Here is a 57671-nt window from a genome sequence, read left to right on the forward strand (position 1 = left end):
ACCTTCTGGCACGTGCCCGGCGGGCTGCATGCCCTGTTCCTGCCGGTGGGCGGCTGGGTGCAGCCCATGGCCGGCAGCGGCATGGCCGAGTCGCCCGATTCCAAGCGGCGCATCAAGTCGCTGATGGACGTGTCGGGCCTGAGCGCGCAGCTCGACGTGCTGAGCGCGCCGATGGCCAGCGAGGAAGACCTGCAGCGCGTGCATCCCGCCAGCTACCTGCAGAAATTCAAGGCCGCCAGCGACGCCGGCGGCGGCGACCTGGGCGAGGTCGCGCCCTTCGGCCCGGGCAGCTACGAGATCGCGAAGCTCTCGACCGGCCTGGCGATTGCCGCGATGGACAGCGTGCTGCAGGGCCGCCACCGCAACGCCTTCGCGCTCACCCGCCCGCCGGGCCACCACTGCCTGCGCGAGCACAGCATGGGTTTCTGCCTGTTCAACAACATCGCGGTGGCCATCGAGACCATGAAGGCGCGCCACGGCCTGGGCCGCGTGGCCGTGATCGACTGGGACGTGCACCACGGCAACGGCACGCAGGAGATCTTCTACGACCGCCCCGACGTGCTCACGCTGTCGCTGCACCAGGAGAACTGCTTCCCGCCCGGCTACAGCGGCGCCGAAGACCGCGGCACGGGCGCGGGGCTGGGCTTCAACGTGAACATCCCGCTGCAGCCCGGCGGCGGACACGCGGCCTACATGCACGCCTTCGAGCGCATCGTGACGCCGGTGATCGACCGCTACCGCCCCGAGCTGATCGTGGTGGCGAGCGGGCTGGACGCCAACGGCGTCGATCCGCTGGCGCGCATGCAGCTGCACCCCGAGTCGTTCCGCCAGATGATGCGGCAGGTCAACGCACTGGCCGCGAAGCATTGCGACGGGCGCGTGGTGGTGGTGCACGAAGGCGGCTACTCGGAAGCCTGCGTGCCCTTCTGCGGACTGGCGGTGGTGGAAGAACTGTCGGGCCACCGCACCGAGGTGGAAGACCCGTTCAGCGACTTCTTCGGGCTGCAGCAACCGTCGGCGCGCTTCGATGCGTTCCAGCGTGAATTGATGGGCGAGATGGCGGCGTTGCACGGGGTCTGAGGCGGTCGCATGGACTAAGCTCGTCGCTGCCGGCCCGTGGCCGCGCGTCCTGCTTCACCGTCCATGCCCCGTTTCATCAACCGCCGCGCCGTCGTCGTTCTCTCCGCCCTCGTCCTCGTCGCCCTGCTCGGCCTGTGGGGCGCGAGCCGCTTCAACGTCAATCCGGCGCATGCGCCCGGCGAGGTGATCGACCAGTTCGAGGGCGTGCCGGTGTACTTCAACGGCGCCATCAACCACGTCGACGGGCGCAGCGTGGCGCCCGACGGCTACAACATCGGCCTGCGCTGGCAGTGCGTGGAGTTCGTCAAGCGCTACTACTACGAGCGTCACCAGCACCGCATGCCCGAGGCGCGCGGGCACGCCAAGGCCTTCTTCGACGCGACCGTGGCCGACGGCGCGCTGAACGCGGCGCGCAACCTGGTGCAGCACCGCAACGGCGGCGCGAGTGCGCCGGCGGTGGGCGACATCGTCGTGTTCGCGCCGTGGCTCTTCAATCCCTACGGCCACGTGGCGATCGTGTCGCGCGTGGACGCCGACGCGGTCGAGATCGTGCAGCAGAACCCGGGGCCCTTCGGCACCTCGCGCGAGCGCCTGCCGCTGGTACTCGCTGAAGGGCGCACGCACCTGGGCACCGAGCGCGTGCTCGGGTGGCTGCGGCTGCCCGCCTCCTCCTCTAAATCCTGAATCGCGGTCTAATCACAGCCATGTGCCAATTGCTAGGGATGAACTGCAACACGCCGACCGACGTGACCTTCAGCTTCACGGGGTTCGCGCAGCGCGGTGGCCGCACCGACCACCATGCCGACGGCTGGGGCATCGCGTTCTTCGAGGACCGCGGGCTGCGCCACTTCGTCGACCACCAGCCGGCCTGCGAGTCGCCGGTGGCCGAGCTGATCCGGCGCTACCCGATTCAAAGCCGCAACGTCATCGCGCACATCCGCAAGGCGACGCAGGGCGAGATCAACCTGCAGAACTGCCACCCCTTCGTGCGCGAGCTGTGGGGCCGCTACTGGGTGTTCGCCCACAACGGCGACCTGAAGGACTTCCGCCCGCGCCTGCACGGCAACTTCCACCCGGTGGGCAACACCGACAGCGAGCACGCCTTCTGCTGGATCATGCAGGAGCTGGCCAAGTCGCACGCGGGCGTGCCCAGCGTCGAGGAGCTCACGCTCACGCTGCGCGAACTGGCGCCGCAGCTGGCGGCGCACGGCACCTTCAACTTCATGCTGTCCAACGGGCAGGCGCTGTGGGCGCATGCCTCCACCAACCTCTGGTACGTGGAGCGCCGCCACCCCTTCGTGACGGCGCAGCTCTCGGACGAAGACCTGGAGATCGACTTCGCCCAGCACACCACGCCCACCGACCGCGTGGCCGTGGTGGTGACGGCGCCGCTCACCACCAACGAGACCTGGACGCCCTTCGCCTCGGGCGAGTTGCATGTGTTCGTGGACGGCCAACGGATGCCACGCTGAGGCCTGACATTCAGTCTTTTGGCTGACACTTTTTTGCAACAGCGCAAGAAAGTATCGATGAGTGAGCGCAAACAATGAACAATAACTGTTCTCATTTGCATCCGGTCGATCTTTCATGCCCGCTCCCCATTTCTTTCTCCGCCCGACCGTGGCCGCCTCGCTGCTGGCCCTTCACGCCCTGACGGCCCTGGCGCAGACACCGCCCGCCGAACCGGCGGCCCCCGCCAGCGGCACGCTGAGCACCGTCACCGTCGAAGCCAGCGCCGACGCCTCGGCCGAAGGCCTGACGAAGCCCTTCGCGGGCGGGCAGGTGGCGCGCGGCGGGCGCGTGGGCATCCTGGGCAACCAGGACATGATGGATTCGCCCTTCTCCAGCACCAGCTACACGCACGAGCTGATCCAGAACCAGCAGGCCAGGAGCGTGGCCGACGTGCTGCAGAACGACCCCTCGGTGCGTGTGGCGCGCGGCTTCGGCAACTTCCAGGAGTCGTACTTCATCCGCGGCTTCGTGGTGAATTCGGACGACATCGCCTACAACGGCCTGTACGGCCTGCTACCGCGCCAGTACATCTCGTCGGAACTGTTCGAGCGCGTCGAGGTGCTGCGCGGCGCGAGCGCCTTCCTGAACGGCGCCACGCCCACGGGCGGCGGCATCGGCGGCAACATCAACCTGCTGCCCAAGCGCGCGCCGAACGAGCCGCTCACGCAGGTCACGCTGGGCACGGCCAGCGGCTCGCAGAGCTATGTGTCGACCGACATCGCACGCCGCTTCGGGCCCGACCAGAGCCTGGGCGTGCGCCTGAACGCGGCCCACCGCGACGGCGGCACCGGCGTGAACGCCGAGCAGGTGAAGCTCGACGTGGCCTCGATCGGCTTCGACTGGCGCAGCCGCAACGCGCGCATCTCGGCCGACATCGGCCACCAGGAACACCGGCTCTCGCGCACGCGCCCGAACGTGACGCTCGGCGCCGGCGTGACGCGCGTGCCGTCGGCACCCGACAACCAGCTCAACTACGCGCAGCCCTGGACCTACTCCAACGAGCGCGACACCTTCGGCTCGCTGCGCGGCGAGTACGACCTCACCGACAGCGTGACCGCCTGGATCGCCGGCGGCGCGCGCAAGAGCCACGAAGGCAATGCGCTGGCCGGCCTCACGCTCACGAACAACCTGGGCGCGGGCAACATGTCGCGCTTCGAGAACCAGCGCCAGGACAACACCCGCACGGCCGAAGCCGGCGTGCGCGGCAAGTTCGCGACCGGCCCGGTGAACCACACGGTGGTGGCCTCGTACTCGTATTACCAGCTCAAGGAGAAGAACGCCTACAAGTGGGACTTCTTCAACCCCCTGAAGACCAACCTGTACGCGCCCATCGGCTACCCGATCCCGGCCTACACGGCGAGCGCGTTCCGCGGCAACGACATGGACAACCCCGCGCTGCTGACGCAGACGCGCCTGAGCAGCCTGGCGATCGGCGACACGCTGTCGTTCCTGGACGACCGCGCGCAGCTCACGCTCGGCGTGCGGCGCCAGAAGCTGGAAAGCACCGACTTCGCCTACGACACCGGCAAGCCCACCGCGTACGAGAAAAGCCGCACCAGCCCGATGGCCGGCTTCGTGTTCAAGCTGCAGCCGCAGGTGTCGCTGTACGCGAACTACATCGAGGGCCTGAGCAAGGGCGACACCGCGCCCACGGTGTCGACCGGCGGCGCCGTGCGCAACGCGGGCACGCAGCTGTCGCCCTATGTGTCCAAGCAGAAAGAGATCGGCATCAAGTTCGACGGCGGCCGCATCGGCGGCGGCCTGGCCTTCTTCACCACCGACAAGCCGCGCGCCCTCGTCAACAGCGCCGGCTACTACGTGGCCGAAGGCCGCGACCGCCACCAGGGCCTGGAGCTGACCGCCTTCGGCGAAGCGGCCAAGGGCGTGCGCCTGATGGGCGGAATCACCTTCCTGGACGCCAAGCAGCGCGCCACGGGCGACGCCACGACCGACGGGCGCCGCGTCATCGGCATCGCGAAGACGCAGGGCACCCTGGGTGTGGAATGGGACGTGCCGGGCGTGCGCGGCCTGTCGCTGGACGGCCGCGTGGTGGCCACGGGCCCGAGCTACGCCGACGCCGCCAACACGCTGCGCGTGCCCGGCTGGACGCGCTTCGATGTCGGCGCGCGCTACCTCACCGAGGTGGCCGGCAAGCTGGTGACGCTGCGCGCGCGCATCGACAACCTGACCAACCGGAACTACTGGGCCTCGGTGGGCGGCTACCCGAACAACGGCTACCTGGTGCTCGGCGCGCCGCGCACCTTCACGCTGTCGGCGTCGGTCGACTTCTGATCAGGCCGAGGCCAGGTGCGCCTCGAGCGCATCGATGAACATCTTCGGCACATCGAAGCCGGTCTGCTCGGTGATTTCCTGAAAGCACGTGGGGCTGGTCACGTTGATCTCGGTGACCGAGTCGCCGATCACGTCGAGCCCGATCAGCAGCAGCCCGCGCGGCGCGAGCACCTTGCCGATGGCTTCGGCGATCTCGCGGTTGCGCGCCGTGAGCGGCTGGGCCACGCCCTTGCCGCCGGCCGCGAGGTTGCCGCGCACCTCGGTGCCCTGCGGAATGCGCGCCAGCACGAAGGGCGCGGGCTCGCCCGCGATGATCAGGATGCGCTTGTCGCCCTGCGTCACCTCGGGCACGAAGCGCTGCACCATGATGGTTTCGGCGCCGTCCTTGTTGAGCGTCTCGACGATGGAGCCGAGGTTCAGCGCATCCTGCTTGACGCGGAAGATGCCCATGCCGCCCATGCCGTCGAGCGGCTTGAGGATGATGTCGCCGTGCTCGGCATGGAAGTCGCGCACGGCCTGCGCGCTGCGCGTGACCAGCGTGGGCGTGACGAACTGCGGAAACTCCATGATCGCGAGCTTCTCGGGGTGGTCGCGCAGCGCGCGCGGCGAGTTGACCACCTTCGCGCCCTCGCGCTCGGCCTGCTGCAGAAGGTGCGTCGAGTAGATGTACTCGGCGTCGAAGGGCGGGTCCTTGCGCATCAGCACGGCGTCGAAGTCCTTCAACGCCTTCGACTCGACGATGTCGACGCGGTACCAGTCCTTCGGGTCACCCGTCAGCGTGATCTGCTGCACCACGGCCGAGACGCGCCCGCCGGATTTCCACTGGATGTCCTGCGGCAGGCAGGCCGCGATGCGGTGGCCGCGGCGCTGGGCCTCGCGCATCATCGAGAAGGTCGTGTCCTTGTAGATCTTGAAGTGATCGAGCGGGTCGGCGACGAAGAGGATGTTTTTCATCAGGCGTTCTTTCCGGCGCCGGGAGCGGCGGCTGTGGAGGGGGTTTCTGGCGGCATGTTGCCGGAAGCGGCGATGTCCTTGCCGGCGGGGGCTTTTTCAACGGGCACCTGCACCCGTGCGCGGCCGACCTGCTGCACCGCCAGCGCCACCGCGCCGGCCACCACGCCCCAGAAGGCGGAGCCGATGCCGGCCAGCGTCACGCCCGAGAGCGTGACCAGGAAGGTGATGAGCGCGGCCTCGCGGTGGGCCTCGTCGCGCACCGCCGCCGCCAGCCCGCCGCCGATGGTGCCCAGCAGCGCCAGCCCGGCGATGGCCGCGACCAGCTCCTTCGGAAAGGCCGTGAGCAGGCCGGTGACGGCCGCGCCGAACAGGCCGATCACCACGTAGATGGCGCCGCAGCTCACGGCCGCCGTGTAGCGCCGCGCCGGGTCTTCGTGCGCCTCGCGGCCCATGCACATGGCGGCCGTGATGGCGCTCAGGTTGAGCGCGAAGGCGCCGAAGGGCGCGAGCACCAGCGTGGCCAGGCCGCTGATCGTGATGAGCTTGCTGACCGGCAGGTCGCTGTAGCCGCTGGCGCGGATCGCCGCCACGCCGGGCAGGTTCTGCGAGGCCATGGTCACGACGAACAGCGGCAGCGCCAGGCTCACGATGGCCTGCCAGGTGAACACCGGCACCGTGAACACCGGCCAGGTGAGCGAGAAGTGCACAGCCGACCACGCCAGCTCGCCGCGTGCGGCCGTGAAGGCGATGGCCACCAGCAGCGTGAGCGGCACCGCGTAGCGCGGCAGCAGGCGCTTGCCCACGAGGTAGGTGGCGAGCATCAGCAGCACCAGCGGCAGCGCGGTCTGCGCCGCCGTGAAGGCCGAAATGCCGAAGCGCGCGAGCACGCCGGCCAGCAGCGCCGAGGCGATGGCCATCGGGATCTTGTTCATCACGCGCTCGAACCAGCCCGTGGCGCCCGCGAGCACGATCAGCACCGCGCAGACGATGAAGGCGCCCACCGCCTCGCCCATGCCATAGCCCGCGCCGGCCACGGCCAGCACGGCCGCACCGGGGGTGCTCCAGGCGATCATGACGGGCTTGCGCCACCACAGCGAGGGCAGCGCCGAGGCCAGCCCCATGCCGATGCCCAGCGCCCACATCCACGAGGCCGCCATCTCGGGCGTGGCGCCGAAGGCCTGGGCGGCCTGGAACACGATGGCCACCGAACTCGTGAAACCCACGAGCACGGCGACGAAGCCCGCGGTGAAGGCCGAAAGGCTCAGGTCCTTGAAGAATCGCATGCCGCGATTCTGCCGGGGCGCGCGGCCTGGCGCCGCGGGCCTCAGATCTCGATCTTCGAGCCCAGCTCGACAACCGCGTTGTTGGGCAGGCCCAGGAAGGCCGCCGCGCCGCTCGCGTTGTGGTGCATCTGCGCGAACAGCTTCTCGCGCCACGGCGCCATGCCGCTGCCCAGCGTGGGGATCACGACGTCGCGCGAGAGGAAGTAGCTGGTCGTCATCGGCTCGAGCTGGCAGCCGCGCATGCGCGCGTTGTCGAGCGCGCGCGGCAGGTCGATGTCGTTCTTGAAGCCGTAGTGCACGATGACCTGCCAGCAGTGGTTGCCCAGCGCCTCGATCTCGATGCGCTTGTCCATCGGAATCCAGGGCACCTCGTGGTTGCGCACGGTGACGAACATGTTCTGCTCGTGCAGCACCTTGTTGTGCTTGAGGTTGTGCAGCAGCGCGTTGGGCACCACGCCCGGTTCGGCCGTGAGGAACACGGCCGTGCCGTCCACGCGCGCGGGCGGGCTCATGAACACCGAGCCCAGGAACGACTTCAGGTCGATCGCGTCGGCATGCTGCGCCTCGCCCATGAGGCGGCGGCCTTCCTTCCAGGTGACCATCAGCGTGAACACGGCGCCGCCGATCAGCAGCGGGAACCAGCCGCCTTCGAACAGCTTGAGCAGGTTCGAAGCGAAGAACAGGAAGTCGACCACGAAGAAGATCGCGGTCGAGGCGATGCACAGCGCCAGCGGCAGCTTCCACGCGTAGCGGATCACGAAGAAGGTCAGGATCGTGGTGATCAGCATGTCGGTGGTCACGGCGATGCCGTAGGCCGCGGCCAGGCTGCTCGAGGTGCGGAACATCACGACCGCCATCACGATGGCCACGAACAGGCCCCAGTTGACCAGCGGGATGTAGATCTGGCCCGCGGTGCGCACGCTGGTGTGCTCGATGTTCAGGCGCGGCAGGTAGCCCAGCTGGATCACCTGGCGCGTGACGCTGAAGGCGCCGGTGATGAGGGCCTGCGAGGCGATCACCGTCGACAGCGTGGCCAGCAGCACGAGCGGAATGAGGGCCCATTCAGGCGCCATCATGAAGAACGGGTTCTTCACGGCCTCGGGGTTCTCCAGCAGCAGCGCGCCCTGGCCCAGGTAGTTGAGCGTGAGCGCCGGCATGACGACCGAGAACCACGCGATGCGGATCGGCTTCTTGCCGAAGTGGCCCAGGTCGGCGTACAGCGCCTCGGCGCCGGTCACGCACAGCACCATGGCGCCCAGCAGGATGAAGCTGGTGCCCGGGTTGTCCCAGATGAACTTCAGCGCGTACCAGGGGTTCAGCGCCTTGATGATCTCGGGGTGGTGCGCGATCTGCCACACGCCCAGCACGGCGATGGCCGCGAACCAGGCCAGCGTGACGGGGCCGAAGAACTTGCCGATGCCCGCCGTGCCGCGCTTTTGCACCGCGAACAGGCAGAACAGCACGACCAGCGTGATCGGGATCACGTAATGCTTGAAGTGCGGCGACACCACCTCCAGGCCCTCGACCGCCGAGAGCACCGAGATGGCCGGCGTGATCACGCCGTCGCCATAGAAGAGCGAGGTGCCAAAGATGCCGACGATCAGCAGCAGCTGGCGCAGCCTCGGCTTATCGGCCACGGCCTGGGAGGCCAGCGCGAGCATCGCGACCAGGCCGCCCTCGCCTTCGTTGTCGGCGCGCAGCACGAGCACGACGTACTTGATGGAGACGATGACCGTGAGGGTCCAGAAGAACATCGACAGGATGCCGTAGACGTTCTCCACGGTGAACGGCACATGGCCGTGACCGAAGACTTCCTTGACCGCATAGAGAACGCTGGTGCCGATGTCGCCATAGACGACGCCGATGGCGCCGACGATGAGGCCGGCAGAGATGTTTTTGGGGGCTGACACGGGGGTCGATGGGAAAAGGTTGGCTCGCAATGATCGACGCGTCAGTCACGCCGGGGTGCCGCGGCCGTGCCGCGCATCCCTCCGCCCTTTTGGTTCCGTTGCTGTGGGGCCGCTATTTTGCCGTTGCCCGCCGACGCCGCAACCCGCCCCCGCCGCTCATTCGTAGATTTCGGCGTCCGGATCGGTCGCTTCCATCTCGTAACTGGCCGCGACCATGGCCAGGCGCCCCACCACGCCATACATGTAAAAACGGTTGGGGGCGCTGGCACCGGGCTTGGCACCCGGCTGCGGCAGTTGCGCGCTTTCCGAGAAGGCCAGCGGCACGTAGCTGGCGCCCGGCTGCTTGAGGTTCTCGTCGGCGGCGCGCTCGGCGTGCACGCGGTAGAAGCCGCCCACCACGTAGCGGTCCATCATGTAGACGACCGGCTCGGCCACGCCGTTGTGCACGCGCTCGTTGGTGAGCACGCCTTCCTGCACGATCAGCTCGGTGGGCTCGCGCAGGTCGCGCCCGGCGCTGGTCTTGGCGGGCGACGAGGTGGCGGTGCGCGACTTGCCGATCAGCGCCTCGACCTCCTTGGCATCGCGCACGGTCACGACGCCGGGGCTGCCGCTGCCGCTGTGGCCGCCCTTGACGACCACGAAGGGCTTCTCGTTGATGCCGTATTCCTTGTACTTGCGGCGCACCTTGGTGAGCACCGCGTCGACATGGCTGGTGAGCACGTCGATGCCGCGGCCCTCGGCCACGTCGACGCCTTCGGCGCGCGCGTAGATCGGGTTGATCAGCCAGGGATCGATGCCCAGCAGCTTGCCGAAGCGCTTGCACAGCTCTTCGTAGCTGTGCAGGTGGTTGCTCTTGCGGCGCACCGACCAGCCCGCGTGCAGCGGCGGCAGCAGGTACTGCTCATGCAAGTCTTCGAGGATGCCGGGCGTTCCCGCAGAAAGCTCGTTGTTGAGCAAAATTGTGCAGGGATCGAAGTTCTTCAGGCCCAGGCGGCGCTTGGAACGCACCACCGGTTCGAGCGTCACGGTCTCGCCATTGGGCAGTTCGATCTTCTTGGGCGACTTGATGGCCGGATCGATCGAGCCGATGCGCACATTGAGGCCCGCCATGTGGAAGATGCGCACCAGTTGCGCGACGTTGGCGAGATAAAAGGTGTTTTTCGAGTGGTTTTCAGGAATGACGAGCAGGTTGCGCGCCTCCGGACAGATCTTCTCGATGGCCGCCTGCGCGGCCTGCACCGCCAGCGGCAGCATTTCCTTGGTGAGGTTGTTCCAGCCGCCCGGGAACAGGTTGGTGTCGACCGGAGCCAGCTTGAAGCCCGCGTTGCGGATGTCGACGGCGCTGTAGAACGGCGGCGTGTGCTCCATCCACTCGAGGCGGAACCAGCGCTCGATGGCGGGCATCGAGTCGAGCACCCGCTGCTCCAGTTCGTTGATCGGGCCGGTCAGGGCAGTGACGAGATGCGGAACCATGCAGCGGCCTTGTTGGTTTTGTGCTTAAAGGTGGAGTGGAATTGTAGGATTTGGGGATGGCGCGCCCGATGACAAGCAGCCAAAGAGAACAAAGCACCCCAATCCACAACACACGTTGCAAGAACACCGCGGCACGGGCCGCGCCGCCGGCCCGATGGCCCCGGCCTTTCGGACCCCGATTAACCGCGGACTTCGCCCTGCCCCAGCACCACGTACTTGAGCGAGGTCAGGCCTTCGATGCCGACCGGGCCGCGCGCGTGGAACTTGTCGGTGCTGATGCCGATTTCGGCGCCCAGCCCGTACTCGAAACCGTCCGCGAAGCGCGTGCTCGCATTCACCATCACACTGGCCGAATCGACCTCGCGCAGGAAGCGCTGGGCGTTGATGTGGTCGCGCGTGACGATGGCGTCGGTGTGGTGGCTCGAGTAGCGGTTGATGTGCGCAATGGCCTCGTCCAGCCCCGCCACCACCTTGATGCTGATGACGGCGGCCAGGTACTCCTCGGACCAGTCGGACTCGACCGCATCGATCACCTTGGCCTGCGGATGGTGCGCCTCGCTGGCGCGCAGGATCGCGGCGGCGGCCGGGTCGCAGCGCATCTCGACGCCCTTGGCGGCGAAGATGGCGGCGATCTCGGGCAGGAAGTGGTCGGCCACCGAGGCCGCCACCAGCAGGCCTTCGGCGGCGTTGCAGGGGCTGTACTTCTGGGTCTTGGCGTTGTCGACGATGCGCAGCGCCATGTCGAACTCGGCCGTGTCGTCCACGTAGACGTGGCAGTTGCCGTCCAGGTGCTTGATGACGGGCACCTTGGCGTCGCGGCTGATGCGCTCGATCAGGCCCTTGCCGCCGCGCGGAATGATCACGTCGACGAATTCGGGCATGGCGATCAGCTGGCCCACGGCCTCGCGGTCGGTGGTCTGCACCAGCTGCACCGCATCGACCGGCAGGCCGGCTTCGGCCAGCGCCTCGGACACCAGGAGCGCCAGCGCCTTGTTCGACTCGATGGCCTCGGAGCCGCCGCGCAGGATGGCCGCGTTGCCGCTCTTGATCGCCAGGCTCGCGGCCTCGATGGTCACGTTGGGGCGGCTCTCGTAGATCATGCCGAAGACGCCGATCGGCACGCGCATCTGACCCACGCGGATGCCGCTGGGCTGCTGCTTCATGCCGATGATCTCGCCGATCACGTCGGCCATGCCGGCCAGCTGCTCGCAGCCCTCGGCCACGGTCTCCAGGACCTTGGGCGTGAGCTTGAGCCGGTCGACCATCGGGGCCGACAGGCCGGCGGCCGTGGCGCGCTCCAGGTCCTTTTGATTGGCGACGGCCAGCGCGGGGCCGGCTTCGCGCAGGCGCCGGGCCAGCGCCTTCAATGCTCTGTTTTTGGTAGCTGCATCCGCACGGGCCATGAGGAATGCAGCGGCTTTGGCTTGCAGACCGAGGGCCTGCATGTGCTCGCTGACGTTGAACGCGTTCATGGCGCGCATTTTCCCACGCGGACCTTCGGCCCGGCTGACGCGGGCCTTTTGATGGCGATCGACGGCGGGCGCGTCAGGCCCGGCGCGGCGCCGCGGCCGTGCTGCAGGCGCGGCACAGCATCAGCGCCAGCCGCTGCAGCGCCTGCCAGCCGCTGGCGGGCCAGTCGGGCTGCTTCAGGCCCTTGCAGATGCCGTCGACCAGGTGGGCCGCGCGCAGCAGCCGGGTCAGCATGCGGTCGTCCAGGCGCGGCAGCACGCGCTCGAAGGCGCGCTCGCGCGGGCCCCAGATGCGGTTCTCGCGCAGCGCCATCGGCAGCGGGCGGCCGGCGGCCATGGCGTCCTTCACGCGCTTGAGGGCGCGGATGTCCTCGGCGATCGTGTAGTGCACCAGCACCTCGGCCTCGCCCTCGGCCTGCAGGCCGTCGAGCATGCGCGCCACGCGCTGCGGGTTGCCGGCCAGCACGGCCTCGGAGAGCTTGAACACGTCGTAGCGCGCCACGTTGTTGACGGCGCCCTCGACCTGTTCCCAGCTCAGCTCGCCGGCCGGGTGCAGCAGCGCGAGCTTCTGGATTTCCTGGTGCGCGGCGAGCAGATTGCCTTCGACGCGGTCGGCAAAGAACTGCAGCGTGCGCTGGCCTTCGTCGCCGGGCATCACGCGCTGGTTCTGCAGCCCCAGGCGCTGCGCGATCCATTGCGGCAGCGCGGCCCGCTCAATCGGGTCGACCTGGATGCTCACGCCGTTGTTCTCCAGCGCCGAGAACCACGCGCCGGTGCGCGTGGCCTTGTCCAGGCGCGGCAGCATCACCAGCGTGAGCGTGCTGTCGTTGCCGGGCGCGCCCTCGGCCAGCTGCTGCAGCGCGACGCTGCCGTCCTTGCCGGGCTTGCCCGAGGGAATGCGGATCTCGACGATCTGCTTGTCGGCGAACAGCGAGAGCGAGCCCCCGGCCGCCAGCACCGCGCTCCAGTCGAAGTGCGCGCCGGCCACGGTGTACGAGCTGCGCTCGGTGTGGCCCTGGGCGCGCGCGGCAGCGCGGATGGCGTCGGCGGCCTCCTGCGCGAGCAGCGGCTCGTCGCCGTGGATCGTGTAAAGCGGCTTCAGGCCCTTTTGCAGATGGGCGCCGAGCTGGGCACTGGCAAGTTGCATTGAAAAAAACGGAAGCGACGCTTACAGGGACTGCACCGCGGCCAGCCGGCGCATCAGCTGCTGCGCGATGTCGGCCTGCATGTCGCGGAACAGCAGGTCGGCCTCGCCTTCCTTGGCCAGCGCGTTGGTTTCGTTGAAGCTCAGGTCGCGCGTCTGCGAGACCTCGGACGCGGGCAGCAATTCCTTGCCGCCCGGCGTGCGCAGGCTGAAGCGCACGCGCAGGCGCAGCTGCAGCTCGCGCAGCAGGCCGGCGGAGTTGGTCGAGATCACGAAGCGGTCGCGGTCCTCGCCCAGCACGACCAGCACGGCGTCGGCGGTGCTGGCCTCTTCCTTGGGCACCAGCGTCACGTTGCCGGCCGCGCGCAGCTCGCGCCGCAGCTGGTTGATGAGCGCCGTATTGCCTTCGAGCGACAGCGTCTTGAACGCGAAGTTCGGCGCCTTGCGCAGCGCGAAGCCGCAGCCGGACAGGGCCAGCGAAGCGCCTGCCACGCCGAGGCCCAGGAGAAAGCCGCGGCGCGGCTGCGAGGCATTGCGAATGTTCATGCGTCTGTCGTTTCCGTCGTTCTGCAGTGTCGGGTTCAGATGACCACGTTGACCAGGCGCCCGGGCACCACGATCACGCGCTTGGGCGGCGCGCCTTCGGCGAAGTTGACGAAGTCGTCGCAGGCGAGCGCCAGCCGCTCGATCTCGTCCTTCGAGGCACCGGCGGGCACCAGCAGCTTGCCGCGCAGCTTGCCGTTGACCTGCAGCATGAGCTCGACCTCGTCCTGCGCCAGCGCGGCCACGTCGACCACGGGCCAGGGGGCGTCGAGCAGGTCGCCCGATGCCTTGTCGTAGCCGAGTTGCTGCCACAGCTGGTGCGCGATGTGCGGCGTGGCCGGGTACAGGCAGCGCAGCAGGATGCCGAAGCCCTCGCGCGCGGCGGCCGCGTCGCCCGCGCTGCCGTCGGACTTGAAGCCCTCGAGCGCGTTGAGCAGCTTCATCGCGCCCGACACCACCGTGTTGTATTGCATGCGCTGGTAGTCGTAGTCGATCTGGCGCAGCACGGTGTGCACCTCGCGGCGCAGGGCCTGGGCGGGCTTGCCGAAGCTCTGGCCGGCGAGCGCCACCGGCGCCACGTCGGCCTGGGCCACGCCGTAGTTCCACACGCGGCGCAGGAAGCGGTAGCTGCCTTCGACTGCCGCGTCGTTCCACTCGAGCGTGGCTTCGGGCGGCGCAGTGAACATGGTGTACAGGCGCGCGGTGTCGGCGCCGTACTTCTCGATCAGGTCCTGCGGATCGACGCCGTTGCGTTCGCTCTTGCCCATCTTGCCCACGCCGCCGTACTCGACCTTGGTGCCGTCGGCCAGCGTGCCGCCAGTGATGCGGCCCTGCGCGTCGAGCACCGCCGTGACTTCGAGCGGCGGGAAGTAGTCCTTGCCGCCCTTCTCGTTGCGCTTGTAGAAGATGTGGTTGAGCACCATGCCCTGCGTGAGCAGCTTGGCGAAGGGCTCGTCGGCCTTCACCAGGCCCAGGTCGCGCATGACCTTGGTCCAGAAGCGCGCGTACAGCAAATGCAGGATCGCGTGCTCGATGCCGCCGATGTACTGGTCCATCGGCATCCAGTAGTCGGCGCCCTCGGCGACCATGGCCTTGTCGTTGGTCGGGTCGCAGTAGCGCATGAAGTACCACGACGAATCGACGAAAGTGTCCATCGTGTCGGTCTCGCGCCGCGCGGCCTTGCCGCACACCGGGCAGGTCACGCCGGCGTGGAAGCCTTCGTGCTTGGCCAGCGGGTTGCCCGAGCCGTCGGGCACGCAGTCGGTCGGCAGCACCACGGGCAGGTCCTTTTCAGGGACCGGCACCGCGCCGTGTTCTTCGCAATGGATGATCGGGATCGGCGTGCCCCAGTAGCGCTGGCGGCTCACGCCCCAGTCGCGCAGGCGCCAGGTGGTCTGCAGCTCGCCCAGGTCCTTCTGGCCCAGCGCATGCGCCACGGCGGCCACAGCCTCCTTGTAGGTCATGCCGCTGAAGTTGTCGGAGTTGATGGTCACGCCGCGCTGCTTGTCGCCGTACCAGTCCTGCCACTTGTGATAGTCGAAGTGCGGCTCGTCGTCGACCAGCACGACCTGGATGATCTCGATGCCGTACTTGTTGGCGAAGGCGAAGTCGCGCTCGTCGTGCGCGGGCACGCCCATCACGGCGCCGTCGCCGTAGCCGATGAGCACGTAGTTGCCCACCCACACCGGCACCTGCTCCTCGGTGATCGGGTGCTTCACGGTCAGGCCCGTGGGCACGCCCTTCTTCTCCTGCGTGGCGAGCTCGGCTTCGGTCGTGCCGCCACCCTTGCATTCCTCGATGAAGGCCGCGACCTTGGGATCGAGCGTGGCGGCGTGCGCGGCGAGCGGGTGCTCGGGCGCGACGGCGCAGAAGGTAACGCCCATGATGGTGTCGGCACGCGTGGTGAACACGTACATGCGGCCGTCCTGGATGAGCTTGCCGCTCGCGTCCCGGATGTCATGCGTGAACGCGAAGCGCAAGCCTTCGCTCTTGCCGATCCAGTTTTCCTGCATGAGCTTGACGCGCTCGGGCCAGCCCGGCAGCTTGTGCTGGGTGTGCTCGAGCAGTTCTTCGGCGTAGTCGCTGATCTTCAGGTAGTAGCCGGGGATCTCGCGGCGCTCGACCGTGGCGCCGGTGCGCCAGCCCTTGCCATCGATCACCTGCTCGTTGGCCAGCACGGTCTGGTCGACCGGGTCCCAATTCACGACCTGGGTCTTGCGGTAGGCGATGCCCTTTTCGAGCATCTTCAGGAACAGCCACTGGTTCCACTTGTAGTAGCTCGGATCGCAGGTGGCGATCTCGCGGCTCCAGTCGATCGCCAGGCCCATGGCCTGGAGCTGGCCCTTCATGTAGGCGATGTTCTCGTAGGTCCACTTGGCCGGCGGCACGCCGTTCTTCAGCGCCGCGTTCTCGGCCGGCAGGCCGAAGGCGTCCCAGCCCATGGGCATCAGCACGTTGTAGCCGCTCATGCGCAGGTAGCGCGTGAGCATGTCGTTGATCGTGTAGTTGCGCACGTGGCCCATGTGCAGCTTGCCGCTCGGGTACGGCAGCATCGAGCAGGCGTAGTACTTCTTGCGGCTCGCGTCCTCGGTGACACGGTAGACATCGGCGGCGCGCCATTGCGCCTGGGCAGCGGACTCGACGTCGCTGGGTTTGTAGCTGGGGTTCATGACATCTCGGCAGGGCCCGGCTCGACGGCGGCCGGGAAGGCGGATTATCGCGCCGTGCGTGATCGTCCCCCGGGCCCCATGCCGGAATCAGGCCCTTTCCTGCGGCGGCGGGGCGGGCGTCCACTCGTCGCCGAACAGTTCCGGCTCGCTGTAGGCCTCCAGATTCGCCCAGTGGTGGGCCGCGTCTTCCCGGTAGAACAGGCTGGCAAGCCCCGCCGCCAGGCGCCGCGCGCCGTCGCTGATGGCCGGAATGTCGCCCGACACCGTGCCGTGCGACAGCGCCGCCGGGTAGCAGAAGCAGTGGATGCGATCCAGCCCCGGGCAGGCGCCGGGCGCGTTTTCCTGGAATTCGAAGGCCGGCCCGAGGTCGGGCGAATCGGCCAGTTCGCGGTCTTCGTCGCCGGGCGCGGGCGTGAAACGGTCTTTCCAGATGCGGATGTGGGCGGCGATGCCCGCGAATTCGGGGCGGGCGGCCCAGTCGACCTGGAAACCGGTCGACACAATCAAGAAGTCGAACGCGAAGTCGCCCTTGGGCGTGGTGACACGCAGCGCCTCGCCCTGCGGCGCCACGGCCAGGATGGGGCAGCCGAAGTTGAAGAAGGCATTGGCGTGCCGCGACACCCGCAGCGTGCTGCCATGCGGCGGCGGCACATTCAGCACGTTGATGTAGTGGCGGATGCGCCACTTCAGTTCGTCGGGCAGGTCGTAGTGCCCCTGCGTGAGCCCCGGCACGCCAGCGCCCTTGCCCTTGTTGACGCGCGGCAGGTCGGGCCGGCGGATCAGCAGCTCGACGCTGTGCGCGCCGGCTTCGAGCGCGGTGGCGGCGCTGTCCATCGCCGAGGAGCCCGCGCCGACCACGCCCACGCGCAGGCCCCTCAGGCGCCCGTAGTCCATCTCGTCGGAGGAATGCGCCCATGCCGCGCGCGGCAGGCCGTCGACAAAGGCGGGCACGGCCGGGCCGCCCAGGCCGTCGCGGCCGGTGGCCAGCACGACGCGGCGCGCCAGCACGCGGCGTTCGCCGCCCGGCGTGCGCAGGTCCAGGCGCACGGCGCTGGCGTCGGGCAGCGGTTGCAAGCCCGTAACAGCGGTGTCGTTGCGCACATCCACGCCCATCACGCGGCGGTACCAGACCAGGTAGTCCATCCACTGCAGGCGCGGGATCTTGTCCATCGCGGCCCAGGCCTCTGTGCCGAGCTGGGCCTCGAACCAGGCGCGGAAGGTCAGCGAGGGCAGCCCCAGCGCCGGGCCCGTGAGCTCCTTGGGCGAGCGCAGGGTTTCCATGCGCGCCGTGGTGGCCCAGGGGCCTTCGCGCCCGGCCGGCGCGCGGTCGAAGACCACCGCGCGGATGCCTTGTTGCGCCAGCGCGCCCGCCGCGGCCAGCCCGGCCTGGCCGCCGCCGATGATGGCCACGTCGAGCACGGGTTCGCCGTCGACCTGGCGCGGCGGCACCCAGGCGCGGGCAGGCCAGCCGAGGTAGTCGAGGTCCTGGGCGAGCCGGCGTTCGAGCGCGGCAAGGCCGATGGGTGGGGCGGAGGGGGCGAAAGCGGTGTCGTCGGTGGTCATCGGTCGGGGGTCGGGGCGGCAGCGCCCCGCCCTGCTGAATTTACCCACTTCCGCGGGGCGCCCGCCTGCCACAGCGTACCGCTGGCCCGGATTTCGCATGCCACAATGAATTTCGACCACAGGGGCAGGCATGAGCGGCAGCAACGGCGAATGGTGGCGGGGCGCGGTGATCTACCAGATCTACCCGCGCAGCTTCATGGACAGCAACGGCGACGGCGTCGGCGACCTGCCCGGCATCACGTCGAAGCTCGACCACGTCGCCCGCCTGGGCGTCGACGCGGTCTGGGTCTCGCCCTTCTTCCGCTCCCCCATGAAAGACTTCGGCTACGACGTGGCCGACTACCGCGCCGTCGATCCGCTGTTCGGCACGCTGGCCGACTTCGACGCCATGCGCGCGCGCATGCACGCGCTGGGCCTGAAGCTCATCATCGACCAGGTGCTCTCGCACACCTCCGACCAGCACGCCTGGTTCGCCGAAAGCCGCAGCTCGCGCGACAACCCGAAGGCCGACTGGTACGTCTGGGCCGACCCGAAGCCCGACGGCACGCCGCCCACCAACTGGCTCTCGGTCTTCGGCGGCTCGGCCTGGCAGTGGGACTCGCGCCGGCGGCAGTACTACCTGCACAGCTTTCTCGCCGAGCAGCCCGATCTCAACTTCCATTGCCCCGAAGTCCAGGACGCGCTGCTCGGCGAGGTGCGCTTCTGGTGCGAGCGCGGCGTGGACGGCTTTCGCTTCGACGCCTGCAACCACCAGTTCCACGACGCGCTGCTGCGCGACAACCCGCCCGCCACGGTCGAATCGATGGGCGAGGTCAGCACCGTGCGCGCCGACAACCCGTATGCGATGCAGGTCCACCTGTACGACAAGAGCCAGCCCGAGAACCTCGTGTTCCTGGAGCGCCTGCGCCGGCTGCTCGACGGCTACGGCGCGGTCGCGCTGGGCGAGGTCGGCGACGAGAACGCGCCCCCGGTCATGGCGCAGTACACCGAACTCGGCAAGCGCCTGCACCTGGCCTACAGCTTCAGCCTGCTCACCGCCGACCACAGCCCGAAGCACCTGCGCCACCAGGTCGAGTCGCTCGACGCCGCACTGGCCGTGACGAACGGCTGGGGCTGCTGGGCGGTGTCGAACCACGACGTGCCGCGCGTCGCCACGCGCTGGAGCGACGGCGCCGCGCCCGACACGCGCCGCGACCGGCTCTGGCTCGCGCTGCTGCTGGCGCTGCGCGGCAGCGCCAGCCTCTACCAGGGCGAAGAGCTGGGCCTGCCCGAGGCCGACGTGCCCTTCGAACTGCTGCAAGACCCCTACGGCCGCGCCTTCTGGCCCGAGTTCAAGGGCCGCGACGGCTGCCGCACGCCGATACCCTGGACCGCCCAGGCGCCCAACGCCGGCTTCAGCACCGGCACGCCCTGGCTGCCGGTGGACGGCGCCCACCTGCCGCTGGCCGTCGAACTGCAGGAGGCCGACCCCGGCTCGATGCTCGCCTTCAGCCGCGCGCTGCTGCACTGGCGGCACACCCAGCCGCTGCTGCGCACGGGCGCGCTGGCGTTCGTCGATGCGCCCGCGCCGCTGCTGCACATCGTGCGAAGCGACGGCGACGCGGTGCTGCATGCGATCTTCAACACCGGGAGCGAACCGGTGTCGATTCCGTTGCCCGAGCCGCTGGTGCCGCTGGCCGGCCACCCGCTCGCGCCGACCGCGACCGTCACCGCCGATCCAAAGCCCCTGCTGACATTGGCGCCTTATGGCGTGTGCTTCGGCACGCCTGCCGAAGCAGGAGGACGCTGAACCCCATGCCACCTTCTCCTTTTCTCCAAGCTGCCGACATCCAGGCGCTGATGCGCGCCGAGCATGGCGATCCGTTCGCCGTGCTCGGCCCCCACGAGACCGCCGACGGCCTCGAGGTGCGCGCGCTGATGCCCGGCGCGCGGCAGGTGGCCGTGGTGCATTCGCGCACCGGCTGGCCGCTGTCGATCCTTGCGCGGCACGAAGGCTCCGACCTGTTCAGCGGCCTCGTGCCCGCGGCCGAGGCGCGCATGGGCTACTCGTTCCAGGTCGACTGGGAGACCGGGCACGCCTCGCGGCTCGAAGACCCCTACCGCTTTCCGTTCGTGCTCGGCGAGACCGACGTGTGGCTGCTGGCCGAAGGCACGCACCTGCGGCCGTGGGAGCGGCTGGGCGCGCACCTGCGCGAGATCGACGGCGTGAAGGGCGTGGCCTTTGCCGTGTGGGCGCCGAATGCGCGGCGCGTGTCGGTGGTCGGCGACTTCAACAACTGGGACGGCCGGCGCCACATGATGCGGCTGCGCCGCGAGTGCGGCGTGTGGGAGATCTTCGCGCCGCACGTGGCGACCGGCGACAGCTACGAGTTCGAGATCCTGTCGTCGCGCGGCGAGGTGCTGCGCAAGGCCGACCCCTTCGCGTTCTCGTCGCAGCTGCGCCCTGGCACCGCCTGCGTCGTGGCGCCGCTGCCCGCGCCCGTGCCGATGCCCGCCGGGCGCGCCGAGGCCAACGCGCACCAGGCGCCGATCAGCATCTATGAAGTGCACCTGGGCTCGTGGCGCCGCAAGCACCACGGCCAGGAATGGCTGGACTACCGCGAGCTGGCCGACACGCTCGTGCCCTATGTGCGCGACATGGGCTTCACGCACATCGAGCTGTTGCCCATCACCGAGCACCCCTTCGACGGCTCGTGGGGCTACCAACCCATCGGCCTGTATGCGCCGACCTCGCGCTTCGGCACGCCCGGCGACTTCCGCCATTTCGTCGAAGCCGCGCATGCCGCGGGGCTGGGCGTGATCCTCGACTGGGTGCCCGCGCACTTCCCGACCGACGCGCACGGCCTGGGCAACTTCGACGGCACCGCGCTGTACGAGTACGCCGACCCGCGCGAGGGTTTCCACAACGACTGGCAGACGCTGATCTTCAACTACGCCCGCACGGAGGTGCGCAACTACCTCGTCGGCAATGCGCTGTACTGGCTGGAGCGCTACGGCGTGGACGGCCTGCGCGTGGATGCGGTGGCGTCGATGCTGTACCGCGACTACAGCCGCAAGGCCGGCGAGTGGGTGCCGAATGCGCAGGGCGGGCGCGAGAACCTGGAGGCCATCGATTTCCTGCGCCGCATGAACCACGTGGTGGGCGTGGAGCGTCCGGGGGCTGTGACCATCGCGGAAGAGTCGACGAGCTTTCCGGGCGTGACGCGGCCGCCGGAAGACGGCGGGCTGGGGTTTCACTACAAGTGGAACATGGGGTGGATGAACGACACGTTGGCGTATGCCGGGACCGATCCGGTCTATCGCAAGCACCATCACCAGCAGATCACCTTCGGGCTGATGTACGCGCACAGCGAGAACTTCGTGTTGCCGCTGTCGCATGACGAAGTGGTGCACGGCAAGGGGTCGATGATCGGGCGCATGCCTGGGGACGAATGGCAGAAGTTTGCGGGGTTGCGCAACCTGTATGGGTACCTCTGGGCTTATCCGGGGAAGAAGCTGCTGTTCATGGGCGGGGAGTTTGCGCAGTACGCGGAGTGGAATGCGGATCGCGGGCTGGACTGGCACTTGCTCGAGCATGCGGGGCATCAAGGGGTGCGGCGGTTGGTGCGCGATCTGAACAACGTGTATCGGCACTTTCCTGCTTTGCATGAGCTGGACCACGAGGGTTCGGGGTTCGAGTGGCTGGTGCATGACGATGTGGCGCAGTCGGTGTTTGCGTTTGTTCGGCGGGCTCGGGATGGGACGTTTGTGGTGGTGGCTTGCAACTTCACGCCGTTGCCTCGGCATGCGTATCGGCTTGGCGTTCCTGTCGCGGGGGCTTATCGCGAAATCATCAACACCGATGGTTCGGTGTATGGCGGCAGCGGCGTGGGAAACGGGATTGTCGAGAGCGCTCCCACCGCCTGGCATGGGAAAGCGGATTCGATTTCGGTCAGCGTGCCGCCGCTCGCTACCGTGATGTGGGTGTTGGCTTGATAGGCCTGGAATCGTCTTTTTTCCCGAGGCCGGGTCTCGCCCCGGCAGGCGACCTACTTTTCTTTGCTTCGCCAAAGAAACGTAGGCAAAAGAAAGGCGACCCTGCTGTCTGCGTCCCTACGCTTCGCTTCGGGCAACCTGCGGTGCTCGCGTTTCGCGGGGTCTCGCCCAAACTCGCTTCGCTCAAACAAGGGCGAGCCCTGATCCGCGAAACGCTGCGCTCCTCGGCGCATACAGAAGGGCTTTGGATACCAACGGGCCATCGCTTCGCTCGGCCAGTGGGCCGCAGCAGGCGCTGCGCGCCTGCTGCGGCTGGGATTGGTAGCGGCGTTAGTTGGAGCGCGAACGCAGGCGCAGGCGCGAATGCAGATGTGCTTACGAGCACCAACCCGAGCACGAACACAGGATTTGGCTGTCGGCAACTGCCGGGCCGAGCGAAGCGACGGCCCGCCCGGTATCAAAGCCCCTCTGGCTGCGCCGAGGAGCGCAGCGTTTCGCGGATCAGGGCTCGCAGCTGTTTGAGCGAAGCGAGTTCTGCGAGACCCCGCGAAACGCGAGCACCGCAGGTTGCCCGTAGCGAAGCGGAGGGTCGCAGACAGTGGGGTCGCCTTTCTTTGCTTACTTTCTTTGGCGAAGCAAAGAAAGTGAGTCGCCCGCCGGGGCGAGTCCCGGCCTCGGGAAGCAAAAGCCGCCAGGGGTTCAAAGCATGCTGAGCCCAGGCCACCCCCACCCCCTAGGCGCAACACTCACGCAGCAAGGCGTCAACTTCGCCCTCACAGCGCCATCAGCCAGCAAAGTAGAACTCTGCCTCTTCGACAGTACAGGCAAGAGCGAGCAACAGCGCCTACCGCTCCCAGAGTGCACAGACGGCATTTGGCACGGCCTGCTTCCCAACGCAAGAACAGGCCTGATCTACGGCTACCGAGTCCACGGCCCCTGGTCCCCCCAAGAGGGCAAGCGCTTCAACCCAGCCAAGCTCCTCCTCGACCCTTACGCCCGAGAAATCCTCGGCCACTACAACGGCAGCGACCTCTTCCTGGGCCACACCCCAACAGACCCAACCCAACGCGACCACAGAGATAACGGCTCGATCGCACTCAAAGCCCGCGTCACAGCCCCCAGCAACACACCCAAAACAACGGGTCAGGCCCACATCCCCCCCACAGACCGCGTCCTCTACGAACTCCACATCCGCAGCCTCACCCACCAGCACCCCGGCGTGCCCGAACCGCTCAGAGGCACCTACGCGGGCCTCGCAGAACCCGCCATCCTCGACCACCTGCAACGCCTGGGCATCACCACCCTCAGCCTCATGCCCGTGCAGCACCGCGCCGACGAACAGCGCCTGCTCGCCAAGGGCCTGACCAACCACTGGGGCTACAACACCATCGGCTGGTTCGCCCCCGAGGCGCGCTTCTGGAGCGGCCGCCCCGGCACCACGCCCGCCAGCGAGTTCCGCGCCATGGCCGATGCGGTGCATGCGCGCGGCATGGAGCTGGTGATCGACGTGGTCTACAACCACAGCGCCGAAAGCGACGAGCTCGGCCCCACGCTCTCGCTGCGCGGCATCGACAACGCCCTGTACTACCACCTGCGCCCGGACGACCGCGCCCTGTACGAGAACTGGGCCGGCACGGGCAACTGCCTGAACCTCGGCGAGCCGCGCGTGCTGCAACTCGTGATGGACAGCCTGCGCTTCTGGGCCTGCGAGATGGGCGTCGACGGCTTCCGCTTCGACCTCGCCCCGGTGCTGGGCCGCGACGCACAGCGCGGCTTCGATGCGCGCGCGCCCTTCTTCGCGGCGATGGCGCAAGACCCGGTGCTGTCACGCACGCTGCGCATCGCCGAGCCCTGGGACCTCGGCCCCGGCGGCTACCGGCTCGGCGAGTTCCCGCCCGGCTGGCTCGAATGGAACGACCGCTTCCGCGACACGCAACGCGGCTTCTGGCTGCGCCAGGGGCGCGAGGGCGCCGCCGGCCTGGGTGACTTCGCGCACCGCTTCACCGCGTCCAGCGCGAGCTTCGCGCACGATGGCCGCGCACCGACCGCGAGCGTCAACTTCATCACCGCGCACGACGGCTTCACGCTGCGCGACCTCGTGAGCTACGAACGGCGCCACAACCTCGCCAACGGCGAAGACAACCGCGACGGCCACGCCCACAACCTGAGCACCAACTGCGGCGTCGAAGGCCCGAGCGACGACCCCGCCGTGCGCGCGATGCGCGCGCGCCTGCAACGCACGCTGCTCGCCACGCTGCTGCTGTCCCAGGGCACGCCGATGCTGCTGGCCGGCGACGAGCTCGGCCACAGCCAGGGCGGCAACAACAACGCCTACTGCCAGGACAACGAGACCACCTGGCTCGGCTGGATCGGGCTGTCTGACCCGTCCAGCGAACGCGCCCGGCTAACTGCGTTCGTCGCGCGGCTCACCGCCCTGCGGCGCGAGGCGCCGGCGCTGCGCAGCGCGCATTGGTGGCCGGCCGAATCGCCGGTCGACGCCCCCCCGGGCCTGCGCTGGCTGCGCCCCGACGGCCAGCCGATGGCACCGGCCAACTGGCACGCAGGCACGGCACTTGCGATCCTGTTCGGACATGCCGAGGACGCCTGGCTGGTGCTGGTGAATGCGGGCCCGGGCCCTGTCACCTTCACGTTGCCGAATGGCGACTGGCGCTGCTGCCTGGCCACCGATGCCGAAGACCCCGACGCCCTGCGCGCCGCGCCCCGCCCGCTGGGCCGCACAGCGCAGGTGCCGGATTCGAGCCTCTGGCTTGCAAGAACGTAGGAGCCAAGCCCACGGCGCAGTGCCAGACTCGGTGCGGACACTCTGACGACGACGAATTCAACAAGCGAACGAACGAACGGAGACACAGATGGACAAGCTCAACACCCAGGGCGCACAAGCCCCGCAGGCGCCCCTGCAGGCCCATCAACTGGTCCGCCGCACCATCGCGCTGGTGCTGGCCGGCGGCCGGGGCTCCCGCCTCAAGCAGCTCACCGACCGGCGCGCCAAGCCGGCCGTGTACTTCGGCGGCAAGTTCCGCATCATCGACTTCGCGCTGTCCAACTGCCTGAACTCCGGCATCCGGCGCATGGCGGTGGTCACGCAGTACAAGTCGCACTCGCTCATGCGCCACCTGCAGCGCGGCTGGAGCTTCCTGCGCGCCGAGCTCAACGAGATGGTCGACGTGCTGCCCGCGCAGCAGCGCATGGGCGACGAGCACTGGTACCGCGGCACGGCCGACGCGGTGTTCCAGAACCTGGACATCATCAGCACCCGCTCCACGCCGCACGACTACGTGGTGGTGCTGGCCGGCGACCACATCTACAAGATGGACTACTCCATCATGCTCAAGGACCACGCCGAGCGCGGCCTGGGCTGCACGGTCGGCTGCATCGAGGTGCCGCGCCACGAGGCCACGGCCTTCGGCGTGATGGCAGTGGACGACGGCCGGCAGATCACCAGCTTCCTGGAGAAGCCGGCCGATCCGCCCGCCATGCCCGGCCACCCCGACCTGGCGCTGGCCAGCATGGGCATCTACATCTTCGACTCGGCCTACCTGTACCGGCTGCTCGAGGAAGACAACGCCAACCCCGACTCGAGCCACGACTTCGGCAAGGACATCATCCCGCGCGCCGTGGCCGAGGGCCGCGCGCTGGCGCATCCGTTCAGCATGTCGTGCGTCACGCGCGCCTCGCGCGGGCCCGACGCCAAGGCCTACTGGCGCGACGTGGGCACGATTGATGCATTCTGGGCAGCCAACCTCGACCTGGCCTCGATCACCCCGGAGCTCGACATCTATGACACGGACTGGCCCATCTGGACCTACCAGCGGCAGCTGCCGCCGGCCAAGTTCGTGCTCGACCGCGAGGGCAAGCACGGCATGACGGTCAACACCATCGTCTCGGGCGGCTGCATCGTCTCGGGCTCGAAGGTGAGCAGCTCGGTGCTGTTCTCGGGCGTGCGCATCCACTCCTTCTGCGAGATCAACGAGGCCGTGCTGCTGCCCGACGTCGAAGTGGGCCGCGGCTGCCGGCTCAACCGCGTGGTGATCGACCGCGCCTGCGTGATCCCCGACGACACGGTGATCGGCGAAGACGCCGAGGCCGACGCCGCGCGCTTCGAGCGCACGGAAACGGGCGTGGTGCTGGTCACGCGCGAAATGCTGCGCCGGCTGGCGCCCGACCCTGTTCCCACGGCCGCTTCCTGATCCACACCATGCGCATCCTCCAGGTCAGCGCCGAGCTGTTTCCCCTCCTGAAGACCGGCGGCCTGGCGGACATCGCCGGCGCCCTGCCCCTGGCGCTCATGGCCGCAGGGCAGGAGGCGCGCGCGCTGCTGCCGGGCTTTCCCGCCATCGTGGCCGGCGTGCGTGACCTGGTGCCGGTGGCCGAATTCGCCGCGCCCTGGGGCGAGCGCTTCGGCCTGCGCGCCGGGCACGTCGCCATCGCCGGCGCGCCGCCGATTCCCACCTACGTGATCGACGCGCCCGCGCTCTACGACCGGCCCGGCAATCCGTACGAAGACACCACGCGCCAGCCTTACAGCGACAACCACCGGCGCTTCGCGCTGCTGGGCTGGGCGGCGGCGCAGCTCGCGCAGGGGCTCCACCCTGGCTGGCGGCCCGACATCGTGCACGCGCACGACTGGCACGCGGCGCTCGCGCCCGCCTACCTGGCCTTCGTGCGGCGCGCGGGCGGGCCACGCACGGGCAGCGTGTTCACGGTGCACAACCTGGCCTACCAGGGCGTTTTCGCGCCCTGGCACTTCGCCGAACTCGGGCTGCCGGCGCCGGCCTTCCACATGAACGGGCTGGAGTACCACGGCCAGATCTCCTTCATGAAGGGTGGCCTCTACTTCGCCGACCAGCTCACCACCGTGAGCCCGACCTACGCGCTCGAGATCCAGACGCCCGAGCAGGGCTGCGGCCTCGACGGCCTGCTGCGCCAGCGCAGCAACGTGCTCAGCGGCATCCTCAACGCGGTCGACGACCAGGTCTGGAACCCATCCACCGACGCCGCGCTGGTGCAGGGCTACCAGGCGCCCGAGGGCCGCCACATGGCCGGCAAGGCGCGTTGCAAGTCGGTGCTGCAGCGCCAGCTGGGGCTGGCCGAGCGCCCCGACGCGCCGCTGTTCATCGTGGTGAGCCGGCTCACCGAACAGAAGGGCCTGCACCTCGTGCTCGGCGGCCTCGACACGCTGCTCGCGCAGGGCGGCCAGCTCGCGCTGCTGGGCAGCGGCGAAGGCTGGCTTGAAGAAGCCTTCCGCCAGCGCGCGGCGGCGGCGCCCGCCTCGGTGAGCGTCACCATCGGCTACGACGAGACGCTGGCGCACCAGCTCTTCGGCGCGGGCGACGTGACGATCGTGCCCTCGCTGTTCGAGCCCTGCGGCCTCACGCAGATGTACGGCCTGAAGTACGGCAGCCTGCCGCTGGTGCGCCGCGTCGGCGGGCTGGCCGACACCGTCGTCGACTGCACGCTGGAAGACATGGCCAGCGGCGCCGCCACCGGCTTCGTGTTCGACCGCTTCGAGGACGCCGACTACGACCGCGCCCTGCGCCGCGCCTTCGCGCTGTACGAGCGCGCCGCCGACTGGCGCCGCGTGCGCGGCAACGCCATGCGGCGCCCGGCCGACTGGGGCACGGCGGCGGCGCAGTACATCGATGTGTACCAACGGGCGTTGGCCTGAAGCCCCCGCCCCACACCCCACCACCCACTCCGGGAACGCCCCCATGACGATCAAGGACTTCGCCTACGACCACCCCGACCGCGACGTTGCCGCCTTCAAGCGCGCGGTGGCCAACAAGCTGATCTACGCCGTCGGCAAGGACCCCGTGGCCGCCAGCCCCGACGACTGGCTGCACGCCACCGCGCTGGCCGTGCGCGACCAGCTTGTCGAACGCTGGATGACAACCACGCGCGCCAACTACGCGCAGGACCTCAAGCGCGTGTACTACCTCTCGATGGAGTTCCTCATCGGGCGCACCTTCACCAACGCGCTGCTCGCCGTCGACCTGTACGGCACCGTGCGCGAGGCGCTGGCCGACTTCGGCGTCGACATGGCGGCGCTGGCCGAGCGCGAGCCCGATGCGGCGCTCGGCAACGGCGGCCTCGGGCGGCTCGCGGCCTGCTTTCTCGATTCGATGGCCACGCTCGGCGTGCCCGGCATGGGCTACGGCATCCGCTACGAGTACGGCATGTTCCGCCAGCGCATCGTCGACGGCCAGCAGGTCGAAACGCCCGACTACTGGCTCACGCGCGGCAACCCGTGGGAGTTCCAGCGGCCCGAGGTGAACTACCGCGTGCGCTTCGGCGGCCACGTGCAAAAGCGCGAAGGCAAGAACGCGCCCTACGGCGCGGCGGACTGGGTCGACACGCACGACGTGCTGGCCGTGGCCTACGACACCATCATTCCCGGCTACGGCACGCAGGCCACCAACACCTTGCGGCTGTGGTCGGCGCGCGCCACCGAGGAGATCGACCTGTCGGCCTTCAACCGCGGCAACTACATGGCGGCGGTGGAGAGCAAGAACCACTCCGAGAACGTCTCGCGCGTGCTCTACCCCGACGACTCCACGCCCTCGGGCCGCGAGCTGCGGCTGCACCAGGAATACTTCTTCTGCAGCGCCAGCGTGCAAGACCTGCTGCGCCGCTACCTGCGCAACCACACGAGCTTCGACCAGCTGTCCGAAAAAGTCAGCATCCACCTGAACGACACGCACCCGGTGCTGGCCGTGCCCGAGCTCATGCGCCTGCTGCTCGACGAGCACGGCCTGGCGTGGGACGTGGCCTGGGGCCACACGCAGAAGGTGTTCAGCTACACCAACCACACGCTGATGCACGAGGCCCTGGAAACCTGGCCGGTCGAGATGCTGGGCCGCATCCTGCCGCGCCACCTGCAGATCCTGTACGACATCAACGCGAAGTTCCTGGCCGCCGTGACGCAGACGCACGGCCAGGACGTCGAACTGGTGCGCCGCCTCTCGCTGATCGACGAGACCGGCGAGCGCCGCGTGCGCATGGCCTACGTGGCGGTGCTCGCGAGCCATTCGGTGAACGGCGTGTCGGGGCTGCACTCGGAGCTGATGAAGCAGTCGATCTTTGCCGACTTCGCGAAGATCTTTCCCGAGCGTTTCAACAACAAGACCAACGGCGTCACGCCGCGCCGCTGGCTCGCGCAGGCCAACCCGCCGCTGGCCGCGCTGCTCGACCAGCGCATCGGCAAGGGCTGGCGGCGCGACCTGTCGCAGCTCGAAGCGCTGCGGCCGATGGTTGCGCAGCCCGCCTTCGTGCGCGCCTTTCGCCATGCCAAGCGCGAGAACAAGCTGCGGCTGGCCAACTGGGTCGGCGAGCACCTGAAGCTCGACCTGGACACCGACGCGATGTTCGACGTGCAGGTCAAGCGCATCCACGAGTACAAGCGGCAGCTGCTCAACGTGCTGCACGTGATCGCGCGCTATCACCGCATCATCGATGCGCAGGCCAGCGGCACGCCGCTCGACATCGTGCCGCGCGTGGTCGTGTTCGCGGGCAAGGCGGCCTCGGCCTATGCGATGGCCAAGCAGGTGATCCGTCTCATCAACGACGTGGCGGCCACCGTGAACGCCGACGCGCGCGTGGGCAAGCTGCTGAAGGTGGTGTTCCTGCCGAACTACAGCGTGAGCCTGGCCGAGATCATCATGCCGGCGGCCGACCTGTCGGAGCAGATTTCCACCGCGGGCACGGAAGCCTCGGGCACCGGCAACATGAAGTTCGCGCTCAACGGCGCGCTCACCATCGGCACGCTCGATGGCGCCAACGTCGAGATGCGCGAGAACGTCGGCCCCGAGAACATCTTCATCTTCGGCCACACCACGCCCGAGGTGGCCGACATCCGCGCACGCGGCTACCAGCCACGCGAGATCTACGAAGAAAACGCCGAACTCAAGCGCGTGCTCGACGCAATCCGCGATGGCGCGTTCTCGCCGGGCGAGCCCGCGCGCTACCAGGGCATCTACGACGCGCTCGTGAACTGGGGCGACCACTACCTGCTGCTGGCCGACTACGCGAGCTATGTCGCGAAGCAGGCCGAGGTCGATGCGCTGTACCGCGACGCGGAGGCGTGGACGCGCATGGCGATCCTCAACGTGGCGGGAATGGGGGCTTTTTCGTCGGACCGGACGATCGCGGAGTACGCGCATGAGATCTGGCACACGAAGCCAGTGATGCTCGGCTGAGGCGAGCGGGCCGGGCCCGCAAGCTCAGCGCGGTTTGGCGGGGGCCGCCTCGGCCTCGGTCACGAACCCGATCCGACTCAACCCGGCCTTGTTCGCGATGCCCATGAGCGCCACCACCTTGCCGTAGGGCACGGTCTGGTCGGCGCGCAACTGCACTTCGGTGTCCTTGCTGTCGGCGGCGGCCTTTTCGAGTTGGGCGGTCAGTTCCTCATCGGTCACCGGCTTGTCGTTCAGGAAGACCTTGCCCGACGCATCGACCGACAGGCTCACGAACTTGGGCGTGTCGTTGGGCTGGCCCGCGTCGGTCTGCGGCAGGTCGAGCTTGATCGAGCTGGCCATCAGCGGCGCAGTGATGATGAAGATCACCAGCAGCACCAGCATCACGTCGACCAGCGGCGTGACGTTGATGTCCGACAGCGGCCGCTGCCCGCCCGCGCCCATGGCCCGCCCGCCACCTGCGGCGCTGCTGCCAAGCGAAGTGCGTCCGAAGGCCATGGTGTGCGCTGCGCCTTAGACGGGCATCGGCCGCGCGGGCGGCGGTGCGGCGGGTGCCGGCGCTTCGCCGAAGCTGCCGAGCAGGTCGTGCGCGAAGCCTTCGAGCTCGGCCTCGACGCGGCCCACGACGCGGCCGAACACGTTGTAGGCCAGCACGGCCGGAATGGCGACGGCGAGACCGAAGGCCGTCATGACGAGCGCCTCGCCGACCGGGCCAGCCACCTTGTCGATGGTGAAGCCGCCGGTCTGGCCCGCGATGCCCGCCAGCGCGCCGTAGATGCCCCAGACGGTGCCGAGCAGGCCGACGAAGGGCGCGGTGGCACCCACGGTGGCCAGCAGGATCTGTCCGGCCTGCAGGCGCCGCAGCGCGCCGTGCAGCGCACCGCGCAGCACGCGCGTGAGGCGCTGGTTGCGATCGACCGTGGCGCCCAGCGTGCCGCCGGGGGCTTCGGTGGCGGCCTGGCGCAATGCGGCCACGGCGGGGCGCACGAGTTCGGCGCGGTCGAAGGCCTGCAGCTTCTGCTCCGCCTCGACCAGGGTGGCCGACTGCCAGAACGCCGCGATGCTGCGCAGCACGTCGCGCGTGCCGCCGCGCAGCAGCCAGGCTTTCCAGAGGATCACGACCCAGCTGGCGATCGACATCGCGAGCAGCAGCGCGGCCACCGAACGGCTGACGCCGTCACCGTGGGTCAGCAGCTCAAGAACACTCACAGAGTCCCCCAGTCATGGTCTTTTCGCGAAACACCGCGGAACCGGCTTTGCCGGGCCGCTGGTGTTGCCCCCTGAAAGGGGGTTGGCGTAGCGACACGAAGTGCGCGAAGACTGGGGGTGAGCTTCATCTCAGACCCAGCACGTCGAACATGTCGAACAGGCCGCTGCGCTGGCCGCTCAGGAAGCGCACCGCACGCAGCGCGCCCTGCGCGTAGGTCACGCGGCTAGACGACTTGTGGGAGATTTCGATGCGCTCGCCGATGCCCGCGAACAGCACGGTGTGGTCGCCCACGATGTCGCCGCCGCGGATGGTGGCGAAGCCGATGGTCGACGGGTCGCGCTCGCCCGTGATGCCTTCGCGGCCGTACACGGCGCAGTCCTTGAGGTCGCGGCCCAGCGCGTCGGCGATCACCTCGCCCATCTTGAGCGCGGTGCCCGAGGGCGCGTCGACCTTGAAGCGGTGGTGGGCCTCGACGATCTCGATGTCGTAGCCGGTGGCCATCGCGCGGGCGGCCATGTCGAGCAGCTTGAGCGTGACGTTGACGCCCACGCTCATGTTGGGCGCCATCATGATGGCGATGTCTTTCGCGATCTCGGCGATCTCGGCCTTCTGCGCGTCGCTGAAGCCGGTGGTGCCGATCACGGCCTGCACGCCCAGCTCGCGGCACACGGCCAGGTGCGCCATCGTGCCTTCGGGGCGGGTGAAGTCGATCATCACCTGCGCGTCCTGCAGGCCGGTGCGCAGGTCGGCCACGATGGGCACGCCGCTGGTGAAGCCCAGGAAGGCCGCGGCATCGGCGCCGAGGGCGGCGCTGCCGGCGATGTCGAGCGCGCCGGCCAGGCGGCAGTCGGGCGCGTTGCGCACGGCCTCGATGAGCATGTGGCCCATGCGGCCCGAGGCGCCGGCGATCGCCACCCGGCGCAGCGCGGGAGCGGAGGAAGAAGAATCGGAAGTGGGGGTGGTGGTCGGTTCAGTCACGGGGATTCGGTCGTTGAAAAGTCCCTACGGGAGCCATGGACACCGACGAAAGCCGCCCCACCGGTCCGGCGGGCACCGCCCGCAGGAGGGGTGGCCGCCGCCGGAGCCCGTGCCGCGCACGCTCAGCGCGCGGCTTCGAGCGGGGGGTAGGCGGCCGGCAGCGCGGGCATGGGGGCTGCCGGGGTGCCGGTGGTGTCGGCTTTCTTGTCGGCCTTGGGCGCGAATTTCTTGAGCTCTTCTTCGGTGGCCTCAAGCTGCGGCACCTTGCCACTCTTGCGGCGGGTGTCGAGCGTGGCGACGAATTCTTCTTCGCTGGGCATTTCATCGCCCTCGAAGCGGTCCATGAGTTCACCGTTGAAGAACACGGTCAGGCGGCGCTCCTGCGGATCGACGCCCTGGCGGCGGATCGTGAAGACGTAGTCCCAGCGGTTGGCGTGGAAGACGTCGTTCAGCAACGAGGTGCCGAGGATCTCGCGCACCTGCTGGCGCGACATGCCGGGCTTGAGTGCCGCGACTTGTTCCTTCGACACGAAATTGCCCTGCACCACTTCGACTTTGTAGGGGGTGACGGCAGACAGCGCGCCACGCGTGCGTTCGCTGAAACCGCTGCAGGCACCGAGGGCGAGCGTCGCCGCAATGGCAGCAACCAGCAACCAGGGCCGGCGTTGGAGGATGGCAGGCATGGGAGAAGAGGGGGTAGCGATATGATCGAACATTGTAGCGGCCGAGCCTGAAGGCCCGGCCTCAGCCCAGGGCGCAGGAACCATCATGGCCAACATCGACGAACTCAAGAACACCGGCCTCAAGGCCACCTTGCCGCGACTGAAGATCCTCGAGATCTTCCAGACCGGCAGCCAGCGGCACATGACGGCGGAAGACGTCTTCCGCGTGCTGCTCAACGAACACTCCGACATCGGCCTGGCCACCGTGTACCGCGTGCTCACGCAGTTCGAGCAGGCCGGCATCCTGGAGCGCAGCCACTTCGAAAGCGGCAAGGCGGTCTACGAACTGAACGAAGGCACGCACCACGACCACCTGGTCTGCACCTCGTGCGGCAAGGTCGAGGAGTTCTACGACGCCGAGATCGAGCGGCGCCAGCAGATGATCGCCAAGGACAAGGGCTGGGTCCTGCAGGACCACGCCATGTCGCTGTACGGCCTGTGCGGCGACTGCGTCAAGAAGCGCTGACGCTGAAGACCTGCTGAAGCAGAAAGCGGCCCTTCACTTTGAAGGGCTTTTTTCTTTGCTCAGTCCGGATCGCGCCCGCTTTCCATCGCCTTGTGGTGGCGGGCCACGAAGTCGGCATAGGTGTCGATGCCGCGCAGCTGCAGGATCGAGTTGCGCACCGCCGCCTCCACCAGCACGGCGATGTTGCGCCCCGCCACCACCTGGATGATGACCTTGCGCACCGGGATGCCGAGCACGTCCTGCGTGAGCGGTGCCGAGGGCATGCGCTCGTAGTCGCGCTCGAAGCTGTCGCGGCGCACGAGGTGCACGATGAGCTTCAGGCGCATCTTCCGGCGCACCGCCGTCTCGCCGAAGATCGCGCGGATGTCCAGCAGGCCGATGCCGCGCACCTCCAGCAGGTTCAGCAGCAGGTCGGGGCAGCGGCCCTCGATGGTGTTCTGGTTGATGCGGTACAGGTCGACCGCGTCGTCGGCCACCAGGCCGTTGCCGCGCGAGATCAGCTCCAGGCCAAGCTCGCTTTTACCGAGGCCCGACTCGCCCGTGATCATCACGCCCATGCCCAGGATGTCCATGAACACGCCGTGCATCGAGGTGCGCTCGGCGAAGTGCTTGGACAGATAGGCGCGCAGCAGGTCGATCACGAAGGCCGACGACTCGCGCGTGGCAAACAGCGGCAGCTGGGCGCGCTCGCAGATCGACAGCAGCTCGTCGGGCGCAGCCTGGCCGTCGGCCAGCACCAGCATCGGCGGCTCCAGCGTGACGATGCGGCCGATGCGGCGCACGCAGTCTTCCTTGCTGCCGCGCGTGAGGTAGGCCACCTCGCGCGCACCGAGGATCTGCACGCGGTACGGGTGGATGTAGTTCAGGTAGCCGACCAGGTCGGCGGCCGACTGCGCGCGGCTGATGACGTCGGGGTCGAACTGGCGCTCCGAGGCGCCCAGGCCCGCGAGCCATTCCCAGCGGAGCGACCCGCGGAACTCCTCGAACATGGCATCGGCGCTGATGACGGTCGGCTTCATGCGTGCGGCGGCCGGCGCAAAACGCCGGCATTCTGGTCAGGATGGAGGGAGAGAAAAGCGTCGCCGCAGCTTATCAGCAGCAGCGGCAGGCCCGGCACGGGCGCTCAGGCGACCTGGGTCGACTGCCAGCCGGCAATGAGGCCGTGCAGTGCGGCGGCGTCGGTGCTGGACTTGATCTGCTCGCGCAGGCCGGCGTCGCTCAGCAGCTCGGCAATTTCCGACAGGATTTCGAGGTGCTTCTGCGTGGCCGCTTCGGGCACCAGCAGGAAGATCAGCAGCGCCACGGGCTGCTCGTCGGGGGCGTCGAAGCCGATGGGGTTCGCCAGCTGGAACACCGCGGCCATCGGCGCCTTGAGGCCCTTGATGCGGCCATGGGGAATGGCGACTCCGTGGCCCAGACCGGTGGAGCCGAGGCGCTCGCGCGCAAACAGGCTGTCGGTGATGAGGGCACGGCCCAGACCGTGAAGGCTCTCGAACAGCAGGCCGGCTTCTTCGAAAGCACGTTTCTTGCTGGTGGCGTCAACGCTCACGAGCACTTGAGCGGGCGGCAGGATGGACGCGAGGCGATTCATGGTGGGGTCAGAGCGGGGGCGATTATGCACCTCCTCGGTAAAAACCCCCAGTCCCCCTAATTACTTTCGTCTACATGTGTTGCCGTGAGGCGTCGCTTCCTCTGGAGGCCCTTGCAAAGCCCCACCAATGTGGTCGGACAAACAAAAGGCCGCCCGAAGGCGGCCTGAGATGCGGGGCGGGGGGCCCGGCGTTTACATCACGCGCTTGGGCGCCACGTGATGGTGGTCCTGCAGGCGATCCTTGTGGCGGACCACCTGGCGGTCGAGCTTGTCGACCAGCTCATCAACCGCGGCGTACAGATCAGCGTGGCTCGATTCCGCGAACATGTCATTGCCCTTGACGTGAATGTTGCACTCCGCCCTTTGGCGGCGTTCCTTTTCCTTCTGCTTTTCCACCGTGAGGATCACCTTGACATCGACCACCTGGTCGAAATGTCGCGTGATCCGGTCCAGCTTGCTCGTGACGTAGGTGCGCAAGGCAGGTGTGACGTCGAGGTGATGACCGCTGATCGTCAAATTCATGAATGACCTCCTGAGAATTGACGGTTGGGGAAATGACCGCGCTCCGGGATGAAGCGTGGCCGGCGAAACAGGTGAGGTTGGGAGAGAGGGAGAAGAGGAAGGGAGATGAAGAAAGGGGGCGGTCGGATTCACTATGCCCAAGCTGTCACGGTATTGCAATACCGGGGCTTGCCCGAGTGACGGGCCGGTGTATTGCATGCCCTAATCCGCTATTGATTCCATAGCTGCCCCCGCGCAGTGGCGTGCCGTTGCGGCACATTGGAAGCAAGTGTTTCCATGTGCAGCGCGCAGTGCCCCTCCCGCCCGAAGGGCCGGCCCGTTCAGCGCCAGGCGGCGCGCATGCGGTTGCGCAGGTCGATCACCGCGGCCGGCGGCGGCACCGCGGGCGGCAGCACCGGCGGCGGCGGCCAGGTCTGCAACTCGAAGCCCGCCAGGTCGGACTCGGTGATGAAGCGGGTGCGGTTGGCGTACAGGTGCCGGTCGCCACGCGCCGCCTGCTGCGTGATGTGGAAGCGCTGCGGCATCACCAGGTGCAGGTGGTCGCGGGCCCGCGTCATCGCCACGTAGAGCAGGCGCCGTTCTTCTTCCAGCTCGTGCGCGCCCTGCGCCACGTCGGCCGGCATGCAGCCGTCGACCACGTTGATGACGTGCACCGAGTTCCACTCCTGGCCCTTGGCCGAATGGATGGTCGACAGGATCAGGTAGTCCTCGTCGAGCGAAGGCGGGCCGGGCCGGTCGCTGGTGGCCTCGGGCGGGTCGAGCGTGAGTTCGGTGAGAAAGCGCTCGCGCGAGCCATAGCCGGCCGCCAGCCGCGCCAGCTGCTCGACGTCGGCGCGGCGCACGCCCGAGGTGTCTTCGTACAGCCGCTCCAGGTGCGGCTGGTACCACTGCATGGCCACCTCCACATCGGCCGGCCACTGCAGCGACGGCGCGCGCAAGGCGGCGTAGGCCTGGGCAAAGTCGGCCCACTGTTCGCGCGCGGCCGACGGCGGCACGAAGTCGCGCACGGCCGCGGCCGGGTCGGCCGCCTGGTCCATCGCGTCGAGCAGGCGCGTGCCGGTGACCGGGCCCACGCCGGGGATGAGCTGCGTGACCCGGAAGCCCGCCATGCGCCCGCGCGGGTTCTGCGCGAAACGCAGCACCGCGAGCAGGTCCTTCACGTGCGAGGCCTCGAGGAACTTGAGCCCGCCGAACTTCACGAACGGGATGTTGCGCCGCGCCAGTTCCAGCTCGAGCGCCGCGCTGTGCGACGAGGTGCGAAACAGCACCGCCTGCGACTTCAGCGCCAGCCCGCCCTCGCGGTGCGCCAGGATCCTGTCGGCCACCCAGCGCGCCTGCCCGGCCTCGTCGGGCACGAGCACCAGCACCGGCTTGCCGGCCGAGGGCTTGTCGGTCCAGAGCGTCTTGGCGTGCCGCTCGGCGGCCTGCGCGATGACGCGGTTCGACACGTCGAGGATCGGCTGCGTCGAGCGGTAGTTGCGCTCCAGCGTGACGATGCGTGCCTCTTGCGAGAACTGCGAGGGAAAGTCGAGGATGTTGCGCACCGTCGCGCCGCGGAACGAGTAGATCGACTGCGCGTCGTCGCCCACCACCGTCACGCCGCGCCCATCGGGCTTCATCGCGCGCAGGATCTCGGCCTGCAGCAGGTTGGTGTCCTGGTACTCGTCGACCAGCACGTGGTCGAAGCGCGCGCCGACGTGCGCGGCCAGCGCGGGCTCGGCGACCATCTCGGCCCAATAGAGCAGCAGGTCGTCGTAGTCGAGCACGTTCTGCTGCTGCTTGGCCTCGACGTAGGCGCCGAACAGCGTCTTGAGCTGCGCCTCCCACTCGGCGCACCAGGGAAAGCTGTCCTTCAGCACGGCGGCCAGCGGCGCGCGCGTGTTCACGCAGCGCGAGTAGATCGACAGGCAGGTGCCCTTGCGCGGGAAGCGGTTGACCGTGGAGGACAGGCCCAGCTCGTGTCGCACCAGCCCCATGAGGTCTTCGGCGTCGCCGCGGTCGTGGATGGTGAAGTTCTCGTCCAGCCCGATCTGCGCGGCGTACTCGCGCAGCAGCCGCGCCCCGATGCCGTGGAAGGTGCCGGCCCACGGCAGCGCGGGCGGGCGCTCCGACTTCAGGCCCAGCACGCGCGCCAGCACCTGGCCCGCGCGGCGCTCCATTTCCTGCGCGGCGCGGCGCGAGAAGGTGAGCAGCAGCAGCCGCTGCGGATCGACCCCGTCGGCGATCAGGTGCGCCACGCGGTGCGCCAGCGTGCTGGTCTTGCCCGAGCCCGCGCCGGCGATCACGAGCAGCGGCCGGTGGTCGGCGCCGACTGCCGTGCCCACGCCGTGCTCGACCGCCGCGCGCTGGTCGTCGTTGAGCGCGGCGAGCGCCGCGGCCAGGCGCTCGGCTTGCGTCTTCGGGGGGGTGGAAAGAACGGGGGACGCAGGGGTCTGCATGAGCACGACTTTACTGTATGTCCGTCCAGTCCACGCGCCTTGTGCCCCAGTGGCCGGTGACATAATCGCGCCTCGCTGCAACCGGAGACTCCCCATGGAAACCGCCCCGTCTCGGCAGCTTTCAACTCCCATCCGACGCCGCGCATGATGTACTGACGCCGGGTCTGCGGGAATTGAAAGCGCCCCTCCCTCGCCCATCGTTCAGTCATCCCCGGGAGTGAGCCCATGCTCAACATCTTTACGCTCGCCAACGGCCGCCTCGTCCAGGAAGAGATCGAGTCGCTCGAAGAGCTCTCCAAGTTCCAGCCGATCTGGGTCGACCTCGAGTCGCCCACGCTCGAGGAAAAGCGCTGGATCAAGCAGTACTACGGCCTCTCGATTCCCGAAGACGCGATGGACGAGGACATCGAGGAATCGGCGCGCTTCTACGAGGAAGACAACGGCGAGCTGCACATCCGCTCCGACTTCTTGATCGACGACGACGAAGACCCGCGCACGGTGCGCGTCGCCTTCATCCTCAACCAGCACAACACCGACCTGCGCAGCCGCGGCGTGCTGTTCTCGATCCACGACGAAGACGTGCCCGTGTTCCGCCTGCTGCGCATGCGCGCACGCCGCGCGCCGGGACTGATCGAAGACGCCAAGGAAGTGATGCTCAAGCTCTTCGACGCCGACGCCGAATACTCGGCCGACACGCTGGAGAACATCTACGACGAGCTCGAGGTGGCGGGCAAGAAAGTGCTGTCGGGCAACGTCAGCGACGAGCTGGCCGGCGAGGTGCTCGGCGCCATCGCGCGGCAGGAAGACTTGAACGGCCGCATCCGCCGCAATGTGATGGACACGCGCCGCGCCGTGAGCTTCATGATGCGCAGCAAGATGCTCAACGCCGAGCAGTTCGAAGAGGCGCGACAGATCCTGCGCGACATCGAATCGCTGGACAACCACACGGCCTTCCTCTTCGACAAGATCAACTTCCTGATGGATGCGACCGTCGGTTTCATCAACATCAACCAGAACAAGACCATCAAGATCTTCTCGGTGGCCAGCGTCGCGCTGCTGCCGCCCACGCTGATCGCGAGCATCTACGGCATGAACTTCAAGTTCATGCCCGAGCTCGACTGGGCCATGGGCTACCCCTACGCCATCGCACTGATGGCCGCGAGCGCGCTGGTGCCGATGTGGTACTTCCGCCGGCGCGGCTGGCTCAAGTAGTCGCTGTACTGGGTGCTAGAGTGGCTGCCGGCAGGCAGCTGACCTGGAGAGCCCCGTGCGCAGACTTCGTTTCCTCACCAACCGCCACCGCGCGCCGTCGACGAACACCGCGCTCGGACTGCTGCTGGCCTTCAACGCCGGCGCCATCAATGCGGGCGGCTTCCTCGTGCTGCACATGTACACCTCGCACATGAGCGGCTTCGCCTCGCAGCTGGCGGACGGCATGGTGCTGGGCAACCTCACGCTGCTGCTGAACGCGCTGGGCGCGATCCTGGCGTTCGTGAGCGGCGCCGCGGTCTGCGCGGTGTTGGTGAACTGGGCGCGGCAGCACCGGCTCCATGGCGTGTATGCGCTGCCGCTGCTGCTGGAGGCCGCGCTGATGTTCCCGTTCGGGCTCGCCGGCGCCATCACGCTGACCTGGGCCACGCCGTTCGCGGTGCCGCTCACGGTGCTGCTGCTGTCGTTCATCATGGGCCTGCAGAACGCCGTGGCGTCGAAGACCTCGGGCGGCAGCACACGCACCACCCACATGACCGGCAACATCACCGACGTAGGGATTGAGCTGGGCAAGATGCTCTACTGGAACCGGCGCGCACCGTCCACGCCGCTGCCAGTGCGCCACGACCGCAGCCGGCTGCGCCGCTGCGGCGGCCTGGTCGCCATGTTCGTGCTCGGCGGGGCCGTGGGTGCGCTGGGCTTCAAGCACGTGGGCTTCATCTGCGTCGTGCCGCTGGCTGCGCTGCTGCTGGCGCTGTCGATCCCGCCGCTGCTGCGCGACCTGCCGCAGCTGCGCCGGCTCGCGCCGTAGGCGGGTTCTTCAGGCCGCGTCGCGCGGCAGGGCGGCGAGCCAGGCGTCGACCAGCGCGAGGCTGTAGCGGCTCGCCACCTCGGCCACGAAGCGCGTGAAGTCGCCGTGCGCGGCGTCGTCGGCGCGGTCCGAGATGGTTCGCAGCGCCGCGAAGGGCACGCCGTAGTCGTGGCAGGCCTGCGCCATGGCCGCTCCCTCCATCTCGACGGCGAGCGCGTCGGGCAGCGAGCGCTGCAGGGTCCCACACTCCGCGGAGGTCGACACGAAACGGTCGCCGCTGATCAGCAAGCCGCGATGCACCTTCGGCGACCGCAGATGGAACTCATCGACAGCCTTCTGCCCCACCAGGCCCACCGGATCGCGCAGCGTGCCTTCGGCCACCGCCGCCAGCGCATCGCCGATGGCCGCATCGGCCGCGAAGCGCGAACGCCCCATCAGCGGCACCTCGTATTTCGGAAAGATCGGCGAGGCGTCCATGTCGTGCTGCAGCAGCTCGGTCGCCACGACCACGTCGCCGACATTCACGCCCGGTGCCAGCCCGCCCGCCACGCCCGTGAACACGATCGCCCGCACGCCGAAGCGCTCGAGCAGCACCGTGGCCGTGACCGCCGCCGCGACCTTGCCGATGCGCGACAGCACCGCGACCACGGGCTGGCCCTGCAGGTGGCCGACCCAGAAGTCGCGGCCGGCCACGCGCACGCGCTGCTCGTCGGGCATGCGCGCGAGGAGCGCACTCAGCTCCTCGTGCATGGCCGCGACGATGGCGATGGGCGCAGCGACCACGGCTTACTTGATGTCCACGCCGTAGAAGGTGTGGCGGCCGAAGGGGCTCAACTTGAAGTCGACGACCTCCTTGCGCACCGGCTTCAGCTGCACCGCATGCGCGATGGTGAACCACGGCGCCTGCTCCTTGAAGATGACCTGCGCCTTCTTGTAGAGCGCATCGCGCTCCGACTGCTTGGTCGCGCTCTTGGCCTTCACCACGAGGTCTTCATACGGCTGGTAGCAGAACTTCGAGATGTTGCTGCCGCTGGCCGACTTGGCCGAGGCGCAGCCCAGCAGCGTGTACATGAAGTTGTCCGGGTCGCCGTTGTCGCCGGTCCAGCCCAGCATGCCCATCTGGTGCTCGCCGGCCTGCAGGCGCTTGCGGTACTCGCCCCACTCGAAGCTCTTGATCTCGGCCTTGACGTTGATCTTGGCCAGGTCGGCCTGCATCAGTTCGGCGATGCGCTTGGCATTCGGGTTGTAGGGGCGCTGCACCGGCATGGCCCACAGGTCGGTACTGAAACCATCGGGGAAGCCGGCCTGCGCCAGCAGCTTCTTGGCGGCTTCGGGGTCGTACGGGTCGTCCTTCACGGCATCGTTGTAGGACCACAGCGTGGGCGGAATCGGGTTCTTCGCGGCCACGCCGGTCGTGAGGTACACGCCGTCGATGATGGCCTTCTTGTTGATCGCCATGTTGATGGCCTTGCGCACGCGCACGTCGTCGAAGGGCTTCTTCGTCGTGTTGTACGAGAGGTAGCCCACGTTCAGGCCCGGCTGCTCCAGCACCTGCACGTTCGGGTCCTTGCGGATCGCGTCGAGGTCGGCCGGGTTCGGGTACGGCATGACATGGCACTCGCCCTTTTGCAGCTTGGCCCAGCGCACCGACGCATCGGGCGTGATCGCGAACACGAGGTCGTCGATCTTGGCCTTGCCGCCCCAGTACTGCGGGAAGGCCTTGAAGCGGATGATCGCGTCCTTCTGGTACTGCACGAGGTAGAACGGCCCGGTGCCGACCGGGTCCTGGTCGACCTTCTCGGGCGTGCCGGCCTTCAGCATCGCGATGGCGTATTCCTTCGACTGGATGCCCGCGTACTGCATCGCCAGGTTGGCCAGGAACGGCGCCTCGGCCTGGTTGAGCGTGATCTTCACCGTGTGGTCGTCGATGCGGTCCACCGACTTCAGCAACTTGGGCATGCCCATGTCGTTGAAGTAGGAGTGGTTCTGGCTCGTGACCTTGAAGAAGGGGTCGCTCTCCTTCCACTGGCGCTCGAGCATGAAGATGAAGTCGTCGGCGTTGAAGTCGCGCGTGGGCTTGAAGCTCTTGCTCGTGGTGTGCCACTTCACGCCCTTGCGCAGGTGGAAGGTGTACACGGTGCCGTCGGCCGAGATGTCCCATTTTTCCGCGAGGCCCGGCATGACCTTGGTGCCGCCGCGCTCGAACTCGACGATGGTGTTGTAGACCTGCGTGGTCACGTCGAAGGACGTGCCGGTGGTGTTCATGCCCGGATAGAAGTTTTCCGGGCTTCCTTCGGAGCAGTACACCAACGTCTTGGCTGACACGGCGCCGCAGGCCAGGGTAAGGGCCGTGAGCGCTGCCGGTGCCAGGAGCGCCAGCTTTTGTGAGCGGCGCGAAACGGAGGACTGGGTCTTCATGGGGACTCCTCGAGACAGGGTTGAAAAATTCGCCGCGCCTCAGGACGCGGCGAGCACGGGACCATCGGCGCGCACGGCCGGCGCGCCATCGAGAAACTGCTCGGCGTAGTGACAGGCCACCAGCCGCTCGTCGAGCGCGCGCAGCGCGGGGCGCTCCTCGCGGCAGCGCGGCTGCACGTGCGGGCAGCGCGTGCTGAAGACGCAGCCCGAAGGCGGATTCAACGGCGACGGCAGTTCGCCCTTGAGCACGATGCGCTGGCTGCTCAGCCCCGGCGTCGAGGCCAGCAGCGCCTGCGTGTACGGATGCAGCGGCCGCGCGAAGATGCGCGACTTGGGGCCCTGCTCCACCGCGTGGCCCAGGTACATCACGAGCACGTCGTGCGCGATGTGGCGCACCACGCCCAGGTCGTGCGAGATGAAGAGGTAGGCCAGGCCCAGCTCGGCCTGCAGATCGGCCAGCAGGTTCAGCACCTGCGCCTGGATCGACACGTCGAGCGCCGACACCGGCTCGTCGGCCACCAGCAGGCGCGGCGACAGCATGAGCGCGCGCGCGATGGCGATGCGCTGGCGCTGGCCGCCCGAGAACATGTGCGGGTAGCGGTTGGCGTACTCGGGGCGCAGGCCGACGCGGGCCAGCATCTCGCGTGCTTTCTCGGCGCGCTCCGGCTTGCTCAACGAGGTGTTGATGGCCAGCGGGTCTTCGAGCACCGCCGAAATCTTCTTGCGCGGGTTGAGCGAGCCGTACGGGTTCTGGAACACCAGCTGCACGGCCTGGCGCAGCTCGCGCTTGCGTTCATGCGGCGGGCTCACCGCATCGGCGCCGATCAGCGTCAGCTGCCCGGCGGTGGGTTTCTCGATCAGCGCGACCATGCGCGCGAGCGTCGACTTGCCGCAGCCCGATTCGCCCACCACCGCCAGCGTGCGCCCGCGTTCGAGGCGGAACGAGATGTCGCCCACGGCGCGCAGCTGTGCCGGTGCGCGGAACAGTCCGCGCCGCACGGCGTAGGTGCGCTGCAGGTTGCGCGCCTCGGCGACGATCTCCGGTGGCGATGCGTCGCTCATGGCAGCACCTCCGCGACGGCGGCGCGCGGCGGGTCTTGCGCGATGGCTTCGGCGCGCCCCGGCTCACCGAGCGGAAAGTGGCAGCGCACCTCGGCGCCCTGCCACGCACGCAGCGCCGGGCGCACCTGGCAGGCGCGCTCGGTGACGTAGCCGCAGCGCGGCGCGAACAGGCAGCCCGCGGGCCGGTCGTGCACGCCGGGCACCACGCCGCTGATGGTGGCGAGCCGACCCTCGGGCGCGGCGCGCTCGGGCAGCGCCGCAAGCAGCGCCTCGGTGTAGGGATGCTGCGGCGATGCGAAGAGGCGGTCGACGCGCTGGTGCTCCATCACCTGCCCCGCGTACATCACGGCGATGCGCTGCGCCATCTCGCTGACCACGCCCATGTTGTGCGTGATGAGCACCAGCGCCATGCCGCGCTCCTTCTGCAGGTCGCGCAGCAGGTCGAGGATCTGCGCCTGGATGGTCACGTCGAGCGCGGTGGTCGGCTCGTCGGCGATCAACAGGCGCGGGTTGCAGGCGATGGCCATGGCGATCATCACGCGCTGGTTCATGCCGCCCGAGAGCTGGTGCGGGTAGCTGCCCAGGCGCGACGAGGCGGCGGGGATGCCGACCTGTTCGAGCAGTTCGGTCGCGCGCTTCTTCGCTTCGCGCTTGTCGAGCTTCAGGTGCAGGCGCAGCGTTTCCATCAGCTGGAAGCCGATGGTGAAGCAGGGGTTGAGGCTGGTGGTCGGCTCCTGGAAGATCATCGCGACCTCCTTGCCGACCAGCGTGCGGCGCGCCTTGTCGGAGATGCCGAGCAGGTCCTTGCCCGCAAAGCGCATGTGGTCCGCGCGCACGCGGCCCGGGAAGCCGACGAGGCCCATGAGCGCCATCATCGTGACGCTCTTGCCCGAGCCCGATTCGCCGACGATACCGAGCACCTCGCCCTCTTCGAGCGTGAGGCTCACGCCGTCGACCGCATGCAGCACGCCGCCCTGCGTGGGGAACTCGACGTGCAGGTCCTTGATGTCCAGCAAAGGCATCTGTTCTCTCCTTTGCGTCAGCGCTTGAGCTTCGGGTCGAGCGCATCGCGCAGCCCGTCGCCCAGCAGGTTGAAGGCCAGCACGGCCGCAAGGATGGCGAGGCCCGGGAAGGTCACGACCCACCACGCGCGCAGCACGAACTCGCGCGCGTCGGCCAGCATCGTTCCCCATTCAGGCGACGGCGGCTGTGCGCCCAGTCCGATGAAGCCGAGCGCCGCCGCGTCGAGGATGGCGGTCGAGACGCCCAGCGAGGCCTGCACGATCAGCGGCGCCGAACAGTTGGGCAGCACCTCGCGGAACATCAGGCGCAGCGTGCTGGCGCCGCTCACGCGCGCCGCGGTCACGTAGTCGCGCGAGACCTCGGCGATGACCGTGGCGCGCGTGATGCGCACATAGTGCGGCAGCACCACGATGGCCACCGCGAGCATGGCGTTGACGAGCCCCGGCCCGAGGATCGCGACGATCACGATGGCCATCAGCAGGCTGGGCATCGTGAGGATGATGTCCATCATCCGCATGATCGCGATCTCCAGCGCGCCGCGAAAGAAGCCGGCGACGAGCCCGAGCACCACGCCCACCACCACCGACAGCGCCACCACCGCGACGCCGATCGACAGCGACAGCCGCGCGCCGTGCATGAGCCGCGACAGGATGTCGCGACCGATGGCGTCCGTTCCCAGCAGGTAGGTCCACGAGCCGCCCTCCTGCCAGGCCGGCGGCTTGAGGAACGCGGTGGCGTTGGTTTCGTTCGGTGCATGCGGCGCGATCCACGGCGCGAACAGCGCCACCAGCAGCAGCACCACGATGGTGACGAGACCGATGACCGCGCCCCGGTTCGCCGAGAAGGCGGTCCAGAACTCGCGCCAGGGACCGGGAGGCGCCGAGGCCTGCGAGCCGGGGGGGACTGCGTGGGTGTTGCTCGTCATCGACTCAGTGCCTGATCCGCGGGTTGATGACGCCGTAGGCGATGTCCACCAGCAGGTTGAGCAGCATCACGATGCCGCCCAGCAGCAGCATGCCGCCCTGCAGCACCGGGTAATCGCGCCGCCCGATGGCCTCGATGAGCCACTTGCCGACGCCGGGCCAGGAGAAGATGGTCTCGGTCAGGATCGCGCCGGTGAAGAGCACCCCGATCTGCAGGCCGATCACCGTGACGACCGGGATCAGCGCGTTGCGCAGCGCATGCAGGCCCACCACGCGAAAGCGCGACAGGCCCTTGGCGCGCGCGGTGCGGATGTAGTCCTCGCCCAGCACCTCGAGCATGGCCGAGCGCGTCATGCGCGCGATGACGGCCAGCGGCACGGTGCCCAGCACGATGGCCGGAAGAATGAGGTGGTGCAGCGCCGACCAGAAGGCCTCGGTCTCGCCGGCGCGCAGCGCGTCGATCAGCAGGAAGCCGGTCTGCGGCTCGACGAAGTACTGCACCGAGATTCGACCCGACACCGGCGTCCATCCCAGCTGCACCGAGAAGAACAGGATCAGCAGCAGGCCCCACCAGAAGATCGGCATCGAGTAGCCGGTGAGCGACGTGGCCATCACGCCGTGGTCGAAGATGGAGTTGCGCCGCACCGCCGCGAGGATGCCGGCCGGCAGCCCGAGCAGCAGCGCGAAGAGAATCGCGCACACGCCGAGCTCGACGGTGGCCGGAAAGAGCGCGAGGAACTCGCTCATCACGGTGTCCTGCGTGATGAGCGACTTGCCCAGGTCACCCTGCAGCACGCGGCCGATGTAGATGCCGTATTGCACGAGCAGGGGCTTGTCCAGGCCCATGGCGGTGCGCAGCTCGGCGTGGCGCGCGGGGTCGATGCCGCGCTCGCCGGCCATCGTCTCGATGGGGTCACCCGGCACCAGCCGGATGAGAAAGAAGGCCAGCAGCGTCATGCCGATGAAGGTCGGCACGAGCAAGCCTAGGCGAACGTAAATGAATCTGAGCATCGACCCGCGAATATGCAAGATCGATGCCCCGGCCCCACCCGGGCGGAACCCTTACTACTTCTTGCTATCCCGCAGTTCGCGCCGCAGGATCTTGCCCACCGGGGTCTTGGGCATGTCGGTGCGGAACTCGATCACGCGCGGCTGCTTGTAGCCCGTGAGGTTGGCGCGGCAGTACTCGCGCACCTGCGCTTCGGTGAGCGACTCGTCCTTCTTGACGATGACGAGCTTCACGGCCTCGCCGGTCTTGTCGTCGGGCACGCCCACCGCGGCGCATTCGAGCACGCCGGGCAGCATCGCCACCACGTCCTCGATCTCGTTCGGGTACACGTTGAAGCCCGACACCAGGATCATGTCCTTCTTGCGGTCGACCACCTTGAAGTAGCCGCGCTCGTCGACCACGCCGATGTCGCCGCTCTTGAAGTAGCCGTCGGGCGTCATGACCTTGGCGGTCTCGTCGGGGCGCTGCCAGTAGCCGGCCATGACCTGCGGGCCCTTGATGGCGATCTCGCCGCGCTCGCCGGTGGGCACTTCGTTGCCGTCGTCGTCGAGCAGCTTGAGCCAGGTGCTCGGCAGCGGCAGGCCGATGGTGCCGGTGTAGGCCGTGCTGTTGGTCGGGTTGCAGGTGGTCGAGGGCGAGGTTTCCGAGAGGCCGTAGCCCTCGCAGATGGGGCAACCGGTTTTCTCGAGCCAGAGCTTGGCCACCGCGGCCTGCACCGCCATGCCGCCGCCGACCGAGACCTTCAAGTTCTTCCAGTTGACGGTGTTGAAGTCGGGGTGGTTCGCCAGCCCGTTGAACAGCGTGTTCACGGCCGGGAAGCTGTGGATGGTGTGCTTCGACAGCTCCTTGAGCACGCCGGGAATGTCGCGCGGGTTCGGGATCAGGATCAGCTTGCCGCCCGTGCGCATGCTCAGCATCATGCCGACCGTGAACGCGAAGATGTGATACAGCGGCAGCGCGCACACGCTGGTGGGCTGCTCGTTGGCCGGCACCTTGGCCATGACGGGCTCGTTCCAGGCCTCGGACTGCAGCACGTTGGCGATCACGTTGCGATGCAGCAGCACCGCGCCCTTGGACACGCCGGTGGTGCCGCCGGTGTACTGCAGCACGGCCACGTCGTCGGGACCGGTGGCCACGGGCTTGAGCGAACCGCCCGCGCCCTTGTCGAGCGCGTCGTTGAAGCGCACGGCGCCCGGCAGGCTGAAGTGCGGCACCAGCTTCTTGACGTTGCGCACCACGTAGTTGACCAGCGCGCCCTTCAGGAAGCCGAGCCGGTCGCCCATGGAGGCCAGCACGATGTGCTTGATCGGCGTGCTCGCGATGCACTGCTGCAGCGTGGTGCCGAAGTTCTCCATGATGACGATCGCCTTGGCGCCCGAGTCCTTGAGCTGGTGCTCGAGTTCGCGCGGCGTGTACAGCGGGTTCACATTCACCAGGATCAGGCCGGCGCGCAGGATGGCGGCCACCGCGATCGGGTACTGCGGGCAGTTGGGCATCATCGCGGCGACGCGGTCGCCCTTCACGAGGCCCAGGCCCTGCAGGTAGGCCGCGAAGGCCTTGCTGAGCTTGTCGGTCTCGCCGTAGCTCACGTCCTTGCCCATGAAGCTGTAGGCCGTGCGGTCGGCGTACTTGGTGAAGCTCTCCTCCATGAGCGCCACCAGCGACGGGTAGTGCGACGCGTCGATGTCGGCGGGCACGCCTTGCGGGTAGCTGCTGAGCCAGGGGCGTTCGGTCATGGATGTGTCTCCTCGGAGTCGGATGAGTTTTTAAAAACGAAAACGGCGCACGTGAGGCGCCGCGACGATCAGGCCCGCATCGCGGGCACGGACCTTCGGCCTATTCGATGGCCTTGCCCATATCTTCCACTACTTTTTTCGCATCGCCAAAGACCATCATGGTCTTGTCCATGTAGAAGAGCTCGTTGTCCAGGCCCGCGTAGCCGGCGGCCATGGAGCGCTTGTTCACGATGACGGTCTTGGCCTTGTAGGCTTCCAGGATCGGCATGCCGTAGATCGGCGTGCCCTTGGTGAGCGCGGCCGGGTTCACCACGTCGTTGGCACCCAGGATGATCGCCACGTCGGCCTGCGCGAACTCGCCATTGATGTCTTCCATCTCGAACACCTGGTCGTAGGGCACCTCGGCCTCGGCCAGCAGCACGTTCATGTGGCCCGGCATGCGGCCGGCCACGGGGTGGATGGCGTACTTCACCTTGACGCCCTTGTGCGTGAGCTTCTCGGCCAGTTCGTTCACGGCGTGCTGGGCGCGCGCCACGGCCAGGCCGTAGCCCGGCACGATGATCACCGTCTCGGCGTTGGACAGCATGTAGGCCGCATCGTCCGCGCTGCCGCTCTTCACGGGGCGCTGTTCCTTGGCGCCGTCGGTGGCGGTGGTTGCCTCACCGCCGAAGCCGCCCAGGATCACGTTGAAGAACGAGCGGTTCATGGCCTTGCACATGATGTAGCTCAGGATCGCGCCCGAAGAGCCCACCAGCGAACCGGCCACGATCAGCATCGCGTTGTTCAGGCTGAAGCCGATGCCGGCCGCCGCCCAGCCCGAGTAGCTGTTGAGCATCGACACCACCACCGGCATGTCGGCGCCGCCGATCGGGATGATGATGAGCACGCCCATCACGAAGGCCAGCGCCAGCATCGCGAAGAACGCCGGCCAGCTTTCGGTGGCCACGAACACCAGGCCCAGGGCGATGGTCGCCAGGCCCAGCACCAGGTTCAGCATGTGCTGGCCCGAGAACTGCACCGGCGCACCCTGGAACAGGCGGAACTTGTACTTGCCCGAGAGCTTGCCGAAGGCGATGACCGAGCCGCTGAAGGTGATGGCGCCGATGGCCGCCCCCAGGAACAGCTCGAGCCGGTTGCCATAAGGAATGGCATGGCGCACGAAGCCCTCGAAGAGGACCGCGCCGTCAGGCGTGCGCGCACCGACGACAGCCGCCACGGGTGCGGCCGTGATGCCGAAGGCCCAGGGCTCGGCCACCGCGGCCACGCCGATGAACACCGCGGCCAGGCCGATCATGCTGTGCATGAAGGCGACCAGCTCGGGCATCTTGGTCATCTCGACCTTGTTGGCCATGAAGGCGCCCAGGCCGCCACCGACCACGACGGCGGCCAGCACCCAGGCGATGCCGGTGGTGAAGTCGACGTTGAGGGCGCGCGCCTGCCCGTGGACCAGCGCGATGGTGGTCAGCACGGCGATCGCCATGCCGGTCATGCCGAAGATGTTGCCGCGGATCGAGGTGGTGGGATGGGACAGGCCCTTCAGGGCCTGGATGAAGCAGACGCTGGCAACGAGGTACAGCAGCGTGACGAGGTTCATGCTCACTTGGCGGCTCCCTCTGCAGCCTTGGGGGCGGCCTTCTTGTCTTTCTTCTTGAACATCTCGAGCATCCGGCGCGTGACCAGGAAGCCGCCGAAGACGTTCACCGCGGCCAGCGCCACGGCGAGCACGCCCATGGTCTTGCCCAGCGGCGTGGTGGTGAGCGCGGCGGCCAGCATGGCGCCCACGATCACGATGGCCGAGATGGCGTTGGTCACGGCCATGAGCGGCGTGTGCAGCGCGGGCGTGACGGTCCAGACCACGTGGTAGCCGACGTAGATGGCCAGCACGAAGATGGTCAGGTTGATGACGGTGTGCGAAACGATTTCCATGGTGTTGTGTTCTCCTCGTTCGGTCTCTGTCTCTTGGTCCCGGGCTCTGTCAGAGCTTCTTGACTTCGTTGATGCGGTTGGCATCGCCAAGCAGCACCACCTTGGGCTTGTAGTCGGCGGCTTCGGCCTCGGTCATGGGGGCGTAGGTGCAGATGATGAGCAGGTCGCCCACATGCGCCTTGCGCGCCGCCGCGCCGTTGAGCGAGATGGCGCCCGAACCGCGCGCCGCCTTGATGATGTAGGTCGAGAAGCGCTCGCCGTTGTTGACGTTGTACAGCTCGATCTTTTCGTACTCGCGCATGTCGGCCGCGTCGAGCAGGTCCTCGTCGATGCCGCACGAGCCTTCGTAGTGCAGGTCGGCTTCGGTCACGGTGGCGCGATGCAGCTTCGCGCGGAGCATGGTGCGGTTCATGGAAGGCAGCCTGCTCTTACTTGCGCGTGACCTGGCCGTCCTGCGTGACGCGGCAGGCGGCGACGATGTCGTCCTCGAGGTCGATCTTGAGCGCGCCTTCCTTCGTGACGACGAGCTTGAGGAAGTCGAGCACGTTGCGCGCATACAGCGCCGACGCGTCGGCCGCCACCAGCGCCGCGAGGTTGGTTTCGCCGACGATGGTCACGCCGTGCTTGACCACGGTCTTGTCGGCCTCCGACAGCGGGCAGTTGCCGCCGATGCCGTCGGCGCCCTTGCCGGCCGCGATGTCGACGATCACCGAACCCGGCTTCATCGACTTGACCATGTCCTCGGTGACGAGGGTGGGCGCGGCGCGGCCCGGGATGAGCGCGGTGCTGATGACCACGTCGGCCAGCGCGACGCGCTTGGCGACCTCGGCCTGCTGGCGTGTGAGCCAGCTGGCGGGCATCGGGCGGGCGTAGCCGCCGACGCCTTCGGCCGCGTCTTTCTCTTCCTGCGTCTCGTAGGGCACGTCGATGAACTTGCCGCCCAGCGACTCGATCTGTTCCTTGACGCTCGGACGCACGTCCGAGGCCTCGATGACGGCGCCCAGGCGCTTGGCCGTGGCAATGGCCTGCAGGCCGGCCACGCCGACGCCCAGGATGACGACGCGGGCGGCCTTCACGGTGCCGGCGGCGGTCATCAGCATGGGGAAGAAGCGCTGGTACCTGTCGGCCGCGATCATCACGGCCTTGTAGCCGGCGATGTTGGCCTGCGAGCTGAGCACGTCCATGCTCTGGGCGCGCGTGGTGCGCGGCGCGGCTTCGAGCGCGAAGCCCGTGACACCCGCGGCGGCCAGGCGCTGCAGGCCGGCCGCGTCGAAAGGATTGAGCATGCCGATGACGACCGCGCCGGCCTTCAGCTGCGCCGCTTCGGCGTCGCTGGGCGTGCGCACCTTGAGCACCATGTCGGCGGAGAGCGCCCCGGCCGCATCGGTGATCTCGGCGCCTGCCGTCTGGTACGCCGCGTCGGTGACGCTGGCTGCAATGCCGGCACCGGCCTGCACACGCACGGTATGCCCGGAGGCCACCAGTTTCTTCACCGTTTCGGGTGTAACGGCCACTCGGGTTTCGCCAGCCGCTGTCTCGGCAGGCACGCCTATCAACATAGAGTTCTCCTCAGGGGGAAGGGGCAGCACGGATTGCGGGCAGAGCTTACAGCAAGATTACAAGCGCACCTGTCGCCAGAATGCCGCGTTCTTTTTGCTGCTCAACGCCCGCAGGCACTGCACATGTAGCTATTTAATTGATAGCAAATTGGCGGCCGGTACGACCCCGGGGGAAACACGGGTGACCGCCGCAGAAGCGCTTGTGGCGCCTTCGCTCGCTCTGGTTCTAGATTGCAATCAACTAACACCAATTGGATTCAATTAGCAATTGAACCACATACATAAAATCAATTTGCGTGAATTAATAGCAATTCACAGCAATGATTTCAGACGCAGATAGATACACTTCGATTCATATTGCGGACACATAGAGGTCCACACAGGGCGGAACAAGGGAATGGAATGCGCATTGCAGTACTCGACACCGAGCCGGACCAACTCCGGTTGATCAACCAATCCATGGCGAGCCTCGGTCACGAGTGCCACACGTACGCCGCCGGCAAGGCGCTGCTGCACGCCATGCGCCGCGAAACCTTCGACCTGCTGGTCCTCGACTGGCGCCTGCCGGACATGAACGGCCCGGACGTCGTCAAGACGATCCGGCAGGACTACAAGAGCCGCATGCCGATCCTGTTCGTGACCGAGCACCACGACGACAGCGACATGATCGAAGGCCTCAATGTCGGCGCCGACGACTTCATGGCCAAGCCGCTGCGCCCGATCGAGTTCGAAGCCCGCATCAACGCCCTGCTGCGCCGCGCCTACCCCTCGCGCAACGAGCCCGAAATGGTGTTCGGCCCGTACCACTTCTTTCCGCCCTCGCGCACCATCCGGGTCCACGGCGAGCTGGTCGAGCTGAAGAACCGCGAGTACGAACTCGCGCTCTTCCTGTTCCAGAACCTGGGGCGCCTGCTCTCGCGCGAGCACCTGCACGAGGCGGTCTGGGGGCTGGGGGTCGAGGCGCTGTCGCGCTCGCTCGACACCCACGTGTCGCGCCTGCGCACCAAGCTCGAACTGCGCCCCTCGAACGGTTTCCTGCTGCTGGCCGTGTACGGTCTGGGCTACCGGCTGGAAACCATCGAGGTCGACACACGGCCCGCCGCTGCAGCTTCCAACGCGCGCTGAGCGCACGCCCCGGCAGGCCGGGCGGGGAACCCCTCCTCCCCGTCGGCCTCCAACTTGTTCCGTCCGAACAAGTGCCCTTCCCCATGCCCCGGCTCCTCCTGGCCGCGCTGCTCCTGCTGTGCAGCGGCCTGTTCCCCGCCCTCGCTGAAGACGTCGAGGCCAGCGACATGGTGCGCGGCGGCCTGCAGGCGATCCAGATGATCGACCGGAACGAGGCCGGCGAGCTGTGGGACGGCGCCACGCCCGCCACCCGCAAGCGCATCACCCGCACCGACTTCGCCAGCAAGGTGGCCAGAAGCCGCGCCCCGCTCGGCGGGCCGCAGCAGCGCACCTGGGTGGCCGTGCACCGGCAGGTCGTGACCGACCCGGACGCCGATGCGGCCGGCCAGTACGTCAGCGTCGAGTACGAGACCCGCTTCGGCAACACGCCCGAGCGCACGTTGCGCGAACGGGTGAGCTTCCGGCTCGACGCCGACCGCATCTGGCGCTTCAGCGGCTATGTCGTGCGATAGCCGAGATGCCGATAGACTCGCGCCCACAATGCCCACACGCTGGAAACCCAATGTCACCGTGGCCGCGGTGATCGAGCAAGACGGCCGCTTCCTGCTCGTCGAAGAGCAGACCGACGACGGCCTGAAGCTCAACAACCCCGCCGGCCACCTCGACCCCGGCGAGTCGCCCGAGGACGGCTGCATCCGCGAAACGCTCGAGGAAACAGCCCACGCCTTCACGCCGACCGCGCTGCTCGGCGTGTACATGGCGCGCTCGGCCGAGCAACCCGACGTGACCTACATGCGCTTTGCCTTCACCGGCGAACTGGGCGCGCGCGAGGAAGGTCGTGCGCTCGACGAAGGCATCGTGCGCACGCTGTGGATGACCGTGGACGAAATCCGCGCCAGCGTGGCGCGCCATCGCAGCCCGCTGCTGCTGCGCTGCGTCGAGGACTACCTGGCCGGCAAGCGGCATCCGCTCGCGCTGATTCACACCGAAGACAGCGTGCGGCAGCCCCGCTGAGGCCTGTTCAGACGATGACGCCGCCTCCGAGGCAGCGCTCGCCGTCGTACAGCACGGCCGACTGCCCCGGCGTGACCGCCCATTGCGGCGCACCGAAGCGCAGGCTGAAGGCGCCGTTGGCGCCCTCGCCCAGTTCGCAGGCTGCGTCGGCCTGCCGGTAGCGGGCCTTCGAACCGTAGGCGCCCGCGGTGGGCGCCTCGCCGGCGACCCAGCTCGCGTCGTCGGCCTTCAGTTCGGACGACAGCAGCCACGGATGGTCGTGCCCCTGCACCACCCACAGCGTGTTCTTTTCGACGTCCTTGCGCGCGACGAACCAGGGCGAATGGTCGCCCGCGCCGCGCTGTGCACCCTTCTCCTTCACGCCGCCGATGCCCAGCCCCTGGCGCTGGCCCAGCGTGTAGAAGCTCAGGCCCTGGTGCTCGCCGAGCTTGCGGCCGCGGTCGTCCTTGATCGGGCCCGGCTCCTTGGAGATGTAGCGGTTCAGGAAGTCGCGGAACGGCCGCTCACCGATGAAGCAGATGCCGGTCGAGTCCTTCTTCTTCGCGTTGGGCAGGCCGATTTCTTCCGCGATGCGGCGCACCTCGGTCTTGTGCAGCTCGCCGACCGGGAACAGCGTCTTGGACAGCTGGGCCTGGTTCAGGCGGTGCAGGAAGTAGCTCTGGTCCTTCGAGTTGTCGAGCCCCTTGAGCAGCTCGTGCCGGCCCGTGGCCTCGTTCAGGCGCACGCGGGCGTAGTGGCCGGTGGCGATCTTCTCGGCGCCCAGCCGCATGGCGTGGTCGAGAAAGGCCTTGAACTTGATCTCGGCGTTGCACAGCACGTCGGGGTTCGGCGTGCGGCCGGCCTTGTACTCGCGCAGGAACTCGGCGAACACGCGGTCCTTGTAGTCGGCGGCAAAGTTGACGTGCTCGATCTCGATGCCCAGCACGTCGGCCACGCTGGCGGCGTCCACGAAGTCGATGTTCGACGAGCAGTACTCGCTGTCGTCGTCGTCTTCCCAGTTCTTCATGAAGATGCCGACCACCTCGTGCCCCTGCTGCTTGAGCAGGTGCGCGGTGACCGCGGAGTCCACCCCGCCGCTCAGCCCGACCACGATCCGTTGTTTTGCCATAAGCCCGCCATTGTCCCAGCCCGGCGACAGGGGCATCCGGCGTGTGGGAAATCGGGAAAACCCGTGTCGCCGGCTTGTCAGTCGCCACTCCACGATGCGAAAGGCCGGCGCTACAGTGCCCCGAAACACAGCGGAGACAACACGCATGGCGACCCCTTCCCTCTCTGGCAACCCCACCCCCTGGACGCGCAACTACCCGCCCGGCATGCGCTGGGACGCCGAGCTGCCCGTCAAGCCGGTGCAGCAGATGCTCGACGAAGCGGTCGCGCGCTGGCCCGACCATTCGGCCGTCGAGTTCATGGGCCAGTCGCTCAGCTACCGCCAGCTTGGTGCAGCGGTCGACCGCGCCGCCAAGGGCCTGCAGGACCTGGGCGTGAAGCCGGGCGTGCATGTCGGCCTGTACCTGCCGAACACGCCGCACTACCCGATCGCCTTCTTCGCCGTGCTCAAGGCCGGCGGCACGGTGGTGAACTACTCGCCGCTGGACGCCGAGCGCGTGCTGGCCCACAAGATCGAGGACAGCCGCACCGACATCCTCGTCACGCTCGACCTCGTGAACCTCTACCCGCTGATGGCGCGCCTGCTCGACAGCTCGCGCCTGAAGACGCTGGTGGTCGGCAGCCTTGGCGACTACGGCGCGGCGGGCGACAAGGTGCAGGCCCAGCTGCAGGCCGCGGGCCAGATCGCGCCCGTGCCGGTGGACGCGCGCCACGTGCGCTTCACCGACCTGCTCAAGAGCGAAGGCACGCACCAGACCTACCCGCTGGGCGACCTGGCCGAAGAGATCGTGGTGCTGCAGTACACCGGCGGCACCACCGGCCTGCCCAAGGGCGCGATGCTCACGCACGCCAACCTCACGTCGGCCTCGGCGCAGTACTACGAATCGACGCGCGGCGAGCCGCCGATCCTCGACGAAGGCAAGGAGCGCTTCCTGGTCGTGCTGCCGCTGTTCCACATCTTCGCGCTCAGCGCCGCAATGCTGCTGGGCGTGCGCCTGGGCGCGGCGCTGGTGCTGCACACGCGCTTCGATGTCGACGCGGTGATGAACGAGCTCGCGGCCAGCAAGATCAGCGTGTTCCCCGGCGTGCCGACCATGTACACCGCCATCCTTTCGCACCCCAAGGCCAAAGAGATGGACCTGCGCTCGCTGAAGTTCTGCGGCTCGGGCGGCGCGCCGCTGCCGGTGGAGGTGGAGCAGCGCTTCTTCGAACTCACCGGCTGCCACCTCAACGAAGGCTGGGGCATGACCGAGACCTCGCCCGTGGGCACCTTCACGCCCGCGCGCGGCGTGCGCAAGGCCGGCTCGTGCGGCATGCCGCTGCCGCGCGTGCGCATCAAGCTCGTGAGCCTGGACGACCCGACCCAGGACGTGACCGCGTTCGGCGAGCCCGGCGAGCTGTGCGTGCAGGGACCGAACGTCATGAAGGGCTACTGGAACAACCCGAAGGCCACCGCCGAGTCGATGACCGCCGACGGCTACTTCCGCAGCGGCGACGTCGCGAAGATGGACGCCGACGGCTACCTGTACATCGTCGACCGCACCAAGGACATGCTGCTGTGCGGCGGCTACAACGTGTACCCGCGCGTGCTCGAGGAAGCGGTGTACGAACACCCTTCGGTGGCCGAGGTCTGCGTGATCGGCGTGCCGGACGAGTACCGGGGCCAGTCACCGAAGGCCTTCGTGAAACTGAAGGACGGCGCGGACGACCTCACGCTCGACGCGCTCAAGAGCTTCCTGAAGAACCGCCTGGGCAAGCACGAGATGATCGGCGCGCTCGAGATCCGCGCCGAGCTGCCCAAGACCGCCGTGGGCAAGCTCTCGAAGAAAGACCTCGTGGACGAGGAAGCCCGCAAGCGGGCCTAGGCTTTACGGCTTCTTCTGGCCAAAGGCCTCGGCGAGCAGCTCGTACGAGCGCAGCCGGGCGGCGTGGTCGAACACCTGCGAGGTGATCATGAGTTCGTCGGCGCCCGTGCGCGCCACGAACGCTTCCACGCCCTGCTTCACCGTCTCGACCGAGCCCACCGCCGAGCACGACAGCACCGAGTCGAGCAGCGCGTTCTCGGCCGGCCCGACCTTCTGGCGGTAGTTCTCCACCGGCGGCGGCAGGCGCCCCGGACGGCCGCTGCGCAGGTTCACGAAGGCCTGCTGCCACGAGGTGGCGCGGAACTCGGCCTCGGCGTCGGTGTCGGCCGCGAACACGTTGAAGCCCAGCATCACGTACGGTTTCTGCAGCTGCGCCGAAGGCTTGAAGGTCTCGCGGTAGATCTGGATGGCCTGCATGATCTGCTGCGGCGCGAAGTGCGAGGCAAAGGCATACGGCAGCCCCAGGTGCGCCGCCAGCTGCGCGCCGAAGGTGCTCGAGCCGAGAATCCACACCGGCACCTCGAGCCCCGCGCCGGGCACGGCGCGCACGGCCTGCTGCGGGTTCTTCGACATGAAGTCCATGAGCTCCATCACGTCCTGCGGGAACTGGTCGGCGTCCGACTCCAGGTTGCGCCGCAGCGCGCGCGCGGTGCGCTGGTCGGAGCCGGGCGCGCGCCCCAGGCCCAGGTCGACGCGCCCCGGGTACAGCGACTCCAGCGTGCCGAACTGCTCGGCGATCACCAGCGGCGAGTGGTTGGGCAGCATCACGCCGCCGGCGCCGATGCGGATGGTGGAGGTGCCCGCGCCCACGTGCGACAGCAGCACGGCCGTGGCCGCGCTCGCGATGCCCGGCATGCCGTGGTGCTCGGCCAGCCAGTAG

The 57671-nt window shown here is 68.2% G+C and carries 47 protein-coding genes (2 of these 47 only partly in view); 17 read left to right on the top strand and 30 right to left on the bottom strand.

What is annotated here, in order from left to right; genetic code table 11:
* The 4 genes from VHAB30_RS23500 to VHAB30_RS23515 form a co-directional block, all read left to right on the top strand.
* Positions 1–1080, top strand: partial view of a class II histone deacetylase gene (locus tag VHAB30_RS23500; protein WP_159278777.1) — the 3' portion only. It extends 33 nt beyond the left edge of the window; 1080 of the gene's 1113 nt are visible here — the last part of the coding sequence; its start codon lies off the left edge, out of view; it ends in the stop codon at positions 1078–1080.
* 63 nt (positions 1081–1143) lie between these two features.
* Positions 1144–1764 (top strand): CHAP domain-containing protein, encoded by a 621-nt coding sequence (locus VHAB30_RS23505; RefSeq protein WP_159278778.1) that lies wholly within the window; start codon positions 1144–1146, stop codon positions 1762–1764.
* Between the two features lie 20 nt (positions 1765–1784).
* Positions 1785–2552, top strand: a complete 768-nt coding sequence (locus tag VHAB30_RS23510) for a class II glutamine amidotransferase (protein ID WP_159278779.1) — start codon at positions 1785–1787, stop codon at positions 2550–2552.
* Between the two features lie 115 nt (positions 2553–2667).
* Positions 2668–4884, top strand: coding sequence for a TonB-dependent receptor (locus VHAB30_RS23515; protein ID WP_159278780.1), 2217 nt, complete (start codon positions 2668–2670; stop codon positions 4882–4884).
* Here the strand turns inward: VHAB30_RS23515 and gshB are convergent, their stop codons facing one another.
* From gshB to VHAB30_RS23560, 9 genes are all read right to left on the bottom strand, one after another.
* A complete protein-coding gene (gshB, locus tag VHAB30_RS23520) occupies positions 4885–5838 on the bottom strand; it encodes a glutathione synthase (protein ID WP_159278781.1) in 954 nt (317 codons plus the stop codon).
* A complete protein-coding gene (locus VHAB30_RS23525) occupies positions 5838–7121 on the bottom strand; it encodes a benzoate/H(+) symporter BenE family transporter (protein WP_159278782.1) in 1284 nt (427 codons plus the stop codon). The genes gshB and VHAB30_RS23525 overlap by 1 nt, the downstream gene beginning before the upstream one ends.
* 41 nt (positions 7122–7162) lie before the next feature.
* Positions 7163–9031 carry a potassium transporter Kup gene (locus tag VHAB30_RS23530; RefSeq protein ID WP_159273598.1) on the bottom strand — a complete coding sequence of 623 codons (1869 nt, stop codon included), beginning with the start codon at positions 9029–9031 and terminating at the stop codon, positions 7163–7165.
* Positions 9032–9187: 156 nt separating this feature from the next.
* Complete coding sequence (gene gshA / locus VHAB30_RS23535; RefSeq protein WP_062477724.1) at positions 9188–10504, bottom strand: glutamate--cysteine ligase; 1317 nt, start codon at positions 10502–10504, stop codon at positions 9188–9190.
* 179 nt (positions 10505–10683) lie between these two features.
* Positions 10684–11976 (bottom strand): glutamate-5-semialdehyde dehydrogenase, encoded by a 1293-nt coding sequence (locus VHAB30_RS23540; RefSeq protein WP_159278783.1) that lies wholly within the window; start codon positions 11974–11976, stop codon positions 10684–10686.
* Positions 11977–12049: 73 nt separating this feature from the next.
* Positions 12050–13120, bottom strand: a complete 1071-nt coding sequence (gene holA, locus VHAB30_RS23545; protein WP_062477727.1) for a DNA polymerase III subunit delta — start codon at positions 13118–13120, stop codon at positions 12050–12052.
* Between the two features lie 21 nt (positions 13121–13141).
* A complete protein-coding gene (locus tag VHAB30_RS23550; RefSeq protein WP_062477729.1) occupies positions 13142–13663 on the bottom strand; it encodes an LPS-assembly lipoprotein LptE in 522 nt (173 codons plus the stop codon).
* 35 nt (positions 13664–13698) lie between these two features.
* Complete coding sequence (gene leuS / locus VHAB30_RS23555) at positions 13699–16329, bottom strand: leucine--tRNA ligase (protein WP_159278784.1); 2631 nt, start codon at positions 16327–16329, stop codon at positions 13699–13701.
* A gap of 87 nt (positions 16330–16416) precedes the next feature.
* Complete coding sequence (locus VHAB30_RS23560; protein ID WP_159278785.1) at positions 16417–17892, bottom strand: flavin-containing monooxygenase; 1476 nt, start codon at positions 17890–17892, stop codon at positions 16417–16419.
* Between the two features lie 130 nt (positions 17893–18022).
* Here VHAB30_RS23560 and VHAB30_RS23565 point away from each other — a divergent pair, with 130 nt between their 5' ends.
* From VHAB30_RS23565 to VHAB30_RS23590, 6 genes are all read left to right on the top strand, one after another.
* Positions 18023–19681 carry an alpha-amylase family glycosyl hydrolase gene (locus VHAB30_RS23565; RefSeq protein WP_159278786.1) on the top strand — a complete coding sequence of 553 codons (1659 nt, stop codon included), beginning with the start codon at positions 18023–18025 and terminating at the stop codon, positions 19679–19681.
* A 5-nt stretch (positions 19682–19686) separates the two neighbouring features.
* On the top strand, positions 19687–21867 hold the full coding sequence (gene glgB / locus VHAB30_RS23570) for a 1,4-alpha-glucan branching protein GlgB (RefSeq protein ID WP_159278787.1): 2181 nt from the start codon (positions 19687–19689) through the stop codon (positions 21865–21867).
* A gap of 706 nt (positions 21868–22573) precedes the next feature.
* On the top strand, positions 22574–24649 hold the full coding sequence (gene glgX / locus VHAB30_RS23575) for a glycogen debranching protein GlgX (protein ID WP_159278788.1): 2076 nt from the start codon (positions 22574–22576) through the stop codon (positions 24647–24649).
* Positions 24650–24737: 88 nt separating this feature from the next.
* Positions 24738–26075 carry a glucose-1-phosphate adenylyltransferase gene (gene glgC, locus VHAB30_RS23580; RefSeq protein WP_159278789.1) on the top strand — a complete coding sequence of 446 codons (1338 nt, stop codon included), beginning with the start codon at positions 24738–24740 and terminating at the stop codon, positions 26073–26075.
* An 8-nt stretch (positions 26076–26083) separates the two neighbouring features.
* Positions 26084–27553: a glycogen synthase GlgA gene (gene glgA, locus VHAB30_RS23585; protein WP_159278790.1), complete on the top strand. Its 1470-nt coding sequence runs from the start codon at positions 26084–26086 to the stop codon at positions 27551–27553.
* A 43-nt stretch (positions 27554–27596) separates the two neighbouring features.
* Positions 27597–30080: a glycogen/starch/alpha-glucan phosphorylase gene (locus VHAB30_RS23590; RefSeq protein ID WP_159278791.1), complete on the top strand. Its 2484-nt coding sequence runs from the start codon at positions 27597–27599 to the stop codon at positions 30078–30080.
* Between the two features lie 24 nt (positions 30081–30104).
* Here VHAB30_RS23590 and VHAB30_RS23595 read toward each other — a convergent pair whose 3' ends face one another.
* The 4 genes from VHAB30_RS23595 to VHAB30_RS23610 all read right to left on the bottom strand — a co-directional run bounded on the left by VHAB30_RS23595 (position 30105) and on the right by VHAB30_RS23610 (position 32948).
* Complete coding sequence (locus VHAB30_RS23595) at positions 30105–30575, bottom strand: ExbD/TolR family protein (protein ID WP_099794719.1); 471 nt, start codon at positions 30573–30575, stop codon at positions 30105–30107.
* Positions 30576–30590: 15 nt separating this feature from the next.
* Complete coding sequence (locus VHAB30_RS23600; RefSeq protein ID WP_095743304.1) at positions 30591–31286, bottom strand: MotA/TolQ/ExbB proton channel family protein; 696 nt, start codon at positions 31284–31286, stop codon at positions 30591–30593.
* A 124-nt stretch (positions 31287–31410) separates the two neighbouring features.
* The gene (gene dapB / locus VHAB30_RS23605) at positions 31411–32211 is read right to left on the bottom strand and encodes a 4-hydroxy-tetrahydrodipicolinate reductase (protein ID WP_095747406.1); all 801 of its coding nucleotides are present in this window, start codon (positions 32209–32211) and stop codon (positions 31411–31413) included.
* Between the two features lie 176 nt (positions 32212–32387).
* Positions 32388–32948 (bottom strand): outer membrane protein assembly factor BamE, encoded by a 561-nt coding sequence (locus VHAB30_RS23610; protein ID WP_062481043.1) that lies wholly within the window; start codon positions 32946–32948, stop codon positions 32388–32390.
* Between the two features lie 85 nt (positions 32949–33033).
* On the opposite strand from VHAB30_RS23610, the gene fur reads away from it, so the two are divergent.
* A complete protein-coding gene (gene fur, locus VHAB30_RS23615; RefSeq protein ID WP_062481042.1) occupies positions 33034–33453 on the top strand; it encodes a ferric iron uptake transcriptional regulator in 420 nt (139 codons plus the stop codon).
* A gap of 59 nt (positions 33454–33512) precedes the next feature.
* On the opposite strand, the gene hprK is transcribed toward fur, so the two are convergent.
* The 4 genes from hprK to VHAB30_RS23635 form a co-directional block, all read right to left on the bottom strand.
* The gene (hprK, locus tag VHAB30_RS23620; protein WP_062481041.1) at positions 33513–34472 is read right to left on the bottom strand and encodes an HPr(Ser) kinase/phosphatase; all 960 of its coding nucleotides are present in this window, start codon (positions 34470–34472) and stop codon (positions 33513–33515) included.
* Positions 34473–34576: 104 nt separating this feature from the next.
* Positions 34577–35044 (bottom strand): PTS sugar transporter subunit IIA, encoded by a 468-nt coding sequence (locus tag VHAB30_RS23625; protein ID WP_042581318.1) that lies wholly within the window; start codon positions 35042–35044, stop codon positions 34577–34579.
* A gap of 192 nt (positions 35045–35236) precedes the next feature.
* Complete coding sequence (hpf, locus tag VHAB30_RS23630) at positions 35237–35566, bottom strand: ribosome hibernation-promoting factor, HPF/YfiA family (RefSeq protein ID WP_013538898.1); 330 nt, start codon at positions 35564–35566, stop codon at positions 35237–35239.
* A gap of 320 nt (positions 35567–35886) precedes the next feature.
* A complete protein-coding gene (locus VHAB30_RS23635) occupies positions 35887–38004 on the bottom strand; it encodes an ATP-dependent helicase (RefSeq protein ID WP_159278793.1) in 2118 nt (705 codons plus the stop codon).
* A gap of 225 nt (positions 38005–38229) precedes the next feature.
* Here VHAB30_RS23635 and corA point away from each other — a divergent pair, with 225 nt between their 5' ends.
* Complete coding sequence (gene corA / locus VHAB30_RS23640; protein ID WP_056584267.1) at positions 38230–39216, top strand: magnesium/cobalt transporter CorA; 987 nt, start codon at positions 38230–38232, stop codon at positions 39214–39216.
* Positions 39217–39271: 55 nt separating this feature from the next.
* Complete coding sequence (locus tag VHAB30_RS23645; RefSeq protein WP_159278794.1) at positions 39272–40024, top strand: YoaK family protein; 753 nt, start codon at positions 39272–39274, stop codon at positions 40022–40024.
* Positions 40025–40033: 9 nt separating this feature from the next.
* Here VHAB30_RS23645 and VHAB30_RS23650 read toward each other — a convergent pair whose 3' ends face one another.
* The 11 genes from VHAB30_RS23650 to VHAB30_RS23700 form a co-directional block, all read right to left on the bottom strand.
* Positions 40034–40774: a 5'-methylthioadenosine/adenosylhomocysteine nucleosidase gene (locus tag VHAB30_RS23650; RefSeq protein WP_159278939.1), complete on the bottom strand. Its 741-nt coding sequence runs from the start codon at positions 40772–40774 to the stop codon at positions 40034–40036.
* A gap of 36 nt (positions 40775–40810) precedes the next feature.
* Positions 40811–42442, bottom strand: a complete 1632-nt coding sequence (locus VHAB30_RS23655) for an ABC transporter substrate-binding protein (RefSeq protein WP_070063394.1) — start codon at positions 42440–42442, stop codon at positions 40811–40813.
* Between the two features lie 39 nt (positions 42443–42481).
* On the bottom strand, positions 42482–43504 hold the full coding sequence (locus VHAB30_RS23660; RefSeq protein WP_159278795.1) for a peptide ABC transporter ATP-binding protein: 1023 nt from the start codon (positions 43502–43504) through the stop codon (positions 42482–42484).
* Positions 43501–44526, bottom strand: a complete 1026-nt coding sequence (locus tag VHAB30_RS23665) for an ABC transporter ATP-binding protein (protein ID WP_159278796.1) — start codon at positions 44524–44526, stop codon at positions 43501–43503. The genes VHAB30_RS23660 and VHAB30_RS23665 overlap by 4 nt, the downstream gene beginning before the upstream one ends.
* A 17-nt stretch (positions 44527–44543) precedes the next feature.
* Positions 44544–45452, bottom strand: a complete 909-nt coding sequence (locus tag VHAB30_RS23670) for an ABC transporter permease subunit (RefSeq protein ID WP_159278797.1) — start codon at positions 45450–45452, stop codon at positions 44544–44546.
* A gap of 4 nt (positions 45453–45456) precedes the next feature.
* Positions 45457–46461, bottom strand: a complete 1005-nt coding sequence (locus tag VHAB30_RS23675) for an ABC transporter permease subunit (protein WP_095743299.1) — start codon at positions 46459–46461, stop codon at positions 45457–45459.
* Positions 46462–46515: 54 nt separating this feature from the next.
* Positions 46516–48195, bottom strand: a complete 1680-nt coding sequence (locus tag VHAB30_RS23680) for a long-chain-fatty-acid--CoA ligase (protein WP_070063399.1) — start codon at positions 48193–48195, stop codon at positions 46516–46518.
* Between the two features lie 100 nt (positions 48196–48295).
* Positions 48296–49795, bottom strand: a complete 1500-nt coding sequence (locus tag VHAB30_RS23685) for an NAD(P)(+) transhydrogenase (Re/Si-specific) subunit beta (protein ID WP_095949748.1) — start codon at positions 49793–49795, stop codon at positions 48296–48298.
* Positions 49792–50121 carry an NAD(P) transhydrogenase subunit alpha gene (locus tag VHAB30_RS23690; RefSeq protein WP_062481510.1) on the bottom strand — a complete coding sequence of 110 codons (330 nt, stop codon included), beginning with the start codon at positions 50119–50121 and terminating at the stop codon, positions 49792–49794. Before VHAB30_RS23690 ends, VHAB30_RS23685 begins: the two co-directional genes overlap by 4 nt.
* A gap of 49 nt (positions 50122–50170) precedes the next feature.
* Positions 50171–50533, bottom strand: a complete 363-nt coding sequence (gene panD, locus VHAB30_RS23695; RefSeq protein ID WP_062481508.1) for an aspartate 1-decarboxylase — start codon at positions 50531–50533, stop codon at positions 50171–50173.
* Positions 50534–50549: 16 nt separating this feature from the next.
* Positions 50550–51680: a Re/Si-specific NAD(P)(+) transhydrogenase subunit alpha gene (locus VHAB30_RS23700; protein WP_139702225.1), complete on the bottom strand. Its 1131-nt coding sequence runs from the start codon at positions 51678–51680 to the stop codon at positions 50550–50552.
* Positions 51681–52082: 402 nt separating this feature from the next.
* Here VHAB30_RS23700 and VHAB30_RS23705 point away from each other — a divergent pair, with 402 nt between their 5' ends.
* The 3 genes from VHAB30_RS23705 (at position 52083) to VHAB30_RS23715 (ending at position 53819) form a co-directional block, all read left to right on the top strand.
* Complete coding sequence (locus tag VHAB30_RS23705) at positions 52083–52805, top strand: response regulator transcription factor (protein ID WP_159278798.1); 723 nt, start codon at positions 52083–52085, stop codon at positions 52803–52805.
* An 83-nt stretch (positions 52806–52888) separates the two neighbouring features.
* Positions 52889–53317, top strand: coding sequence for a DUF4019 domain-containing protein (locus tag VHAB30_RS23710; RefSeq protein WP_095949750.1), 429 nt, complete (start codon positions 52889–52891; stop codon positions 53315–53317).
* 28 nt (positions 53318–53345) lie between these two features.
* Positions 53346–53819 carry an NUDIX hydrolase gene (locus tag VHAB30_RS23715; RefSeq protein WP_070063403.1) on the top strand — a complete coding sequence of 158 codons (474 nt, stop codon included), beginning with the start codon at positions 53346–53348 and terminating at the stop codon, positions 53817–53819.
* 7 nt (positions 53820–53826) lie between these two features.
* Here VHAB30_RS23715 and mnmA read toward each other — a convergent pair whose 3' ends face one another.
* The gene (mnmA, locus tag VHAB30_RS23720; RefSeq protein ID WP_070063404.1) at positions 53827–54927 is read right to left on the bottom strand and encodes a tRNA 2-thiouridine(34) synthase MnmA; all 1101 of its coding nucleotides are present in this window, start codon (positions 54925–54927) and stop codon (positions 53827–53829) included.
* Positions 54928–55072: 145 nt separating this feature from the next.
* Between mnmA and VHAB30_RS23725 the strand changes: the two genes are divergently transcribed.
* Positions 55073–56791, top strand: a complete 1719-nt coding sequence (locus VHAB30_RS23725) for a long-chain-fatty-acid--CoA ligase (RefSeq protein ID WP_159278799.1) — start codon at positions 55073–55075, stop codon at positions 56789–56791.
* A 3-nt stretch (positions 56792–56794) separates the two neighbouring features.
* Here VHAB30_RS23725 and VHAB30_RS23730 read toward each other — a convergent pair whose 3' ends face one another.
* A protein-coding gene (locus VHAB30_RS23730) for an LLM class flavin-dependent oxidoreductase (RefSeq protein WP_159278800.1) crosses the window boundary here: on the bottom strand, positions 56795–57671 show its 3' portion. The gene runs 116 nt beyond the window's last position; the window shows 877 of its 993 coding nt (coding positions 117–993); its start codon lies off the right edge, out of view — the gene reads right to left on this strand; its stop codon occupies positions 56795–56797.

The sequence above is a fragment of the Variovorax boronicumulans genome, assembly GCF_009811375.1.
Lineage (GTDB): Bacteria > Pseudomonadota > Gammaproteobacteria > Burkholderiales > Burkholderiaceae_C > Variovorax > Variovorax boronicumulans.

Excerpts from the sequence above, each read along its gene's own strand:
- VHAB30_RS23505 (WP_159278778.1), top strand. The coding sequence starts at position 1,144 with ATGCCCCGTTTCATCAACCGCCGCGCCGTCGTCGTTCTCTCCGCCCTC.
- VHAB30_RS23510 (WP_159278779.1), top strand. The coding sequence starts at position 1,785 with ATGTGCCAATTGCTAGGGATGAACTGCAACACGCCGACCGACGTGACC.
- VHAB30_RS23515 (WP_159278780.1), top strand. The coding sequence starts at position 2,668 with ATGCCCGCTCCCCATTTCTTTCTCCGCCCGACCGTGGCCGCCTCGCTG.
- gshB (WP_159278781.1), bottom strand. The coding sequence starts at position 5,838 with ATGAAAAACATCCTCTTCGTCGCCGACCCGCTCGATCACTTCAAGATC.
- VHAB30_RS23525 (WP_159278782.1), bottom strand. The coding sequence starts at position 7,121 with ATGCGATTCTTCAAGGACCTGAGCCTTTCGGCCTTCACCGCGGGCTTC.
- gshA (WP_062477724.1), bottom strand. The coding sequence starts at position 10,504 with ATGGTTCCGCATCTCGTCACTGCCCTGACCGGCCCGATCAACGAACTG.
- VHAB30_RS23540 (WP_159278783.1), bottom strand. The coding sequence starts at position 11,976 with ATGAACGCGTTCAACGTCAGCGAGCACATGCAGGCCCTCGGTCTGCAA.
- holA (WP_062477727.1), bottom strand. The coding sequence starts at position 13,120 with ATGCAACTTGCCAGTGCCCAGCTCGGCGCCCATCTGCAAAAGGGCCTG.
- VHAB30_RS23550 (WP_062477729.1), bottom strand. The coding sequence starts at position 13,663 with ATGAACATTCGCAATGCCTCGCAGCCGCGCCGCGGCTTTCTCCTGGGC.
- leuS (WP_159278784.1), bottom strand. The coding sequence starts at position 16,329 with ATGAACCCCAGCTACAAACCCAGCGACGTCGAGTCCGCTGCCCAGGCG.
- VHAB30_RS23560 (WP_159278785.1), bottom strand. The coding sequence starts at position 17,892 with ATGACCACCGACGACACCGCTTTCGCCCCCTCCGCCCCACCCATCGGC.
- VHAB30_RS23565 (WP_159278786.1), top strand. The coding sequence starts at position 18,023 with ATGAGCGGCAGCAACGGCGAATGGTGGCGGGGCGCGGTGATCTACCAG.
- glgB (WP_159278787.1), top strand. The coding sequence starts at position 19,687 with ATGCCACCTTCTCCTTTTCTCCAAGCTGCCGACATCCAGGCGCTGATG.
- glgX (WP_159278788.1), top strand. The coding sequence starts at position 22,574 with ATGCTGAGCCCAGGCCACCCCCACCCCCTAGGCGCAACACTCACGCAG.
- glgC (WP_159278789.1), top strand. The coding sequence starts at position 24,738 with ATGGACAAGCTCAACACCCAGGGCGCACAAGCCCCGCAGGCGCCCCTG.
- glgA (WP_159278790.1), top strand. The coding sequence starts at position 26,084 with ATGCGCATCCTCCAGGTCAGCGCCGAGCTGTTTCCCCTCCTGAAGACC.
- VHAB30_RS23590 (WP_159278791.1), top strand. The coding sequence starts at position 27,597 with ATGACGATCAAGGACTTCGCCTACGACCACCCCGACCGCGACGTTGCC.
- VHAB30_RS23595 (WP_099794719.1), bottom strand. The coding sequence starts at position 30,575 with ATGGCCTTCGGACGCACTTCGCTTGGCAGCAGCGCCGCAGGTGGCGGG.
- VHAB30_RS23610 (WP_062481043.1), bottom strand. The coding sequence starts at position 32,948 with ATGCCTGCCATCCTCCAACGCCGGCCCTGGTTGCTGGTTGCTGCCATT.
- fur (WP_062481042.1), top strand. The coding sequence starts at position 33,034 with ATGGCCAACATCGACGAACTCAAGAACACCGGCCTCAAGGCCACCTTG.
- hprK (WP_062481041.1), bottom strand. The coding sequence starts at position 34,472 with ATGAAGCCGACCGTCATCAGCGCCGATGCCATGTTCGAGGAGTTCCGC.
- VHAB30_RS23625 (WP_042581318.1), bottom strand. The coding sequence starts at position 35,044 with ATGAATCGCCTCGCGTCCATCCTGCCGCCCGCTCAAGTGCTCGTGAGC.
- hpf (WP_013538898.1), bottom strand. The coding sequence starts at position 35,566 with ATGAATTTGACGATCAGCGGTCATCACCTCGACGTCACACCTGCCTTG.
- VHAB30_RS23635 (WP_159278793.1), bottom strand. The coding sequence starts at position 38,004 with ATGCAGACCCCTGCGTCCCCCGTTCTTTCCACCCCCCCGAAGACGCAA.
- corA (WP_056584267.1), top strand. The coding sequence starts at position 38,230 with ATGCTCAACATCTTTACGCTCGCCAACGGCCGCCTCGTCCAGGAAGAG.
- VHAB30_RS23650 (WP_159278939.1), bottom strand. The coding sequence starts at position 40,774 with ATGCACGAGGAGCTGAGTGCGCTCCTCGCGCGCATGCCCGACGAGCAG.
- VHAB30_RS23655 (WP_070063394.1), bottom strand. The coding sequence starts at position 42,442 with ATGAAGACCCAGTCCTCCGTTTCGCGCCGCTCACAAAAGCTGGCGCTC.
- VHAB30_RS23660 (WP_159278795.1), bottom strand. The coding sequence starts at position 43,504 with ATGAGCGACGCATCGCCACCGGAGATCGTCGCCGAGGCGCGCAACCTG.
- VHAB30_RS23665 (WP_159278796.1), bottom strand. The coding sequence starts at position 44,526 with ATGCCTTTGCTGGACATCAAGGACCTGCACGTCGAGTTCCCCACGCAG.
- VHAB30_RS23670 (WP_159278797.1), bottom strand. The coding sequence starts at position 45,452 with ATGACGAGCAACACCCACGCAGTCCCCCCCGGCTCGCAGGCCTCGGCG.
- VHAB30_RS23675 (WP_095743299.1), bottom strand. The coding sequence starts at position 46,461 with ATGCTCAGATTCATTTACGTTCGCCTAGGCTTGCTCGTGCCGACCTTC.
- VHAB30_RS23680 (WP_070063399.1), bottom strand. The coding sequence starts at position 48,195 with ATGACCGAACGCCCCTGGCTCAGCAGCTACCCGCAAGGCGTGCCCGCC.
- VHAB30_RS23690 (WP_062481510.1), bottom strand. The coding sequence starts at position 50,121 with ATGGAAATCGTTTCGCACACCGTCATCAACCTGACCATCTTCGTGCTG.
- panD (WP_062481508.1), bottom strand. The coding sequence starts at position 50,533 with ATGAACCGCACCATGCTCCGCGCGAAGCTGCATCGCGCCACCGTGACC.
- VHAB30_RS23700 (WP_139702225.1), bottom strand. The coding sequence starts at position 51,680 with ATGTTGATAGGCGTGCCTGCCGAGACAGCGGCTGGCGAAACCCGAGTG.
- VHAB30_RS23705 (WP_159278798.1), top strand. The coding sequence starts at position 52,083 with ATGCGCATTGCAGTACTCGACACCGAGCCGGACCAACTCCGGTTGATC.
- VHAB30_RS23710 (WP_095949750.1), top strand. The coding sequence starts at position 52,889 with ATGCCCCGGCTCCTCCTGGCCGCGCTGCTCCTGCTGTGCAGCGGCCTG.
- VHAB30_RS23715 (WP_070063403.1), top strand. The coding sequence starts at position 53,346 with ATGCCCACACGCTGGAAACCCAATGTCACCGTGGCCGCGGTGATCGAG.
- mnmA (WP_070063404.1), bottom strand. The coding sequence starts at position 54,927 with ATGGCAAAACAACGGATCGTGGTCGGGCTGAGCGGCGGGGTGGACTCC.
- VHAB30_RS23725 (WP_159278799.1), top strand. The coding sequence starts at position 55,073 with ATGGCGACCCCTTCCCTCTCTGGCAACCCCACCCCCTGGACGCGCAAC.